Below are 55213 nucleotides of genomic sequence, written 5' to 3'. Positions count from 1 at the left end.
TCGTCCACGGCTTCCGGCGCGGTGCGACGTACTTCTGTACGGGCATCGACGGAAGTCGGACCGCCGACCACGCGAAGGAGCCCCAGATGCCCATCACGTCCGTGCAGCTGTACTCGCTGCGGGATGCCATCGCCGCCGACCTGGACGCCGCCGTCGCGCGCGTGCGCGAGATCGGGTACGAGCACGTCGAGCCGTACGCGTTCGTCGAGCGCGCCGCCGACTTCGAGCGTGCCTTCGCCGCCACGGGTCTCGCCGCGCCGTCCGGCCACGCCGCCGTCATCGACGTCGCCGAGCCCGACGTCGTCTTCGAGGCCGCCGCCCGCCTCGGGATCGGGATCGTCATCGACCCGTTCGTCCCGACCGAGCGGTGGCAGACGGCGGACGACGCGAAGAAGCTCGCCGAGCGCGTCAACGAGCTGACGGCCCGGGCGGCGGGCCACGGCCTGCGCTTCGGCTACCACAACCACCAGTGGGAGTTCACCAACAAGGTCGACGGGCGCCCGGTGTTCGAGATCTTCGCCGAGCACCTCGACCCCGAGGCCGTCCTCGAGGTCGACACCTTCTGGGCCACCGTCGGCGGCGCCGACGCGCCCTCCGTGCTCAAGACGCTCGGCGACCGCGTCGTCGCCATCCACGTCAAGGACGGGGAGGTGTCCGGCGACATCGCGACCGTGCTGCCCTCCAGCGAGAGCGCGCTCGAGGTGCCGCCCGCCCTCAAGGCCGCGTACGAGAACCAGGTGCCCGCCGGGCAGGGCGACGTCGACGTGCCGGCGATCCTCGCCGCCGCGCCGCAGGCCATCCGCGTCGTGGAGTTCGACTCCTACGCGGGTGACGTCTTCGAGGGCGTCGCCGCGTCCCTCGCCTGGCTGCAGGAGAACGACAGGTGAGCCGCGTCGGTGTCGGCATCATCGGTGCCGGGAACATCTCCACGCAGTACCTCGAGAACCTCACGAAGTTCGCCGACGTCGAGGTCCGCATGGTCGCCGACGTGCTGCTCGACCGGGCCGGCGCGCAGGCGGAGGCCTACGGCGTCCCGGCGTCGGGCACGGTGGAGGAGCTGCTGGCCCGCGACGACATCGAGATCGTCGTCAACCTGACGATCCCGGCGGTGCACGCCGAGGTCGGGCACCAGATCGTCGCCGCCGGCAAGCACGTGTGGAGCGAGAAGCCGATCGCGACCGACCACGCGTCCGCCGCCGCCCTGCTGGCCGCCGCCGAGGCGAAGGGGCTGCGCGTCGCGTGCGCCCCGGACACCGTGCTCGGCGCGGGCATCCAGTCCGCGCTGCGCGCCATCGCCCGCGGGGACATCGGCGAGCCCCTGACGGCGACGACGATGTTCCACGTCCCGGGCCCCGAGGCATGGCACCCGGACCCCGACTTCCTGTACGCGACGGGCGCGGGCCCGCTGTTCGACATGGGGCCCTACTACGTCACGACGCTCGTGCACGCGCTGGGGGCGGCGTCCCGCGTCCAGGCGGTGTCGTCGAAGTCGCTCGAGAAGCGCACGATCGCGTCCGGCCCGCGTGCCGGCGCGACGTTCCCCGTCGAGGTGCCGACCCACCACGCGGCGCTGATCCAGTTCCGCGGCGGGCAGTCGGCGCAGTCGACGTTCTCGTTCCAGCACGCCCTGCCGCGCGCCGGGTTCGTCGAGATCAACGGCACGACGGGCACGATCGTGCTGCCCGACCCGAACGTGTTCGACGGCGACTCCACCCTGTGGCGCTACGGGCAGGACGAGCCCGAGACCGTCCCCGCCACCGGATCCACCTGGGGCCGCGGCACCGGCGTCGTCGAGCTGGCCCGCGCGATCCGGGAGGGGCGGCCCGAGCGGGCGTCCGGTGCCGTCGCGCTGCACGTGCTCGACGTGCTCCTCGCGATCCGCGACGCCGCGGAGTCCGGGACGGCGATCGACGTCGCGTCCACGGTCGACGCGCCGCCGCCGCTGGCGGAGGACTTCGACCCGGCGGCGTCGACCTTCTGACCTCGCCGTCACGCCGAGGGGCCGGGTCCTGCGGGACCCGGCCCCTCGTCGCGTCAGACCTCCGGCGGGGGCGGCACCAGCCGCTCGAGCAGCTCGAGCACGCGCGCGCCGTCCACGGCGTCGGGGTCGAGCAGCCACTGCACCTGGATGCCGTCGGACGCGGCGATCGCCAGCGCGGCGAGGTCCCCGGCGTCGACGGCGGGGTCGATGCGGCCCGCCTCCTGGTCGGCGCGGACCTGGTCGGACAGCTCGGCCCGCAGGCGGGCGAAGCGCTCGCGGAAGAACTCGCGCGTCACCGGATGGCCCGCGCCCGCGGCGTCGCCGGCGAGGGTCGTGTAGAGCTGGACGAGGCCGGGCACCTCGCGGTTGAGGACGGCGCTCTCGCGCATCCCGCCGACCGCCGAGGACGGCGGCCCGCCGGCGTCGCTCCGCTGGACCTCGTGCTCGTGGTAGACGGCGACGAGCAGGTCGTCGCGCGACGGGAAATAGTGCCGCAGCGTGGCGTGCGAGACGCCGACCGCGTCGGCGACGGACCGCAGCGACGACGCGTCGACCCCGTGCTCCGCGACCATCCGGAGCACCTGGTCCAGGATCTGTGCCCGGCGCGCCGCCCCCTTCGCGTAGCCGCGCCGGGGCGCCTCGTCGTCTGCCCCGCCCGGTCCGCCCACGCCGCCAACCTACCCGGCGTGGGCGACCGGCCGTCGGGCCGGCCGACAGGCCCCGAACCGTCAGAAGTCGAAGTCGTCGATGTTGTCCTTGTTGAACCGGTAGGGGTCGCCGAGCAGCACGGTCGCGTCGGCGTCGACGGTGAAGTCGCCGAGCTTGCCGGCGGTGAAGGAGTCGCCCTCGGCCCCGGTGATGGTGCCCTCGACCATGGCGTCCGCCGCGAACGCGGCGAGGTACCCGAGGTCCTCCGGGTTCCAGAGCGCGAACTCGGTGACCGTGCCGTCCTTGACGTACTCGCGCATCTGGTTCGGCGTCCCCAGGCCGGTGACGGCGACCTTGCCCTTCGCGTCCGACGTCGACACGTACCGGGCCGCCGCGGCGATGCCCACGGTGGTGGGCGAGATGATGCCCTTGAGGTCCGGGTGCGACTGCAGCAGCGCCGCCGTCTTGTCGAACGAGGTCTGGTCGTCGTCGTTGCCGTAGACGGTGTCGACCAGGGTGATGTCCGGGTGGTTGTCGGCCAGGTCCTTCTCCATGAGCTCGATCCACGCGTTCTGGTTCGTGGCGTTCGCGCTGGCGGAGAGGATGGCGACCTCGCCGGCGTCGCCGATCTGCTCGGCGATCATGTCGACCTGTACCTCGGCGATGCCCTCGGCAGAGGCCTGGTTGACGAACAGGTCACGGCACGCGGGGTCGGTGTCGGAGTCGAAGGTCACGACCTTCGTGCCGGCCTGCCGGGCCTCGTCGAGCGCGTCGCAGATCGCCTTCGGGTCGTTGGCCGACACGATGAGCGCCTGGGTGCCCTGCTGGGCCGCGGTGTTGATGAAGGGCACCTGCGCGTCGGGCGTGGCGGTGTCCGGCCCGACCTCCGAGAAGGAGCCGCCGAACTCGTCCGTGGCGGCCTTCGCACCCTTCGTGCTGGTGTCGAAGTAGGGGTTGCCGAGGTTCTTCGGCAGCATGACGACCGACACGTCGCCGCCCCCGCCGCCGCCGCTCTCACCGCCGCCCCCGCCGCCGTCGTCGCCCCCGGAGGAGCATCCGGCGAGGGCCAGGGCCGCGGTCATCGCGAGGGCCGCGAGGGCGGCCGACCGCTGGTTCGTGAGCTTCATCGTTCTTCCTTTCCGACGGGCCGCAGGGTGGTCGGGCGTCGACGCCGGACGATCCAGGCGGTGACGCTCGGGGAGATCACCGACAGCACGAGGAGCGCGCCGATGATGATGTTGATGACGTTGACGGTGACGCTCTCCAGCCGCAGGGCGCTCGAGACGACGCCGATGAGCAGCACGCCGGCGAGCACCCCGTGCAGCGCGCCCCGGCCGCCGAAGATCGACACGCCGCCGAGCAGGACGGCCGCGACCACCTGCAGCTCCATGCCCGTGGCGTTGTCGCCGCGCGCGCTGCCGTAGCGGAGGGTGAAGAACACCCCCGCGAAGGCGGCGACCGCGCCGGTGAGGACGAAGAGCAGGAGCTTGGTCCGGGCCACGCCCACGCCGCTGAACCGCGCGGTGTCGGGGCTGAGGCCGATGTCGTAGACCCCGCGGCCGAACGGCGTGAAGTGCAGCAGGACGACGAAGACGGCGGCCAGCACGACGATCGGCACCAGGACCACCGGGAGCTGGGTGTCCCCGAGCCGGGCGGTCGCGAGGTCCGTCCAGCGCTCGGGGAAGTCCGTGACGGCCTTGGTGCCCAGCAGCCCCACGGCGACGCCGCGGTACAGGGCGAGCGTGCCGATCGTCACGGCGAGCGAGGGCAGCCCGACGAACGCGACGAGGAAGCCGTTGAGGGCGCCGCACGCCACGCCCACGAGCAGCGCGGTACCGGCGGCGGCCGGCACCGACCAGCCCGCCTCGACCAGGAGGCCGACGGTCACGCTGGAGAGCCCCACCACGGAGGCGACCGACAGGTCGATCTCGCCGGTGATGATCACGAGCGTCATCGGCAGCGCGATGAGCAGGATCGGCGCGGTGTCCAGCACGAGGTAGGGGAGCGTCAGCGGGCTGCGGAAGTTGTCCACGTACTGGAGCGAGAGCGCGACGACCACCACGAGCAGGACGATGATCCCCGCCTCGCGGGTGAGCAGGGCGCGCTGCCACCAGGGTCGGGCGTGGGCGGCGTACGTGCGCCCGGCCTGCTCGGGGCGTCCCGGGGCCGTCATCGGGCGTCCCTCGCGCGGACGAGGCGGCGGGCCGTGCGGTTCGCGAGCAGCCGGTCGAGCACGATCGCGCCGATGATCAGGACGCCGACCACGGCCTGCTGCCAGAAGTCGGGGATGCCGAGGATCGGCAGGGCGCGGTTGATCGTGACGAGCAGGACGGCGCCCAGGGCGGCGCCCCAGACGGTGCCGCTGCCGCCGAAGATGGCGACCCCGCCGATGACCGCGGCGGCGACCGCCTGCAGCTCCGTGCCGAGGCCCGCCCCGGAGCTGATCGTGCCGTAGCGGGCCGCGAACATGATCCCGGCGAGCCCGGCCAGCGCGCCCGAGAGCACGAACGCGCCGATCACCCGGCGGCGGACGGGCAGCCCGTACAGCACCGCGGCCTCGGGCTCGGACCCGATCGCGTACAGCTCGCGGCCGCCGCGGGCCGTGTGCAGGTAATAGCCCACGGCGGCGAGCACGACGAGCGCGACCACCGCCAGGACGGGCACCGTCAGCACGGTCCGCGTCCCGAGGGCGAGGAACGTGCCGGGCAGGTCGGACGCGTTGACCCGGTCGCTGCCGGCCCAGGTGAGGACGACGCCCCGGTACACGTACAGCGTGCCGAGGGTGATCACGAGGGCGGGCACGCGCCCGAGGCCCACGAGCAGCCCGTTCACGAGGCCGAGAGCGGCGCCCGCGAGCATGGCCACGAGGAACACCACCGGCACCGGGAGGTCCGGGTTGGCGATGAACAGCCGCCCGCTGAGGTAGGCGGTGAGCGCCAGGATCGAGCCCACCGACAGGTCGACGTTGCGGGTGATGATCACGACCGCCTGGCCCACCGCGAGCACCACCAGCACCGACGGCGTGAGGAGCAGGTCGCGCCAGCTGTTCGGGCTGAGCAGGAAGCTGTCGTTCGCGGCGGTCGCGGCCGCGATCACGGCGAGCAGGACGAGCGCGATGGCGAGCTCGCGGGAGCGGCGCACCGTGCGCCAGGCGCGACGGGCGGGGGAGAGGCGGCTGGGCTCCACCAGCTGCTCGGTCACGGCTGGTGCTCCAGGGTCGCGGTGGCGGCGTGCATGACGCCCTCGGGGGTGGCCTCGTCGCGCGACAGGTCGGCGGTGACGCGGCCCTCCGCGACGACGAGCACGCGGTCGGCCATGCCGAGCACCTCCGGCAGCTCCGAGGAGATCATGAGGATCGCCATGCCCTGCCCGGCGAGCTCCGAGAGCAGGCGGTGCACCTCGGCCTTGGTCCCGACGTCGATGCCGCGCGTGGGCTCGTCGATGATGAGCAGGGTCGGCGTGGTCGCGAGCCACTTGGCGATCACGACCTTCTGCTGGTTCCCGCCGCTCATCGTGCTGCCGTGCATGTCCAGCGCGTTCGTCTTGACCTCCAGCCGCGACGCCCAGGGCGCGGCGGCGTCGCTCTCGCGCCGCGAGGTGAGCATCCCGAGCCGGGCGATCCGGGACCGGATCACGGCGGTGACGTTCCGTGCGACCGTCGAGTCCGTGACCAGGCCCTGCTGGCGGCGGTCCTCCGGGACCAGGGCCATCCCGGCCCGGACGGCCGCGCGCGGGCTGCGCGGAGGTACCGGGCGGCCGTCGAGCCGGACGCTGCCGGCGTCGTAGGGATCCACGCCGAACACCGCCCGGGCGATCTCGCTGCGGCCCGCGCCGACGAGCCCGGCGAGGGCGACGATCTCCCCGGCCCGGACGTCGAACGACACGTCGTGGAAAACGCCCGCGCGCTGCAGGCCGCGGACCTCCAGCCGGACGTCGCCGATCGGCGCGGGGACCTTCGGGTACAGGTCGTCGACGGTGCGGCCGACCATGTGCGTCACGACCTCGGTGACCGTGGTGGCGTCGACCGCCGCGGTGGCGACGTACTCGCCGTCGCGCAGCACGGTCACCGCGTCGCACAGGTCGAAGACCTCGTCGAGGCGGTGGGAGATGAACACCAGGGCCCGGCCCTCGTCGCGCAGACCGCGGGCGACCTGGAACAGCCGGCGCACCTCGTGCCCGGACAGCGCCGCGGTGGGCTCGTCCATGACGAGCACGCTCGCGTCGAGGGAGATGGCCTTGGCGATCTCGATGATCTGCTGGTCGGCGATCGACAGGCCCTCCGCGGGGCGCAGGGGGTCGAGGGAGACGCCGAGCCGGGCGAACAGCGCGGCGGCGTCGTCGCGCATCGCCCGGCGGTCGACCCGGCGTCCGGTCCGCAGCGGGTGACGGCCCATGAAGATGTTCTCCATGACGCTGAGGTCCGGGAACAGGGTGGGCTCCTGGTAGATCACCGCGACCCCCGCCGCCCTCGCCTCGGCCGTGGTGGTGAAGTCGACGTCGTGCCCGTGCAGCCGGAACGTGCCCGCGTCGCGGCGGTACAGGCCGGACAGGATCTTCACCAGGGTCGACTTGCCGGCGCCGTTCTCGCCGACGAGGGCGTGGATCGACCCGGCGTCGACGCTCAGCGCGCCGGAGCGCAGCGCGACGACGGGTCCGAACGACTTGCGCACGTCCCGCAGCTCGAGCACGGGCCCCTCGGGTGGGCTCGCCATGGGCCACTCCCTCCGACGTCGTTGTCGCGAGCGATGCCTAAAAACGATTCAAAGTGCCTGCCACAGCACGCTATTCGCCCCGGTGCGCAGCGTCAACGCGCCGCTGCGGATCGTGTCGATGTCGTGACACCGGGTCCCGCCCGCCCCCGCCGGGCACGACGACGGCCGCCCTCCCGGGGCGGCCGCCGTCGCCGGGGGTGTCAGCGGAGCGAGCCGGGGCTCCACTCCGGGACGGAACCGGGCGCCGGGACGCCCGCGCCGGTGAGCTCGTCGCAGCGCACGAGCTGGTCGTCGACGCGCTCCAGGGCGCAGCCGGGGGGCGAGGTGGTCGGTCCGGCGCCGATCTCGTCGGCGCCGGCCGGTGCGGGCAGGAGCACGGCGGCGACGATCAGGCCGACGACGATCAGGCCGGCGGGCACGGCCGGGGCGAGGCGATGGGTGGACATGACGGGCCTCCAGGGGGTAGCGGCAGAAGGTGCCGTTGCCGCGATCGTCCGGGCCGCGCCTGCCGCGGGGCATCGGGATCGGTCCCTGAGATCAGGACCTCACCCCCTGAGCCCCGCGCGGCGGTGCCATCCTGGAGGCATGGCCGGGACCGCCGGACCGTCGACGACGACGATCGTCGGGCGTGAGCCGGAGCTCTCCCGCCTGTCGTCCCTGCTGGTCACGACGGCGGACGATGCTCCGCGGGCCGTCCTCGTCGAGGGCGACGCCGGCGTCGGCAAGACGGTGCTCGTGGAGGCCGCGATCCGTGCCGCCGCGCGATCTCACCCGCTCGTCACGCTCCACGCGCCCTGTCTGCCCCTGGACGCGATCTCGATCCCGTACCTGCCGCTGCGGACGGCGCTCGGCGACGGCGCCGCCGCGGGCGTGGACGCGCCCCCGCCGCCCGACCTCGACGACGCGGCCGCGCCGGTGCGCCTCGACGCGTGGCTCGACGGGCTGGACCACGCCGGGCCCGTGGTGCTCTTCGTGGACGACCTGCAGTGGGCGGACAGCAGCACCCTGGACGTCCTCCTGTACCTCGTCGGGGCGCCGCGCCGCGCGGCGCGGCGGATCGTCGCCACGGTGCGCAGCGGCGAGGACCCGCACGGGCAGCGCGTGCGGCGGTGGCTCGCCGACGTGCGCCGGATGCCGGGCTGCACGGAGCTGCGGCTGGGGCTGCTGGACCGGGTCGCCACCGCGACGCAGCTCGCGGCGCTGCTCGGCGCCCCTCCGCACGAGTCGCTCGTCGAGGACGTGTACGCCCGCAGCCACGGCAACCCGTATTTCACCAGGTTGCTCGCCGACGGGCTGGCCCCGGACGCCCGGCACCTGCCGGACGCGTACTCCGAGGACCTGCGCGACGCGGTGGTGGCGGCCTGGTACCGCCTCGGGCCGGGGGATCGGGCCGTGGCCGAGGGGCTGGCCGTGGTGGGGGCGCCGGCCCAACCGGACGCGCTCGCCCGGGTGTGCGGCGTCCCCGTCGACGCGGTGCGTGCCGGGCTGGCCGAGGGCGTCTCCGCAGGACTCCTGGCGTCAGGGGCCCACGGGGCGGCGTGGTTCCGGCACCCGCTGAGCGCGGAGGTCCTCGAGCGGTCGTTGGACGACTCCCGCAGGCACCTGCTGCACGGGCGGTGCGCGGCGCTCGCGGCCGAGGCGGTCGCCGGGGGGCACCGGGCCGGCGGCGACGACGTGCGCGATGTCGTCTCCCTCGCCGATCACGCCTACCGGGCCGGGGACGCGGCGGGCGCCTACGCGGCGGCCCTGCGCGCGGCGGACGTCGCGGGCGCCGGGGGCGGGGCCGCCGAGCAGCAGCGGCTGCTGGCGCGCGCCCTCGACCTGCATCCCCAGCAGGAGTCGCCGGCGGAGTCGCGGCGCGACCTGCTCGAGCGGTCCCGGACGGCCGCGAAGGACGCCGGGCTGTTCGACGCCGAGCTCGCGGCGGTCGACGCGCTGCTGGGCGCGGTCGACCCGGTCGCCGAGCCCTTGTCCGTCGCGCGGCTGCTCGTGCGCCGCGTGCACCTCGAGTACTCGACCGGCCGGGACTTCATGAACGTCGCGGTGGTGCGCGAGGCGGTGCGGCTGTCGGAGGCGCAGCCGCGCAGCGGCGCCCACGCGCTCGCCCTCGCCGAGCTCGTGCACTCCGGCACCTGGCACGGCGTCGAGGGGCTGGAACCGCTCGCGCCGAGAGCGATCGAGATCGCGCGGGCGGCCGGCGACGACGAGTCGCTCACCTACGCGCTCACGGCGGCGGCGATGCTCGCGGTGTTCGCGGCGGACGCCACGGCCGGCATCGCGTACGGGGGCGAGGCGGTCGAGGTCGCGGCCCGGGTCCGGAACTGGTGGGCGTACGTCCACGCCGTCGCGTGGCGGCTGAACGCGGTCGAGGTGGGGAGCTCGAGGACGTACGCGGAGGGCCTGCGCCGGTACCGCGAGCGGATGGTCGCGCTCGGGGCGCCGCACACGTACTCGGCGGTGATGTCGGCGGACGAGGCGGACAGCTGGCTGGCCGTCGGGGACTGGCGTCGCGCGGTCGACCGGCTCCGCGACGCGCTCGCGGCGGACCCGGGCCCGCTCGCCGACGTCAAGGCGCGCATCGTCGCCGCGCGGCTGGCGGCCCTGCAGGGACGCCCGGAGGAGGCCGCCGCGCACCTCGCGCGGGCCGACGAGCGGTTCGCCGAGCTGGGGGACTTCGTCGCGTTCCAGTTCGACACGGTCCGCGCGGAGGTCCACCTCGCCGGCGGCGACGCGGAGCGGGCGTACGACGCGGCGCTGCGGGGCCTGACACGCGAGGGCCCGGTGCCGACCATGTCCGAGTGGCTCGTGCCGCTCGCTCTGCGCGCTCTCGCCGACCTGGCGGACGCGGCGCGGACCGGGCGCCCCGGCTCGCGCGACGCCGTCGCCCGCCGGGGCGAGGCCTTCGAGGCACGCTTCCCGCGCGTCGTCCGCGACGTCGGGCCGTCGACGCCCCTGGGGGAGGCGCAGGTCACCGCGCTCGAGGCGCTCGTCGCCGCCGAGGCGGCGCGCGTCCGAGGGGCCGACGACGGCGCGCGCTGGGTCGTGGCGGCCGAGACGTCGGCGGCGGGCGAGCTCGCCTGGGAGGAGGCGTACGCGTGCCGGCGCGGCGCGGAGGCCTTTCTCGCCGCGGGCTCCCGGGCCCCTGGGGTCCGCCTGCTGCGCCGCGGTCTGGCAGCGGCGGAGGCGCTCGGCGCGGTCCCTGTCTCCGACGCGCTGCGCGATCTCGCCGTGCGGGCCCGCGTGCCGCTCGACGAGCCCGCCGCGGCCGGAGAGGTCGACGTGCCGGCCGGCCCCGTCGCCGGGCTCACCGCGCGCGAGCGCGAGGTCCTCGCCCTCGTGGCCGCGGGCCGGACCTACGCCGAGATCGCCGACGCGCTCACGATCAGCGAGAAGACCGTCAGCACCCACGTCTCGCACCTGCTGGCGAAGACGGGCGCGCGCAACCGCGTCGAGTTGTCCGGGCTGGCGCGTCGCCGACCGTGACGACCAGCCTCACCACCTGCCCCACCACCGGCCGGCGACGCCCCGCCGCGGGCCCGTCCGTCAGCGCAGGGCGACGGCCGTCCGGCTCACGGTGTCCTCGACGCCCGAGATGCCCTGCAGGCGGTCGTACCGGGCGGTGCGCATCGCGACGTGGTCGTCGTCGGCGGTGCCCGCGACGCCGTCGGGCCCGACCGCGAACATGTGCAGCAGGTTGCCGGTGTTCATGACGCTGGTGCCGACGTCGTGGTCGTCGGTGTGGAAGTTGCCGACGAAGTGCCCGATCTCGTGGGCGGCGGTGTAGCCGAGCGCCTGCGAGACGGCCTGCACGCGGTCGCTGTCCGAGGTGAGGAACCGGTCGAGCGACGCGGCATGGTCGCCGCTCATGAGCTCCGGCATGACGATCGCCGTCTCCTCGCGCGCGAAGTTCCCGGGGTCGATGGACTCGGAGAGCCCGAACGCCGGCATGATGCCCGCCTCGGCGACGGTGCCGCCGACGATCACGCGGCTCACCCCCGGCGCGCCCCACAGGTCCGGGTCCTCCCGGTCGTTGGTCACCCGCACCCGCGACCCGGGGATCTCGTCGCGCAGCGTCTGGCGCACGAGCGCGGTCGTGGCGTCCACCACCGCGCGCTCGTCCGCCGCGGTGAGGCCCCAGCGGGGCAGGAAGTCGCGCATCGGGCTGACGTCGCGCACCCCGGGATCGGTGACCGCGGCCCCGAACACGCGGTTGTCGAACGACGGCCCGCTGAAGTCGAGCAGCACCGTCTGCTCCTGCGCGCCGCGGGCCGACGGCGCCCGGTGGGCGCCCACGGTGAGCTCGTAGTCGCCGGCGCCGTCGGACACCGCGACGAGGTAGAGCCCCGTCCGGTCGACGACGTGGTTGGCGGTGGCGTTCCCGCCCCGGGGCAGCGGCGAGCCGTCCGGGTAGATCGGCCCGGGGTCGCTCGCCGAGGACTGCACGAGGTCGCCGTCCAGCTCGTGGAGCGCGACCTGGCGCGCCGCCCGAGACGGACGCGCCGACGACGTCGCCCCGGCGCAGCGGGACCGCATACACGTCGGTGTCCGCCGCCCCGCGCGCATGCAGCGTGACGTCGATCGAGTACGGCCCCTCGGAGACGACGCCCGGCCCGGACGCGGGGTCGGTGGGGTCGCCCGGGAGGTACGCACCGACGGCGACGTAGTACGTGCCGCCGGTCTCGAGGCGCTGCGCCAGGTGCACGGCCCCGTCGCCGGTCATGTCCTGCGCGCCGACCAGCAGCTCCCCGTCGGCGTCGTACAGGAGCGCGTTCGGCGCGAGCGCGCCCTCCGGGGCGAGGTCGACGGTGAGGGTCTCGCCGCGCGCCGCGTCCACGCGGTAGAAGTCGAAGTCGCCGGTCGCGGAGCCTTCCGAGCCGTGCGGCCCGTCCCCGACCACCCCGTCGGTCGTGATCCCGCGGCGCTCGGCGCCGAGCCCGAGGTCGCGGGCCAGGGAGAGGGAGCCGTCGTCCTCCGGGTTCGGCGCGACCTCCTCGGGCTCGATCGCCGCGGTGCCGAGCCCGCCGTCCACCCGCACCTCCCAGCCGGCGGCGGCCCGCGCGTCGGGGCTCCCGGGAAGGCGCTGGGCGGACGCCCCGCGGTCGCGGACGGTGTCGCCGGCGTCCTCCTCCTGCACCCGGGTCGCGTCGTCGGTCTGCGGGGAGGCGGTCCGTGCGTCGTCCGACACCTCGTGCTGGAGCCGGTACTGCACCGCGTCGCCGTCGATGCCGCCCGTCGGGCCCGGGGGGTCGTCGGTGACGAGGGCGGAGGCCGGGGGAGCGAGGCCGGAGGCCGTGCGGCCCTCCGTCCCGTCGGCCGCCGCGGCGGTCAGGGCGAGCGGTGCGGCCAGGGCCGCGGCGCTCGCGGTGCGGAGCGCCCGGCGGTGCCGGACGCGCGGGCCTCGTGGTCCGTTCGGGTGAGCAACCATGTGAACGAACGTACAAGTCGTCGCCGTGCGTGCATCTCGGGGGCGGCGTACCACGGAGCATGCCTTCGACCCAGGGCGGCGCGACGACGCTGCGGACCATCACCACCGACATCCCCGCCCGGCTCGACCGGCTCCCGTGGGCGCGCTGGCACTGGATGATCGTCGTCGGCCTGGGGACGGTCTGGATCCTCGACGGCCTCGAGGTGACGATCGTCGGCAACCTGTCCGACGCCCTCAAGGGGGACACCGGGCTCGGCCTCACGAGCGCGGACATCGGGCTGGCCGGCGCCGTGTACGTGACGGGCTCGTGCCTCGGGGCCCTGGTGTTCGGCCAGCTCACCGACAGGTTCGGCCGCAAGCGGCTGTTCATCCTCACGCTGCTCGTGTACCTGACCGGCACCGTGCTCACGGCGTTCTCGATGAACCCGCTGTACTACTTCGCGATGCGGTTCGTCACGGGGCTGGGCATCGGCGGCGAGTACGCGGCGGTGAACTCCGCGATCGACGAGCTGATCCCCGCGAAGTACCGCGGTCGGATCGACATCGCCATCAACGGGTCGTACTGGCTCGGCGCCGCGGGCGGCGCGCTGCTGACCATCCCGCTGCTGAACCCCGAGCTGATCCCGGCCTGGCTGGGGTGGCGGCTGTGCTTCGCGCTGGGGGCCGTGCTCGGGCTGTGCGTCCTGTTCGTCCGGCGCAACGTGCCGGAGAGCCCGCGCTGGCTGTTCATCCACGGGCGCGAGCAGGACAGCGAGCGGATCGTCACCGGCATCGAGCGGCGCGTCGCCGAGCAGGACGGCGTGGACCTGCCGGAGCCGGAGGGCTCCCTCACGGTGAAGCAGCGGCACACGGTGAGCCTGGCGCGGGTCGCGCGGACCGTGTTCTCCGAGTACCCGCGGCGCACGATCCTGTGCCTCGCGCTGTTCGTGGGGCAGGCGTTCCTGTACAACGCGTTCTTCTTCACGTTCGGCGACACCCTCCAGACCTTCCTCGGGGTGGGGCAGACCGGCACCTACATCGCGCTCTTCGCGGTGAGCAACTTCCTCGGCGCGGTCGCGCTCGGGCCCCTGTTCGACAAGGTGGGGCGGGTGCGGATGATCTCCGGGACGTACCTCGTGTCCGGCGTGCTGCTGGCCGTCGCGGGCCTGATGCTCGGCGGCCTGACGGCGTGGACGCTGACCCTCTTCGGGATGGCGATCTTCTTCGTCGCGTCGGCGGGGGCGAGCTCCGCGTACCTCACCGCGAGCGAGGTGTTCCCGATGGAGACGCGCGCGCTGTGCATCGCGTTCTTCTACGCGGTCGGCACCGCCGTCGGCGGCATCACCGGGCCGCTGCTGTTCGGCCGCCTGATCGAGTCGGCGAGCGAGGCGCAGGACATCTCCGGCATCGCCGTGGGGTACTACGTCGGGGCCGCGCTGATGATCGCCGGCGGGGTGGTGGCGATGTTCCTCGGCGTCGGCGCCGAGCGACGCTCCCTGGAGGACGTGGCGACGCCGTTGTCCGCGCAGGACGCCGAGCGCGACGGCGAGGGCGACGACTGAGCGCGGCACGGGCTGCGCGCCGCTGACCAGCCGATTGGGACGAGCGATACCCCCCGGGGTATCGTCGTCCGTATGATCGACAGCAGCACCGCACCCGAAGCCGTCGCCTCGCCCGCGCGCCGGCGGATCGTCGTCGTCGGGGGAGTGGCCGGCGGCATGAGCTTCGCCGCCCGAGCCCGACGTCTCGACGAGACCGCCGAGATCGTGGTGCTCGAGCGCGGCGCGCACGTCTCGTTCGCGAACTGCGGCCTCCCGTACCACGTGGGCGGCGAGATCCCCGACGCCGACCGGCTCCTCGTGCAGACGCCGCAGTCCCTGCGGGCCGCCCTCGCCCTCGACGTCCGCACCGGCCACGACGTCACCGCGCTGGACACCGACGGGCGCGTCGTCACCGCGACCACCGCCGCCGGCGTCGTCGAGCTGCCGTACGACGCCCTCGTGGTGGCGCCCGGCGCGCGCGCCGTGCGCCCGCCGATCGACGGGCTCGGCTCCGCGCGGGTGCGCACGCTGCGCACCGTCGACGATGCCCGCACGCTGCGGGAGCGTGTGCAGGCCGGCGCGCGCCGTGCCGTCGTGCTCGGCGCCGGGTTCATCGGGGTCGAGGCCGCAGAGGCGCTCGCGTCCGCCGGCCTCGAGGTCACCCTCGTCGAGCTCGGACCGCACGTGCTGCCGCCGCTGGAGGACGAGGTCGCCCACCCGGTCACCCAGGAGCTGCGTCGGCTCGGCGTGGTCGTGCGGGCCGGGGTCGCGGCCGAGGCCGTCGAGGCCGGGCCCGACGAGGACGTCGTCGTGCTGGGCGACGGCACCCGGGTGCCGGCCGACGTCGTCGTGCTGTCGGTCGGCGTGCGACCGGACACGGAGACGTTCGAGGCCGCCGGGCTGGAGTGCGAGCGCGGTGCGATCGTCGTCGACGAGCACGGCCGCACCTCCGCCCCGGGCGTGTGGGCGGTCGGCGACGCGGTCGTGCAGGCCGACGCCGTCACGGGCCTCCGGCGCCCCGTGGCCCTGGCCGGACCCGCCAACCGCGCGGGTCGCCTGGTCGCCGACGACGTCGTCCGGCCGGGCACGGCCCGGCCCCTGCCGGCGCCGCTGGGCACGGCGATCGTGCGGGTCGGCGAGCTGACCGCGGCGACGACGGGCGCGAACCGCGCCGCGCTGGATGCCGCCGGGCTCGCCTACCGCACGCTGCACCTGCACCCGAACCAGCACGCCGGGTACTTCCCCGGCGCCAGCCAGGTGCACCTCGTGCTCCACGTGCGTCCGGACGACGGGCTGCTGCTCGGCGCCCAGGCGGTGGGGCGCGACGGCGTCGACAAGCGCATCGACGTGCTGGCCACGGCCCTGCGTGCCGGCATGGCCGTGGGCGACCTCGTCGACCTCGACCTCGCGTACGCCCCGCCGTACGGCCAGGCGAAGGACGCGGTCAACCTCGCCGGGATGGTCGGCTCCAACGTGCTCGACGGCACCCTGCGGCTCTGGCACGCGCAGGACGTGGACGCCGTCCTGGCGCACTCCCTGGTGCTCGACGTCCGCACCCCGCAGGAGGTCGCGACCGGGCACCTGCCCGGCGCCCTGCTCATCCCGCACACCGAGCTGCGCGACCGCCTCGACGAGGTGCGCGCCGCGGCCGCGGGACGGCCGGTGCGCGTGCTGTGCGCGTCGGGCGTGCGGTCGGCGATCGCCCACCGGGTCCTCGCGCAGGCGGGCTTCGACTCCGCCTCGCTGTCCGGCGGGACGCTCACCCTGCGCGCCGTCCTCGGCGACCGCGCCCACGACCTGCTCGTGGTGCCCGAGCCCGCCCTCGCCTGACCGGTACCGACCACACCGACGACACCGACCACACCGAACGCCCGGGAGGGCCCGATGCTCACCACCGACAGCGACGCCCAGCGCCGCATCCTCAACCGCCTGCGGCGCGCCCGTGGCCAGCTCAACGCCGTGATCGACGCCGTCGAGGACGGCCGGTCCTGCCGCGACGTCGTCACCCAGCTCTCCGCCGTCTCCGCGGCGCTGGACCGCGCGGGCTTCGCCGTCATCTCGACCGCGATGAAGGAGTGCCTCGCCGGCCCGGACGCGGGTTCCGGCGAGGACGGCCTCACCACCGAGGAGCTGGAGAAGCTCTTCCTCACGCTGGCCTGAGCGGCCCGCGCCCCGGCCGCGCCCGGCCGAGCCCGGCCGAGGCGGGAATAGACACCGCCCCGAACCACCGAAGGAGAACCCCACCGTGTGTTACCCCGTCACCTGCAAGACCTGCGGCAGGACGACCTGGAACGGCTGCGGCCAGCACGTCGACGACGTGCGCCGTTCCGTCCCCGCCGGGCAGTGGTGCCCCGGCCACGACGACGAGCCGGCCTCGGGCGACCGTCCCGCGGGCGGCGGCTTCCTGGCCCGCCTGTTCGGCCGCTGACCCGCGCGGGCGACGACGGGGCGCCGGTCCCTTGACCCCGCCGCGCGGCGGCGGGGAGACTGCGGAGCGGCCGACCGTGCCGCCGTCGCCGGTCGCCACCGCTGCGACCGATGAGGAGCGTGACCGGTGACCGTCGTGAGCCGGCCCCTGCGTTGCCCCGTCGTCGAGCTCCGGCAGTACACCCTGCACCCCGGCCGCCGGGACGACTTCGTGGACCTGTTCGAGCGCGAGCTCCTCGAGCCGCAGGAGGCGGCGGGGATGACGCTCCTGGGGCAGTTCCGCGACCTCGACCACCCCGACCGGTTCGTGTGGCTCCGCGGCTTCGACGACATGACGTCCCGCGCGCGGGCCCTCGCCGAGTTCTACGACGGGCCGGTGTGGCGGTCGCACCGCGACCGGGCGAACGCCACCATGGTCGACTCCGACGACGTCCTCCTGCTGCGCCCGACGTCCCCGTCGGGCGGGTTCCCCGTCCCGCCGCCGCGACGGGCCTCGGGGGAGCCCGCCCCGGTGCGCTCGACCGTCGTGGCGACCGTCTGGTCCCTCGACGGACCTCTCGACGACGCACCCGCGGAGCACCTGGAGCAGGTGGCGCGCCCGCTGCTCGCGGGCGCCGGCGTCGAGCCGGTGGCGTCCCTGCGCACCGAGCACGCCGCCAACACGTTCCCCGCGCTGCCGGTGCGCGCCGGCGAGGAGGTGCTCGTGTCGCTGGTCCGCCACGACGCGGACGGGGGCGCCGAGCGGCTGGCGCGGCTCGAGTCCTCCGCGCGCTGGCGCGAGGAGGTGCTGACGCCGCTCGCCGCGGCGTCGGCGCGCCCCGTGCAGCGCCTGCGTCTGGCGCCGACCCCGCGGTCGTCGCTGCGGTAGGCGGACCGGGCGGATGTCGAGAACCGGCGTGCTGCTCCGTCCCAGGAGCGTCGGCGGTGACACGCACCGCCCGCGACGACAGGATGGAACCATGGCCAAGTACCTGCTGCTGAAGCACTACCGCGGCAACCCGGAGCCGGTGCCCGGCACGGACGTGCCGATGGACCGGTGGACGCCCGACGAGGTCGCCGCGCACATGGAGTTCATGGGCAGGGTGATCGACGACCTCAAGGAACGCGGCGAGTTCGTGGACGCGCAGGCGCTCTCGCCGAGGGGCGAGTTCGTCCGGTACGGCGGCGCGGGCCTCCCCCCGGTGACGGACGGGCCGTTCGCCGAGACCAAGGACCTCATCGCCGGGTGGATGGCGATCGACGTGGACTCCCCGGAGCGGGCCTACGAGGCGGCGGCGTTCCTGTCGTCCGCGCCCGGCCCGGGCGGGCGCCCGCTGCACGAGTGGATCGAGGTGCGCCCGTTCCTCACCGACGACGCCGAGGTCACGGGGTGAGCGAGCCCCCACGCCGGGCCCGGTCGTGGGACGGGACGCTGAGAGACCTGGGCCCCCAGGTCCTCGGCGTCCTCGTCCGCCGGGGTGCCGACTTCGCGACGGCGGAGGACGCCGTCCAGGAGGCGCTCCTGGAGGCGGTGCGCCGCTGGGACGCCCCGGGCGGCGCGCCGTCGGACCCCAAGGGGTGGCTGGTCACGGTCGCGTGGCGCAAGTTCGTCGACGCGCGCCGGTCGTCGTCGTCCCGCGCGCAGCGCGAGATCCGCGTGACGCTCGAGCCCCCGCCGGGCCCGACGGAGCAGGCCGACGACACCCTGCTGCTGCTCAGCCGCTGCTGCCACCCGGCACTGTCCCCGGCGTCCGCGGTGGCCCTCACCCTGCGGGCGGTCGGCGGGCTGACGACGGCGCAGGTCGCCCGCGCGTTCCTCGTGCCGGAGGCGACCATGGCACAGCGCATCTCACGCGCGAAGAAGACGGTGGCGGGGGAGCGGTTCGACGAGCCCGGGGACGTGCGCGCCGTGCTGCGCGTGCTCTACCTGATCTTCAACGAGGGCTTCACGGGCGGACCCACGGGACGGGCGGACGGCGTCGACCTCGCGGCCGAGGCGATCCGGTTGACGCGGCAGCTCGTCGCCGCCGTCCCCGACGACGCCGAGGCGGCCGGGCTGCTGGCCCTGCTCCTGCTGCACCACGCCCGCCGGGACGCCCGTACCACCGCGACGGGCGAGCTGGTGCCGCTCGACCTGCAGGACCGCTCCCGCTGGGACACCGCGGCGATCGCGGAGGGCGTCGCGCTGCTGCAGGGCGCCCTCGCCCGCGACCGGCTCGGGCCGTACCAGGCGCAGGCCGCGATCGCCGCCCTCCACGACGACGCCGCGACGGCGGAGGAGACGGACTGGCCGCAGGTCCTCGAGTGGTACGACGAACTGCTCCGGCTGGAGCCCCGCAACCCGGTGGTGGCGCTCAACCGCGCCGTCGCCGTCGGGCACGTCGACGGGCCGCTCGCCGGTCTGCGCCTGGTGGAGGCGCTGCCGCCCGACGTCCCGCGCCGCGACGCTGCGGCCGCCTACCTGCACGAGCGGGCGGGGGACCTCGACGCGGCGGCGCGGCACTACGCGCTGGCGGCCGACGCGGCCACGAGCACCGCCGAGCGCACCCACCTGACGACGCAGGCGGCGCGCGTGCGCCATCAGGCCGGCTGAGCGGGGCGCGGCGGGTCAGCGGTCGCGGGCGCTCAGCCGCACTCGTCGCAGATGCCGGTGGCGGGCAGCGCGGTGAAGCAGGTGGGGCAGATCGCGAGCTCGGGCTCCGGGGCGGCGGGCTTGCGGGCGGGGGCGCTCGTGGCCTTGCGGCGCGGGGCGGCCGTCTTGCGTGCGGGCGCCGGTGCGGCCGACGCCGGCGCGGTGGCGGCGAACCCGTGCTTGCGCAGGATGCCGGCGTCGTCGCACTTGGCGTCGACGAGGTCCTCGGCGCGCGCCGGGACGCCCGTGGCGTACTTGTGCGCGACGCCGAGCACGGCCTTGGAGTCGTAGGTGCGCTCGTCGTGGACGAACGTGTGGCCGGGCGTCGGCGTGAACCCGTAGACGCCGACGAAGGCGTCGGGGCCGCGGTCGTCGTGCTCCTCGATCGCCCGGAGGATGTGCTGGCGCGTCACGCTCGAGAAGGTAGCCACGGCATCAGGTTAGTCGCGCTCGGGGCGCCCACCGACCGTCTCGGCCCGACTGTGGTGAGGACCGCACCCGCGCCCGGGGCGAAGTCCTGACTAGAATCGATTCGTGCGCCGGAAAGCCCTTGCCAGCACGTCCGACCAGCCCCTCCTCGACGGCCGACGGCCGGTGCGCTCCCTGCTGCGCCTGCTGGCCACGCGGCCACGCCGCATGACGGTCGCGCTCCTCGCCTTCGCGGTGAAGGAGACGCCCCTGTGGTTCCTGCCGGTCATCACGGGGGCGGTGATCGACGTCGTGGCCGAGGGCGGACCGGTGACGACCGTGCTGATCTGGTTCGCCGTGGCCGTCGCGCTCCTGGCGCAGAACTACCCGAACCACATCGTGTACACGCGGAACTTCATGACCGTCGTGCGCGACACGGGCGCGGCCCTGCGCAACGCGCTCGTCGAGCGGCTGCAGGAGCTGTCCATCGGGTACTACTCGCGGGCCAGCTCCGCCGTCGTGCAGAGCAAGGTGGTGCGCGACGTCGAGAACGTGGAGCTGATGCTCCAGCAGGTCACCCACCCCCTCCTGTCGGCGGCGATGGTGATGGTCGGCGCGATCACCATGACGGCGCTCAAGGTGCCCGAGTTCCTGCCCGTGTACGCGCTCGCCATCCCGACGGCGCTGGTGATCCGGCGCACGATGTCGCGGCGCTCGCAGGCGCGCAACGCCGAGTTCCGCCGCGAGATCGAGGGCTTCTCGGCGCAGGTGGGGGAGATGGCGTCCCTCATCCCCGTGACGCGCGCCCACGGCCTGGAGCGCACGGCCGTGTCCCGCGTCGCCGACGGCGCCGACGAGGTGCGGCGCGCCGCCCTGCGGCTGGACCTGCTCAACGGGCGGGTCGCGTCCGTCTCGTGGGTCGCCATGCAGCTGCTCGGCGTCTGCTGCCTGGTGCTCGCCGCCGTCGTCTCCCTCACCGGGCTCATCCCCGTCACGCCCGGCGAGGTCGTGCTGCTGTCGACGTACTTCGGGCTCCTCACCCAGGGCCTCACCCAGGTGCTCAACCTCGTGCCCGTGACCGCGCGCGGCGTGGAGTCCGTGCGCTCGATCGCGGAGGTGCTCACCGAGCCCGACCTGGAGCGCAACGAGGGGCGACGGCGCGTCGACGAGGTGCGCGGGCACCTGCGCCTGGAGCACGTCTCGCACCGGTACGCGGACGCGACGCAGGACGCGCTGCACGACGTCGACCTCGAGGTCCGCGAGGGGGAGACCGTCGCCTTCGTCGGGCCGTCCGGCTCCGGCAAGTCGACGCTCCTCAACCTCGTCCTCGGGTTCGTGCGGCCCACCGCGGGCCGCCTCCTGCTCGACGGCGCGGACATGGCCGAGCTCGACCTGCGCACCGTGCGGCGTTGGGTGTCGGTCGTGCCGCAGGAGTCGGTGCTCTTCGAGGGCACGATCCGGGAGAACGTCGCGTACGGGCTGGACACCACCGGCGAGGACCCTGCCGCGACCGACGACCGGGTCCGCGCGGCCCTGCGCGACGCCAACGCGCTCGAGTTCGTCGACGCGCTCCCGGACGGGTGGGACACGGTGGTCGGGCAGCGCGGTGCCCGGCTGTCCGGCGGCCAGCGGCAGCGCCTCGCCATCGCGCGGGCGCTGGTGCGCGACCCGCGCGTGCTCTTCCTCGACGAGGCCACCAGCGCGCTCGACCCCGAGGCGGAGGCCGTCGTGCGTGACGCCCTCGACCGCCTCATGCGCGACCGCACGACGCTCGTCGTGGCCCACCGGCTCTCCACGGTGCGGGCGGCGGACCGCATCGTCGTGCTCGAGCACGGCCGCGTCGTCGAGGTCGGCAGCCACGACGAGCTCCTGCGGCGCGGCGCCCGGTACGCCGCGCTGCACGCCGCGCAGGCCGGGGCGGCCTAGTGCGGGGGAGCGGAGTGCCGGCCGGCTCAGGCGGCGGCACGCAGCGCGGGCAGCGCCGCGACCACGCCGTCGAGCTCGCGCAGCGCGGCCTCGCCCGAGGACAGCACGACCACGAACTCCGTCACGCCCGCCGCGGCATACCGCTCCACGAGCCCGGGGAGCTCGGCGAGCGGGTGCTCGCGCAGCCGCAGCTGCACGGTGCGCCGGATCTCGGCCGGGTCGCGCCCGACGTCGGCGCAGTGCCGGTCGAGCACCTCGCCCAGCGCCGCCACCTGCTCCGGCGAGCTGGACGTGTCGTTCCACGCGTCGGCGTACCGCGCCACCAGCCGCAGGGTGCGCTTCGGCCCGGAGCCGCCCACCCAGATCGGCGGGTGCGGGCGCTGCACGGGCTTCGGCTCGGCGACCGCGTCGGCGAGCCGGTAGTGCGCGCCGTCGAACGTGGTGCGCGGTCGCGTCCAGAGCGACGTGAGGATCTGCAGCGACTCCTCGAGGCGGTCCATGCGCTCGCGCACGGTGCCGAGGTCGAGCCCGTACATCGTGTGCTCGTGCTCGTTCCAGCCGGCGCCGATCCCGAGCTCCAGCCGGCCGCCCGACAGGTGGTCGACGGTCGTGGCCAGCTTGGCCAGCATCACCGGGTGCCGGTAGGAGTTGCCCGACACCATGCAGCCGATCCGCACCCGCGAGGTGGCCACGGCCATCGCCGCCTGCATGGCCCACGCGTCGAAGATCGGACGGTCGTCGTCCGCGCCCAGGGAGGCGAGATGATCCATCACCCACACGTGGTCGAACCCGGCCTCGTCGGCGACCTGCCACACCTGGCGGAAGGTGCCGACCGGGGCGTCCTGCGTGAGCTTGACCCCGAAGCGCAGCGGAGCGCGGGGAGCGGGTCGCGTGTCCATCCGCCCATCCTGCACCGCCCCGTCCTGGCGGGGGCGGGCCGATGGTGACCATCCACGACGTCGCGCGGCACGTCGGCGTGTCCGCGGCGACCGTCTCCAACTACCTCAACCGCCCGGAGAAGGTGGCGCCCGCGACGACGGCGCGCATCCGGGCCGCGGTGGAGCAGCTCGGGTTCGTGCCGAGCCTGTCCGCCCGGCAGCTGCGCTGGCAGCGCTCCGGCATCGTCGGCGTGTCGGTGATCAACGCGTCCAACCCGTTCTTCGCGGACGTCGTGACCGCCGTCGAGCGCGTGGTCGCGGGCGCGGACCTCACCCTCGTCACGGGCAGCACCCACGAGTCGCCCGAGCAGCAGGAGCGCCTCGTCGCCCTGTTCGAGCAGCTGCGGTTCGACGGCATGGTGGTGGCCCCGCACGACGCGCAGATGGCCGCCCTGACGGCGCGCAAGGACCGCGGCAGCCCGGTCGTCGTGGTCGACCAGCAGGACCCGGCCGGGCGGCTGTCGACCGTCTCGCTGCGGCACCGGGAGGGCGGGCGGCTCGCCGCGCAGCACCTCGTGGACGGCGGCCGCCGCCGGCTGCTCGCGGCGACCGGCCGAGCCCGGGTGCAGCAGGTCCGCCGGCGGCTCGCCGGGATGCAGGAGGTCGTGGACGCCACCGCGGGGGCGACGCTGGAGGTCGTGCACTCGGACGACCTGGGCATGGCCGAGGGTGCCGAGGTGGGCCGCCGCATCGCCGCGGCGGCCCCCGGCGAGCGGCCGGACGCCGTCCTGGCCGGCAACGACATGCACGCCCTCGGCCTCGTGCGCGCCCTGCTGGACGGCGGGGTGCGGGTGCCCGACGACGTCGCCCTCGTCGGCTATGACGACATCCCGTTCGCGACCACCGGCGCCGTCCCGCTGACGACGGTGCGCCAGCCGGCCGAGGCCATCGGGACCACCGCCGCGGAGATCCTGCTGCGGGAGATCGACGACCCGACGTCGGCGCCCGAGGAGGTGCTGTTCGACCCGGAGCTCGTGGTGCGCGCGAGCAGCTGAGCGTCAGCCGACCGCGGGGTCGCCCTCCAGCAGCGTGAGGTACGGGGCGATCGCGGGGAAGACCCACAGGAAGAGGACCGCCACGATGGCGGCGACCAGCACCAGCGACTGCAGGACGCGCCAGAACACGTTGCCCGGCAGGTGGCGGAAGATCCACGCGTACATGTCGTCTCCAGCCTCAGCGGACCTGCTCGGGGGTGCCGTCGGCGCGGTCCATCCACCCGACGAAGGTCGCGTACGTGATCCAGCGGTGGTCGTTGCCGTACTCGCCCAGGGTGAGCGAGTGACAGGTGGTGAGGGTCAGCAGCCGCTCGGTGGGCTTCTCGTCCGGATGGTGGGGGACCGGCGCCACCACGTCCACCTGGTCCGGCGTGACGATCTCGTGGTCGGTGACCTCGTAGACGTACCAGGTCTTCGCCGTCTCGACGATGATCTGGTCGCCCTTCTCCAGCTTGTCGACGTGCCGGAACGAGTTGCCGTGCGTGCGACGGTGCCCGGCGAGCGCGAAGTTCCCGACGTCGCCCACCTGCTGCGACGTCTCGTAGTGCCCCGCCATCGCCCGGTCGAGCACGTCCATGCCGGTGCCCTCCGCGATCGGCATCGCGTTGTTCGTCAGGCCGTACCAGGCGGGCACGATGAGCGTCCCGATCGTCTCGCCGTAGCCGACGGCGTCGGGCACGGGCGGGGCGTCCGTGCGCAGCTCGGCCGGCTCGGGGTTGGCGGGCGGCAGGGTCGCCTCGAACTCCTGCATGACCTCCTGCGCCTGGGCGGTGGCCTCGACCGACGTCCACCACAGCTGCCACACGACGAACAGCCCGAGCACCACCCCGAGGGTGATGAGGATCTCGCCGACGCCGCCCACGACGGCGCTGCCGACGCCACGGCGTCGGACGGGGCGGGCGTGGGTAGGACTCGTCACGTGCGAAATGCTACGTGGTCCGCGGCTCTGTCGCGGTCGCTGCGGTCGTGGGACCCTGGGGCGGTGACCAGCGACGACGGCGTGCCGCGGGGGCGCGCACAGCGCGGGCGTGCGGCGCGGCTACGACGGCGGTGGGACCGCGAGTCCGCGGGCTACGACCGGGCGTTCACGGCCGCCGAGCGGAGGATGTTCCCCGGCCTGCGGCGGCGGGTGTGCGCGCTGGCCGAGGGCCGCACCCTCGAGGTCGCCGTCGGCACGGGTCTCAACCTCGAGCACTACCCGCCCGCGGTGACGGCGCGCCCCGGCGGCCTCGTGGGCGTCGACCAGAGCGCCGGGATGCTCGACGTCGCGCGGCACCGTGCCGTGCGGCTCGGCCTCGGCCTCGACCCGGACGCCGACCTGCGCGTCGGCGACGCGCAGGCACTCGACCTGCCCGACGCCTCGTTCGACACGGTGGTGTGCACGTTCTCGCTGTGCGGCATCGCCGACGAGCGGGCGGCCCTGGCCGAGATGGCACGGGTGCTGCGTCCGGGAGGGCTGCTCCTGCTGGCCGACCACGTGGCGTCCAGCGCCTGGCCGCTCCGGGCGTTGCAGGCGCTCGCGGACGTCGTGAGCGTGCCCCTGGCCGGCGAGCACTTCCGGCGCCGGCCGTTGCGGTGGGTGCTCGAGCGCGGGCTCGTGGTCGAGGAGCACGGGCGCACGCGGGCCGGCGTCGTCGAGCACGTGGCGGCGCGGCTGCCGGGGCGGGACGCCCCGCGCGACGTGCCGCGCGACGTGCTCAGTCGCTGACGACGAGGACGGTGTCGCCCAGCGGCGGGACCTCCTCGACGTCGACGCCGGTGACGTGGGCCGCGGGCGGGCCCTCGCGCAGGAACGCGAGCATCGCGTCCACCGCGTCGGGTGTGCCCTCGACCTCCGCCTCGACCGTGCCGTCGGGGAGGTTGCGCACGACGCCGCCCACGCCCGCGCGGCGCGCCGCCTCCCGGGTCGACCAGCGGAACCCGACGCCCTGCACGCGGCCGTGCACCCGCACCCGCCGCCGCACCGTGGTGGCCATACACCCTCCCGTGCTCGTCGTGCTCGTCGACGCCGCCGTCACGGTCGGTCGAACTCACCGTCAGTCGAAGATGTCGCCGATGTCCCCGATGTCGTCGAGGATGCCGCCCAGCACCATCCCGCCCAGGACGGCGCCGAAGACGTCGGACCCGCCGCGACCACCGGGGCGCCGGCCACCCTGCCAGCCGTACCCGCCGCCGTACCCGTCGGGGCCGCCGTTGTACCCGCCGTCCCAGCGCTGGCCCTGCCCGGACCGGGCGATGTCGCGGTGCGCCAGCGTCGCGGCCTCCGCGGCGAGCGCGGCACCCCGGCGGGCGGCGGCCACGCCGCGCTCCGGGTCCTGCGCCGCCCGTGCCTGCGCCACCTCGCGCTCGGCCTCCGCCAGGCGCGTCCGGGCGTCGGGGCCCACGGGGGCGCGGTAGTCGTCGACGACGGACCGCGCCGAGGCGAGCTGCCGCTCGGCGTCGTCGAGCGCGGGCCCGAGCCGGGACGCCGCCCGGCGGGTGCGCTCGTCGTGCTCGGCCCGCTCGGCCACGGCGTCGTCGAGCGCGGTGTTGGCCTCGCGGACCCGGGTGAGGGAGCCCACCGGGTCGCCCGGCGTGCCCGGCGCGGGCAGCGCCGCCAGGGCGTCCTCGAGAGCGGTCACCGCGCCGTCGATCCGTCCCGCCCGCTGAGCCGTCGGGAGGGCGCGCGCCTGGGCGAGCTCGGCCCGCGACTCCGCGACGATCGCGCCGAGCGCCGCCTCCGCGCGCAGCGCCTCGGCCTCGTAGTCGTCGACGGCGCGCAGCAGCCCCTCCGCGCGGCGTACGGCCTCCTCCGCCGCGCGGGCCGCGGCCCCGGCCTCCGCGACCTGCTGGGTCGTGAGGCGCTTGCGTGCCGCGGCGGTGCTGCGGCCGGCGAACTCGAGCAGCCGCTCCGCCTGCTCGGGGTTGTCCGCGACGGGCAGCAGGGCCTGCGCGTCGTACTGCGCCCGCAGGCGTTCGAGGTCGGCGCGCGCGGCGGGCACGGCCTCGCGGACCCGGGCCAGCTCGCGGTCGACCCGGTCGACGGCGTCGGGGGTCGAGCGGACCGTCTGCCGCAGGGCGGCGAGGCCGCGGTCGAGCTCGTCCAGCGAGCCGTCGGCCGACCGGCACAGGTCGACGACGCGGGCCGACCACTCCCGGCGCTGCTGGTCCGTGTCCGGGACGTGGTCGTGCAGGAGCTGGTTGAGATGGAACGCCTCGGACAGGCGCTCCCGCGCACGGCGCAGGGTCGGTGCGAGCTCGCGCGTCTCCCGGTCGCCCAGCTCGGCCTGGGCGAACGCGAGCTCGTCCTCGGCGAGGCGGGCCCGCTCGTCGGCGCGCACCAGGGCCGAGCCCGCCTCCACGCCGAGCCGCTGCAGCTCCGCCTCGAGGTCCTGTGCCCGCCCACGCGCGGCCCTGCGCCGCCGCGCCGCCCAGAAGGCCACCGCCGTGACCAGCACGACTACTACGACCAGGCCCGTCACGACCCCGACGATCTGCCCCGCATCCATGCTCGGCATCGTAGGCGGCTCCGGCCCGGTGCGGGGACGACCCGACGACGACGCGGGCGTCCCGGAGGGTCACGACCGCGACCTGTCAGGGCCAGCGCAAACGGTGTATCCGGCCCTGACCCTGACAGCTCGGGGCCGCCGCGACGTGTCAGGGCGAGGGCGCGGTGTACCCGGCCCTCGCCCTGACACGTCGCAGGGTGCGGTGCGTCAGCCGCGACGTCGCGCGATCCGCAGCGCCACGAGCACCGCCGCGCCGGCGAGCACGACGACGCCCCCCGCGATGCCGAGCACCACGACCAGCTCGGAGGCGTCGCCGCCCCCGTCCTCGGCGGCCGACGCGCCGTCAGCGGTTCCGGAGGACGCCTCGTCCGCGCCCGCGGCCCCGGCCGGGGCGCACGGCGGCGCGTCCGTCGCCGGGGTGGCGGCCTCGGCCCCGGCGGGCGGGTCGTAGGTGAAGGAGAACGCGCCGCTGGTCGGATGCCCGTCGGCCGACACGATCCGCCAGTCCACCGTGTACTCGCCGCCCTCGCCGAGGGCGACGGGCACCGACACGGTGCGGTCCTGCATCGTCGGGCACCCGGTCGCGTAGTCGGTGCCGTCGGCGTCCGTCACGGTGACGACCGTGCTGGAGCCCTCCGCGGACAGATCGAGGACGACGTCGTCGAACGTCACGTCGACGGACCCGGGCGGTTCCGTCACCTCGGACCCCGAGGCCGGCGACGTGCCGACGACGACGTTGTGGGCGCTCGCGGGCGCCGCGCCGACGACCCCCGCGGCCCCGAGGCCGAGGGCGAGGGCGAGCGACCCGGCTGCGGCGAGGGCGCGTCGCGCGCTCATCGCTGCTCGGTGCCGGTGCCGGTGCCGGTGCCGGTGCCGGTGCCGGTGCCGGTGGCGCGGGTCCGCGCCAGGGCGGCGACGCCCGTGACGGCGCCGACCAGCCCGAGACCGAGGCCCGCCGCGCCGAGCGCCAGCGGGAGGGTGCCGGAGGCGTCGTCGTCGGCCGCCGCGTCCGTGCCCGCGTCTGTGCCGGCGTCCGCGGCCGAGTCCGTGGCGCCGGCTGCCGACGCCGTGCCGTGGCCGCCGTCCTCGGCCGCCGGGAGGACCTGCAGGACGGGTGCCGGGAGGTCGGGCTCCGCGTCGCCGGTCGCCTCCTGGTCCCAGGCGACGACCTCGCCGTCGGAGTACGTCTGCGTGGCGGGCAGGGCGATCTCCTCGACGCCGTCCGGGACAGCACCGGCGGACACGGTGAACCGGAGGAACTCGCCCGGAGCGATGCCGGCGTCGGCGTCGTCGGCGGTCCACTCGATGCTCGCCGGCGCCTCGGTCACGGTGGTGCCGTGCACCTCGACGGGCTCGGGCAGGGGCGCCTGGGTGACCTTCGCCGTCCAGCCCGGCACGGGCTCCACGGACACGCTGGTGAACGGGGTGTCGGTGGGGAGGTCGACCTTCACGGCGGTGGTCGAGGCCTCGGCGGACTCGTTCGGGACCTTGAAGGTGAGGGTGGCGTACGACCCGGCCTCGGCCGCGTCGGGGGTCACGGTCACGTGCGCGGAGGCGGCGGCCGCGCCGAGGACGAGGGCCGGCACGGTGAGGGCGGCGGCGCCGGCGAGGCGGCGCGCGCGGAGGGCAGGGGTGAGGGCAGGGATGGTCCTGGACATGGGTGTGCTGCTCCTGGTGCTCAGGGGTGGTCAGGGGTCGTCGGACGACGAGGGACCCGCCCCCGTCCGACGACGGACCAGGGCAGGGTCAGGCGGCGCGCACGAGGGCGCCCGGGAGCAGCGGGGGGCCTCGTGGCGGGGTGCGCCGGACGGCGCGGGCCCGGAGGGGGTGCCAGGTGCGCCCGACGACGACGGCGGGCTCGCGGACGACGGGCGGCGCCGCCGGGCCCAGCACGAGGACCGCGACGAGCCGCAGCTGGCCCGCGACGTTGACGGCCGCTCGGTCGCCCGCCGCGAGCAGCAGGGCGGTGAGCAGCACCGCGGCAGCGTGCGCGGCGAGCATCCAGGACGTCGTCCCGGGGTCGTCCGCGTGGTGCAGGTGCAGCCCGCCGCCGGTCGCGGGCCCGAGGGAGCCCGGGCCCAGCGCGTGCAGGGCGTGCCCGTCCGGCGCGGCCCCCGGCGTCGAGGGCAGGGTCGTGAGCAGGGTCGAGGCCAACGGCGAGGCGTCCGTGCCCGCCGCGCCGAGCACGGACAGGGTCGTGTGCTGCACGAGCTGGAGCGCGACCATCGCGGGGAGCAGGCGGGGGAGCGTCAGCCGGCGGCGGGCGGTCCACACCGCGAGCGGCGCCGTGAGCGCCACGACGACGAGCCAGGCGAGGGGTGCCCCGGGGAGCGCGCCGCCGGCCAGGAGGTGGGCGGCGGCCGCGATGCTGAGCGTCGTGCCGGCGACGAGGAGCTCGCGCGCACGACGGACGACCACGGGCACCCCCGCACCCTACCGCGCCGCGAACAGGCCGCGGGCCTGCGGCGCGAGGGCCTGGCGAGGCGCGGCGTGACGCCGACACGCGCCGCGGGACGCCGCCCGCCGCCCGCGCAGGCCTGGGCTACGGTGGGCGGCACGACACGGGGTGCGTCCCGACCGGTCATCGCCGCGACATCGTCACGACGACGTCGCGACCCGGCCGGCGGGCGCTGAGAACACACCCGTCGAACCTGATCTAGCTCGTACTAGCGAAGGGATGTCGACATGAGTGCGCGCGCACCTGAAGACAGCTCCGCCGGCAGCGCCGGCTCCACCGCCCCTGCTCCCGCGGCCCCGGCGCCGACGAGGGGCAGTCGCCCCCGCGTCCTGGCCGTCGCCGGGTCCGACCCGTCCGGGGGCGCCGGGATCCAGGCGGACCTCAAGTCGATCGCGGCCGCGGGCGGCTACGGGATGGCGGCCGTCACGGCCCTGACCGTGCAGAACACGCGGGGGGTGCGCGACGTGCACGTGCCGCCCGCCGCGTTCCTGGCCGCGCAGCTCGACGCCGTCACCGACGACGTGGCCGTCGACGCCGTGAAGATCGGGATGCTCGCCTCGGCCCCCGTGGCCCACGCCGTGGCCGCCTGGCTCGACGCCCTGCCGCCCGGCGCGACGGGCGCGCGACCCGCCGTCGTCCTGGACCCGGTGATGGTCGCCACGAGCGGGGACCGCCTGCTCGACCCGGCGGCCGAGGACGCCGTGCGGCACCTGCTGTCCCGGGTGGACGTCGTGACGCCGAACCTGCCCGAGCTCGCGGTCCTCGCGCAGGAACCGTCGGCCGCGGACTGGCCCGCCGCGCTCGAGCAGGCGCGACGCCTGGCCTCCCGGCACGGGGTCCTGGTGGTGGCGAAGGGCGGCCACCTGGGCGCCTCGGGGACGGGCGCGACGGGGGCGGGGGCCCCGGACGCGCTCGTCGGGCCGCAGGGCGTGCTGGCGGAGCTCCCCGGGCCGCGCCTGACCAGCACCTCCACCCACGGCACCGGCTGCTCGTTGTCCAGCGGCCTGGCCGCGCGGTACGCGCGCACGGGGGACTGGGCCGAGGCGCTGCGCGGCACGAAGGCCTGGCTGACCGCGGCGATCCGGGCCGGGGAGGCCCTGCGCGTCGGCGGCGGGAACGGGCCGGTCGACCACCTGGTGGGGCTGCGCGCCGGCGGCGCGGAGCCGCTCGCGCCGTCCGGTGCGTCCGGTGCGGGCGGGGCATCAGGTCAGGACGGGGCGGAGGACGTCGTCGCCCGCTGGTGGGACGACGCCGCGGGCGTGCGCGCCGCGATCGACGACCTGGCGTTCGTCCGGTCGCTGGGCGACGGGACGCTCGACGCCGACCACTTCCGCACGTACCTGGAGCAGGACGCGCTCTACCTGCGCGACTACGCGCGCTGCCTCGCGCGGGCGAGCGAGCTGGCTCCCACGCGGGCCGAGCAGGCGTTCTGGGCCGGCGGCGCGCACGGCGCCCTGGTGACCGAGCTCGACCTGCACACCCGCTGGCTGGGCGGGGAGCCGCAGGACGTGCCCGCCAGCCCCACGACGGCCGCGTACCTCGACCACCTGCGCGTGGCCGGCGACGACTACGCGACCCTCGTCGCCGCCGTCCTGCCCTGCTACTGGATCTACCAGGACGTGGGGGAGCGGCTGGCCGCCCGCGACCACCCGGGTCACCCGTACGGGGCGTGGCTGGGCACGTACGCGGACGACGCGTTCGCGGACGCGACGCGCGAGGCCGTCGCGATCCTGCGCCGCGCCGCCGCGGCGGCCGACCCGGTCACCCGGGACCGGATGGCGGCGACGTTCCACGCGGCGTGCGAGCACGAGCTGGCGTTCTTCGACCAGACCGGGGCACCCACGGTCGAGCCCACGGTCGGGCGCGTCGTGGTGGGCTGACCCCCGGTCCACCGCGGCCCGTCCGGGTCCCGCCGTCGTGCGCGACGGCGGGATCCCGCGGCGGTAAGCGGTGTCCCGAGCTCGGGGCGCACCGCGTGACCGGGGCAAGTGTGTCGGAGGCGAGTGACAGAATAGGTGTGATGCCCGACACGAAGCGCACTTCGCGCAGCCGCAGCCGAGGCGCCCGCCGCGCCGATCCCTCCGAAAGTCCCAGGAGGAGCACCGCCTCCTCCGCTCCCCGCCGTCCCGTCGCGACCGGCACCCCGCCGGGCCGCGCCGCGGGGCCGCCCGGCCGCACGGGCGCCGCCGCCGCCGGGCCCGCCGTCGCCCCCGCGGGCTCCGAGCTCTCCACGTTCGCGTCGGTGCGCCGGCTCTACCCGTACGTCCGGCCGGCGGTGCCGCGCATGGTCGGCGGGCTCTTCTCCGCGATCGGTGCGAGCCTCGCCGCGCTGGCGATCCCGCGCGTGCTGCAGACCCTGGTCGAGGGCCCGCTCGCCGAGGGTGCCGCCGCCCACGACCTCGGGGCCCTCGTGGTGCCCGTCCTCCTCGTGCTCGTCCTGGGCGTCGCGGAGGCCGGGCTCGTCCTGCTGCGCCGCAACCTCGTGATGTACCCCGGCACGCGGGTCGAGGCCGAGCTGCGGATGGCACTGTTCCGCCACCTGCAGGACCTGCCCGTCGCGTTCCACGACCGGTGGCCCGGCGGCCAGCTGCTGAGCCGGATCATGGGCGACCTCGGCCTGCTGCGACGCTGGCTGGTCTTCGGCCTCCTGCAGCTCGTCGTCAGCATCGTGACGATCGTCGTCGGGGTGGGCATCCTGCTGGCCACCGCCGGCTGGCTCGGCCTCGTCTACCTTGCGGGCGCGATCCCGGTGACGGTCATCGCGTTCCGCTTCTCGAGGCGGTACCGCGTCATCGCGCGCCTGTCCCAGGACCAGTCGGGCGACCTCGCCACCACCGTCGAGGAGTCCGTGCACGGCATCCGTGTGCTCAAGGCGTTCGGTCGCGGGCGCGACGCCCTCGACTCGTTCACCGACCAGGCGGAGGAGCTGCGCCGCACGGAGATCCGCAAGGCGGGCAACCAGGCCACCGTCACCACGTCGCTGCAGCTCATCCCCGAGGTCACGCTGGCCGTCTGCCTCGTGCTCGGCACGGTGCTCGCCGCCCAGGGGCAGATCACCGTCGGCAGCCTCGTGGCCTTCTTCCTGACGACCGCCGTGATCAACGGCCCCGTGGTCGACCTCGGCATGACCCTGTCGATGACGCTCAACGCCCGCACGGCCGTCGACCGCTTCTTCGAGGTCATGGAGACCCCGAACCCGTTGGCCGACCCCGCCGACCCGGTGGAGGTCGGTCCGGCGCGCGGCCACGTCGAGCTCCGCGACGTCTCCTTCCGGTACGAGGACGCGTCGCGCCCGGTCCTCGAGCACGTCGACCTCGAGCTCCCCGTCGGCACCACGACGGCGCTCGTCGGCCTCACGGGCTCGGGCAAGTCCACCCTCGCGATGGTGGTGCCGCGCATCGTCGACGTCACCGCCGGCCAGGTGCTGCTCGACGGCGTCGACGTGCGGCGCATGCGGCGGCACGACGTGCGTCGTGCGGTCGCGGTCGCGTTCGAGGACCCCACGCTGTTCTCCGCGTCGGTCCGCGACAACGTGCTGCTCGGCGTCCCCGAGGCCGGCCCCGACGCCGTGCCGGAGGAGGAGCGTGAGCGGCGCCTGCACGAGGCGCTCGAGGTGGCGCAGGCGGGCTTCGTCGCCGACCTGCCGCAGGGCGTCGAGACCCGGATCGGGGAGGAGGGCCTGTCCCTGTCCGGCGGGCAGCGGCAGCGCCTCGCGCTCGCCCGTGCCATCGCGGCACGACCCGCCGTGCTCGTGCTCGACGACCCGCTGTCCGCGCTCGACGTCGCCACCGAGGAGGCCGTCACCACGCGCCTGCGCGACGTCCTGCACGGCACGACGAGCCTCGTCATCGCGCACCGGCCGTCCACGGTGGCGCTCGCCGACCGGGTCGCCGTGCTCCAGGACGGCCGGATCACGGCCGTGGGCACCCACCGCGACCTGCTCGCCACCGACGCGCACTACCGGCACGTCATCTCCAGCCTGGAGCAGGACTGGGAGGAGTGCGCCGAGCACTCCGACCAGGAGGAACCCGAGCAGGCCCAGAACGAGGAGGTCCAGCGGTGAGCCGCCCCAGCACTCCGGAACCGTCCCGGCCCGCGACGTCCGGGCCGGACCCGGACGACCACCGCCGGCCCACCGACGCGACGGCGGACGACGCCACCCAGCTCGACGCCCAGGCATCCCGCGACGTCAGGTCCCGGTCGCTGCGGCTGCTGGGCGAGCTGCTCCGGCCGCGTCGCGGCGCCCTCGCCCTCGCCGGCCTCCTCGTCGTGGTCTCGACCCTCGGCCAGGTGGCGGGCCCCTGGCTCGTGTCCCTCGCCATCGACTCCGCCGTGCCCGACCTCAGGGACGGCGACGCCGGCACCCTCGTGCTGGTCGGCGCGGCCTACCTGGTCGCCGCGGTCGTGGGCGGCCTGTGCGCCGGCGCCTACGTCCGCCAGGCCGCGCGCATCGCCCAGGGCGTGCTCCTGGACCTGCGCCGCCGCGTCTTCCGGCACACGCAGCTGCTGAGCCTGGAGTTCCACGAGTCGTACACGTCGGGCCGCATCATCAGCCGTCAGACGTCCGACCTCGAGGCGCTGCGCGAGCTGCTCGACGGCGGGCTGACGGGTGTCGTCTCGTCGCTCATGCTCATGGTATTCACCGGGCTGAGCCTGTTCCTGCTCGACTGGCGCTCGGGCCTCGTGCTCGCGGCGGCGCTCGTGCCGGCCTGGCTGCTCACGCGGTGGTTCCAGAAGCACTCGCAGGTGTTCTACCGCGAGCAGCGCACCACGTCCGCGCGGCTCATCGTGAAGTTCGTCGAGACGATGACCGGCATGCGGGCCGTGCACGCGTTCCGCCGGGAGTCGACCACCGAGGCGGAGTACGGCCGGCTCAGCGAGCAGTACCGCGACGCGAACCTCAACACCATGGGGCTCAACGGCCGCTACCAGCCGGGGCTCGTGCTCATCGGGAACGTGGCCGTCGCGGTCGCGCTCGCGATCGGCGGCTGGCGGGTCTACTCCGGTGGGCTGGACGTCGGCGTGCTGGTGGCGGCCCTGCTGTACGTGAAGCGGTTCTTCCAGCCGATCCAGCAGCTCGGCAACTTCTACAACTCGTTCCAGTCCGCCACGGCGGCGCTCGAGAAGGTGTCCGGCCTGCTGGCGGAGGAGCCGACCGTCGTCGAGCCGCGCCGTCCCGTGGCGCTGCCGCACGCGCGGGGCGCCCTGCGGCTGGACCACGTCACCTTCCGGTACGGGGACGGCCCCGTCGTGCTGCCCGACCTCGACCTCACGCTCCCCGCGGGGCAGACGGTCGCGCTGGTCGGCACGACGGGCGCGGGCAAGTCCACGCTCGCCAAGCTCGTGACCCGGTTCTACGACGCGAGCGAGGGGCGCGTGCTGCTCGACGGCGTCGACGTGCGCGACCTGTCGACGACGGACCTGCGGCGCGCCGTGGTCATGGTGACGCAGGAGGCGTACCTGTTCAGCGGGTCCGTGCGCGAGAACATCGCGCTCGGGCGGCCGGGCGCCCGGCAGGCGGACATCGAGGCCGCCGCACGGGCGGTCGGGGCGCACGAGTTCATCATGGACATGCCCGACGGGTACGACACCGACGTCAACAAGCGCGGCGGCCGCGTCTCGGCGGGGCAGCGGCAGCTGCTGTCGTTCGCGCGGGCGTTCCTCGCCGACCCGGCGGTGCTGGTGCTCGACGAGGCGACGTCGTCGCTCGACATCCCCGGCGAACGGCTGGTGCAGCACGGTCTGCAGACGCTGCTGGCCGACCGCACGGCGATCATCATCGCCCACCGGCTGTCGACCGTCGCGATCGCCGACCGGGTGCTCGTCATGGAGCACGGCCGCGTGATCGAGGACGGCACGCCGGACGAGCTGGCGGCGGGGGACGGGCACTACGCCAAGCTCAACGCGGCCTGGCAGGACTCGCTCGTGTAGTCCCGGGTCCGGCCGAGACCTTGGTGGGGGACGAGCTGGCCGAGAGGTTCTTCGCATGGACGCGTTCACGGGCGCCGGGGCGCCCTCCACGTCGGGAGGGATACGTCCCCGCGAAAGAACCTCTCGGCCGCCCCGTCCGCTGTCGGCTCACGGCCGTGTGCGAGCGTCCTTCGGCCAGGTAGTTCCGAACGTGCCGAGGTAGTTCCGAACGTGCCGAGGTAGCTCGGCGGGACCAGGGAGCGCAGGGGAGCTCAGCCGTCGTCGCCGGAGAGGGAGGATGCCGCGCGTGTGCGCGGCGGCCTGGGATTCACGACCGCCCGGGGCGCGACAGGAGGGCGAGGTTCACCGGGTCGACGATCGTCTCGAGCTCGTCCCGCACCCACCAGTCGCCCGTCCGGCGCCGTTCGTCCGGCGTCGTGTACCGGTAGCGGAACAGGCGCATCCGCACCCACCGCGGCCGGACGCCGTCGAACGGGTCGTCGCGCAGGAGGCGGAGCGTCGCCGGGTCCGCCTCGAGCAGGCGCCGGCACAGCACCGGGAGCCACGGCACGGGCGCGCCGAGCGGCACGAACCACAGCACCCAGTCCAGCCGCAGGTGGTACGGCGCGACCTGCGGCGGGCGGCGGTGGACGTCGCCGGGCTTGCCGCGGAACCCGTACTCGCGCCAGTCGTCGGGCCCGGGAATGGCGGCGAGCGTGCCCTCGACGATCACCTCGTCGCGCCTGCGCGTCACGCTGCCGAACGCGCCGTACGCGTTGACGAGGCGCAGCGGCTCGAAGCTCGCGTTCATCTTCTGGTGCCGCGACACGAGGTTGAGCGCCGGTCGTACCGAGAGCACCACGAGGAGCGCGACGACGAGCGACACGGTCACGAGGTAGCCGAGCGGCACGCCGGGCGTGCCGGCGGCCGCCGGGGCGACGCCCCCGAGGTCACTGGGCAGGGCGCCCAGCAGGGCGCGCCACACGCCGTCGGACACCATGGCCGCGCCGAGCACGATCGCCGCCCAGTTCAGCCAGGCGAAGTTGCCGGTCAGCACCAGCCAGCCCTGGGTCAGGACGACGACGCCGCCCGCGACGCTCGGCAGCGGCTGCGGCAGCCACAGCAGCCACGGCGCGAGCAGCTGCGTGACGTGGTTGCCGACCACCTCCGTACGGTGCCACCAGCGCGGCAGGTGGTGGGCGTGCCAGCTGAACGGGCCGGGCATCGGCTGAGTCTCGTGGTGGACGTCGAGGGCGGTGAGGTTGCGCCATGCCGGGTCGCCGCGCCACTTGATGAGCCCCGCGCCCAGCTCCAGCCGGAACAGCAGCCAGCGGGCGGCGAGCACGAGCAGGAACGGCACGGGCACGGCGGGGGAGCCGAACCAGGCGGCCAGGAACGCCAGCTCGCACAGCAGCGTCTCCCAGCCGAACGCGTAGAACCGCTGGCCCACGGACACGATCGAGAGATAGCCCGCCCACAGCGCCAGGAGGACGACGGTCGTGACCCACCACGGTCCGGCCTGCGGCAGGCCCGCCACCACGGCGGCGCCCCCCGCGGTCCCGAGCACGCCCACCGCGACCAGCAGCCGGTCGGAGTAGTGCAGGTGGAACAGCGACGGCGCGTCGCGGAACCTCACCCGCGCCGTGAACCGTCGCACGGGCAGCAGCCCGCGGTCGCCGAGGAGGGGGCGGAACTGCCCCAGGGCCTGGAGGAAGGCCAGGCACAGCAGCGCGCCGACGCCGCGCTGCAGCACCTCGCGGGCGACGTCGTAGTCGGCGGTGGCCCACCAGCCGCTGAGCTGGTCCGGCTGCCACGCCAGCTGCCCGGGCACGCCTCCACGCTAGTCGCGGGCGGCGTCGCCCGCCTCGACCAGGCGCTGCACGAGAGCGCGCGCCGCCGGGGTCGGCGCGCCGACGGTGAGCGCGAGCACCTCGCGGGTGGCGCCGGGCAAGGGCTGCGCCACGACGTCGGGGTTGCGGTGCGCGCGCAGGCAGAGTGACGGCAGCAGGCTCACCCCGGCGCCGGACGCGACGAGCGCCTGCACGGCCACGTAGTCGTCCGTCTCGAACGCGATGCGCGGGTCGAAGCCTGCGGTGGCGCAGCGTGCGACCAGGTCGGCGCGGCACCGCTCGCACCCCGCGATCCAGGCGGCGTCACGCAGGTCGGCCAGCGGCGGCGGGCCGTCCTGGGAGCCGCCGGTCCCGTCCGCCGCCCGGCGGATCAGGGTGATCGGCTCGGAGTGCACCTCCGTGACCTCGAAGCGCGAGAGGTCCATGGCGGGGCGGGCGTGCGGGGCGTCGGTGTGCCGGAAGACGAGGGCCACGTCGACGTCGCCGGCCTGGAGCGCCGCGACGGCCTCGGGCGGCTCGGCCTCGACCAGCCCGACGCCGAGCCCGGGGTGCGCGGCCCGCAGGCCCGCGACGGCGGCGGGCACCAGGGTGGCGAGGGCGGAGGGGAACGCGGCGAGGCGGGCGCGGCCGGCGCGGAGGCCGACCAGGGCGTCGAGCTCGCGCCGGGCGCCCTCGACGCGGCCGAGGATCTCCTCCGCGCGGGCGGCGAGCAGGCGGCCTGCCTCGGTGAGGCGTACGCCGCGGCCCGCGCGCTGCAGCAGGGCGATCCCCGCCTCGGCCTCGAGGCGGGCCAGGTGGTGGCTCACCGACGGCTGGGCGTAGTGCAGCTCGCGAGCCGCCGCCGTCACCGACCCGGTGCGCGCGACGGCGGCCAGGACGCGCAGGCGCGTGAGGTCCAGGTGGGGCGGGGGAGCGGGCTCGACGGACACGCCGCCAGCCTACGGCCAATCATCGGCCGTATCGATGGCGAGCAGTCGGAACAGGCATTGGACCTATCGGTCGGCGGGCGGCGATCCTGCTGTGATGACGACGACGACCCCGCAGCCCGCCCCCGAGGTGCCCGCGCCTCCGACGATGCGCGACGTGCTGGCCGCCGCCCGGCGGATCGAGGGGCTCGTGGTCCGCACGCCGGCGCTGTCGCACCCGGAGCTGGACCGCGCCGCCGCGGCGGCGGGCGCCACCGGCGCGAGCCTCGTCGTCAAGCACGAGAACCTGCAGCACACGGGCGCGTTCAAGGTACGCGGCGCGCTGAACCTCCTGCTCGGGTTCGACGACGAGGCGCGCCGGCGAGGCATCGTCGCCTACTCGACCGGCAACCACGCCCAGGCGCTCGCCCACGCCGCCCGCCGCACCGGCACCGGGTGCACGATCGTCATGCCCGAGGGCCCGAACCCGCTCAAGGAGCAGGCCGTGCGCGATCTCGGCGCCGACGTCGTGCTGCACGGGGCGACGTTCGACGACGCCCGGGCCCGCGCCGGCGAGGTGGCCGGCGACAGCGGGGCGCGCCTCGTGGGCGCGGCGAACGAGCCGGTCCTCGTCGCCGGCGTGGCCACCGCGACGCTCGAGCTCCTGGAGCAGGCGCCCGACCTCGAGGTGCTCGTCGTCCCGGTGGGCGGGGGGTCCGGCGCCGCGGCCGCCTGTCTCGTCGCGGCCGCGCTCGCCCCCGGGCTGCGGGTGGTGGCCGTGCAGGCCGCGGCGTCCCCGGCCGCCCACGACTCCTGGCGCGCGGGCGAGCTGCGGACCGCCGCCAACGCGACGCGCGCCGAGGGGCTCGCCGTCGGGTGCGGCTTCGCGCTCACCCAGGCCGTGCTGCGCGAGCGGCTGGCGGACTTCCTGCTCGTCGACGACGACGCGATCGCCGCCGCCCAGCGGCTCTACCTCACCGGCGCGCGCACCGTCGCCGAAGGCGCCGGCGCCGCGGCCCTCGCGGCCGTCCTCACGCACCCCGCCGCGTTCGCCGGCCGCCGCGTGGGCGTCGTCTGCTCCGGGGGCAACGCGAGCGAGGCGGAGCTCCGCCGCGCCCTCGCGGCCTGATCCGCCCGCCGCGCCGCGGGGCGTTCGTCGGGTGGCGCGGCACGGGGCGGGGATACGCTGCCGGGCATGGCCCGCTACTTCGACGTCCACCCCGTCGACCCGCAGCCCCGGGCGATCGGGCAGGTCGTCGCGCTGCTGAACGACGGGGGGCTCATCGCCTACCCGACCGACTCCGGGTACGCGCTCGGCTGCCGCGTCGGCCAGCACGACGGCACGGAGCGGATCCGCCAGATCCGGCACCTGGACGCCGGTCACCACTTCACCCTCGTGTGCGCGGACTTCGCCCAGCTCGGCCAGCTCGTGCGCCTCGACAACAGCGCCTTCCGCGCCATCAAGGCGGCCACCCCGGGGCCCTACACCTTCATCCTCCCGGCCACGCCGGAGGTCCCGCGGCGGCTCGCGCACCCCAAGAAGAAGACCATCGGCGTGCGCATCCCCGACTCCCGGGTGGTGCAGGCGCTGCTGCGCGAGCTGGGGGAGCCGCTGCTGTCGTCCACCCTCATCCTCCCGGGTGCCGACCAGCCCCTCACCGACGGCTGGCAGGTCAAGGAGGAGCTCGACCACGTGATCGACGCCGTCGTCGACGCCGGCGAGGTGCTGGCCGAGCCCACGACCGTCGTCGACTGGTCCGAGGGGTACCCCGAGGTCGTCCGCGTCGGCGCCGGCGACCCGTCCCGCTTCGAGTAGGCGGTTCGACCCGGCGGTCTCGACCCGGCGGCCCGACCCGCCGGACGCCCTCCGCGGGCCCTCCCGCACGCGGCTAGGGTGGCGCCCATGAGCGACCGCGGACTTGCCCTGGCCCGATCCAAGATGCAGGCGGAGGGCGTCGCCCCCGCCGCGATCGAGACCTTCACCCGCTTCTACCACCTGCTGGAGTCGGGGGAGAGCGGGCTCGTGCGCGAGGCCGACGTCGAGCCGCTGACCGACCTGCCGCGGCACGCCGACCTCGAGGTCTCGGGCGACGACGCCCAGGCCGCCCTCGCGCGGACCGCGATCATCAAGCTCAACGGCGGGCTCGGCACCTCGATGGGCATGGACAGGGCGAAGTCGCTGCTCACCGTGCGGGACGACGCGCCCGCGGAGGACGCCGACGGCACCGGCGGGCGGGACGGTGCGCTCACGTTCCTCGACGTCATCGTCCGGCAGGTGCGCGCCGCCCGGGAGGCGACGGGCGCCCGCCTGCCGCTCGTGCTGATGAACTCGTTCCGCACGCGCGACGACACGCTCGCCGCGCTGGCGCCGTACGACGACCTGGCCGTCGACGGGTTGCCGCTGGACTTCCTCCAGAACCGCGAGCCCAAGCTGCGCGCCGACACCCTCGAACCCGTCGAGTGGCCCGCCGACCCGACGCTCGAGTGGTGCCCGCCCGGGCACGGCGACCTGTACCCGGCGCTGCACGCGTCCGGCGTCGTGCGGGCGCTCCTGGACGCGGGCTTCCGCTACGCCAGCGTCTCCAACTCCGACAACCTCGGCGCCGCCCCCGACGGCGCGATCGCCGCCTGGTTCGCGGCGTCCGGGGCCCCGTACGCCGCGGAGATGTGCCTCAAGTCGCCCGCCGACGTCAAGGGCGGCCAGCTCGTGGTGCGCAGGAGCGACGGCCGCATCGTGCAGCGCGAGACGGCGCAGACCCACCCGGACGACGTCGACGTCTCGCTCGACCCGACCGTGCACCGCTACTTCCACACCAACAACCTCTGGTTCGACCTGGAGGCGCTCGCGGCCGAGCTGGACCGCACCGGCGGCGTGCTGGAGCTGCCGCTGATCCGGAACGAGAAGACCGTGGACCCGACGGACCCGTCGTCGCCCGCCGTCGTCCAGATCGAGTCCGCGATGGGCGCGGCCGTCGCGGTCTTCGAGGGCGCGACGGCGATCGAGGTGGGGCGCGAGCGCTTCCTGCCGGTGAAGACGACGAGCGACCTGCTGCTCATGCGCTCGGACGTCTACGAGCTCACGGACGACGACCGCCTGGTCGCCCAGGTCGACGTCCCGCTGGTGAAGCTCTCGAAGACCTACAAGCAGATCGCGGGCTTCGACGCGCGGTTCGCCCAGGGCGCGCCGTCGCTGCGGACGGCGTCGTCGCTCACGGTCGAGGGGGACTGGACCTTCGGCGCCCGTGTGCGGGCCGAGGGCGACGCCGCCCTGGCCGACGCGGGCGAGCCCGCCACCGTGCCCGACGGCGCGACCGTCACCGCGGACGGCGTCACCCCCTGACCGCCCCCGGCGTCGTGAGTCAGGCGGGGAGGTCGACGACGCGGTCGGCGCCCGGGACGGGCGTGAGGGCGCCGGCGGAGGCGGCGGCGAGGTCCTCGCGCAGGCGGGGGAGCGCGGCCGGCGGCACGAGCAGGGCGAGCCGGGCCACGGCGGCGTACGTCGGCTCCTCGAGCACGGCGTCGTGGGTCTGCGCCCAGTCGCGCAGCAGGTGGTCGACGCGGCCGGCGTCGGCGTGCGGCACGTCGACGGCAACCTCCGTGAGCACCTCGCGCCGGCGCAGCAGCCCGTCGGCCGCGGCGACGTCCAGGGCCTCGGCGACGGCGCCGGAGTAGGCGCGCACCAGGCCGCCGGCGCCGAGGAGGACGCCGCCGAAGTACCGCGTCACGACCGCCACCACGTCGGTCAGCTCGCGGCGGCGCAGCACCTCCAGCATGGGCACGCCGGCGGTGCCGGAGGGTTCGCCGTCGTCGGAGGAGCGCTGCTGGTCGGCGTGCGTGCCGACGACGAGCGCCACGCAGTGGTGCCGGGCGTCCCAGTGCTCCTTGCGCAGCCGGGCGACGACGGCGTCGGCCTCCTCGACCGTCCGGGCCGGGGACACGTGGGCCAGGAACCGCGACTTCTTCACCACGAGCTCGTGGTCGACGGGGGCGGCGAGCGTGCCCGGGAGCCCGCCCCGGGGCCCACCCTGTGGCCCACCCTGTGGCCCACCCTGTGGCCCACCATGGAGCGTCGAGGGGGCGGGGCTGTCGCGTCGGCTCACCGCACGAGGCTACGACGGGGGGAGACACGCCGGGCCACCTCCGAAGAAAAAGTGTGCCAAGCGCCAGGATGGGCCCCATGACGCAGAGCACGGGGGAGAACCCCGCCGCCGGGGCCGACGGACCCGCCGCGCCGCCCGCCACCCGGTACCCGCGACCGACGGTCACGCTGGACGAGGCGGAGTGGGTGTGGCGCGAGCTGTCCGTGGAGGCGCTGCGCCCCGGCGGGAAGCCGGAGGTGGTGCGCCTGGCCGTGATCGCCGGGCTGACGCGGGCGACCGGGGCGCGCTACGGCGACCTGCTGCGCGTGCGGGCGGAGGACCTCGACCTGGGGCCGGAGTCGGACGCCGCCGCGCGCCGGGGCCGCGTCGGGGGCACGCGGGACCCGGGGGAGGGGAGGGTGCTGCTGCGGCACGGCAAGCACCGGACCCTGCGGGAGCACCGCCTGCCGCCCGAGGTCGTGCTGCTGCTGCGGCACTGGATGGTGGTGCGCACCGAGCTCGCCGCCGAGCTGGAGGGCTCGGTGCCCCGCGCGCTGCTGCTCACCGTGCACCACACGCACGACCACGGCACGACGGTGGCGAGCGGGCTGCCGATCACGCGGCAGGGGCTGGTGCTGTCGTGGCGGCGCTTCGCCCATCGGACGAACGCACGCTACGGAGCAGTGCGGGCGCCGCTGCCCACCCGGTTCGAGCAGGTGCGGCGGGCCTGGGTGGACGCGGGTGTGCCGGACCTCGGCAGGGAGGTGGTGCCATCCGCCGAGCTGCCCGATTCCGAGCAAAAATAGTGTGCCAAGCGCCTTAAGACCCGGGGGTCCTCCTGCGATCGCCTCACCCCGGGCAGGGAAGGGCGGGTCGGTCAGGCGGTGTCGATGCCCAGCAGGGGCGCGCCGGGGGAGTGCGACGGCAGCTCCTGGAAGCCGTACCGGTCGTAGAACACGCGGGCGCGCGTGTTGCCCGGGTCCATGCCGAGGTGCACGCCGGGGACCCTGCGCGCGGCGAGCGCCGCGCGCAGGGTGTCCATGAGCGCGCGACCGAGCCCGCGGCCCTGGCTCTCGGGCAGCAGGTCGATGTGCAGGTGCGCGGGGTACCGGTCGAGCTCGCCGGCGGTGATGCCGCGCACCATGCGGCCGGGATCCTTCCCGGCGTCGAGCAGGGCCGCCTCCGAGAACCCGGGCCGGCGCCCCGACGGCGGGGCGCCGGCCTCCGGGTGGCGCGCGGCGAACCCGGGGCCCCAGGCCCGCTCCCACCACGCCACGAAGTCGCGGGTGTCGGCGACGCCGATGACGTACCCGCTGAGGCGGCCCTCGTCGACGCGCAGGACGTCGTTCGCGGGGTCCGCGAGGGCGGCGTCGCGCGCCGGCTCCTCGTCGGCGCGCACGACGACGAACGCGAGCTCCGGTGCGTACTCCAGGTACGGGAGCGCGAACACCTCGGGCATGAGGCGGTCGTCGGAGTAGAGGCCACGGGCGTCGGAGCCGGCGGCGGCGGTGCGGACGCAGACCTCTGCGACGGCGGCCCGGTCGGTGTCGCGGTAGGGGCGGATCACGGGGTCATCATGCCGCAGGGGGTGCCGTCCGCCGGCGCGGACGACACCCCCTGCGGACACGGGCACGACGGCCGGGTGCCGCGCCTACTTCTTCTTCCGTGCGGTCGTGGTCCTGGCGGACGACGTCCTGGCCGCGGCCGTCTTCGCGGGCGCCTTCGACGCAGTCTTCGACGCCGTCTTCGGTGCGGCCTTCGCGCTCGCGCTGCGGGTCGACGCCGACCGGGCGCCGGCTGCGGCCTTCTGCGCGGCGCCCGTCTCCGTGCTGGCACCCGCGGTCGAGAGCTCGCCGCCGGCGCTCTCGAGGTGGGCTCGGACGAACCAGTGGAAGAGCTCGAGCTCGTGCAGGTGGCCGATGAGGAGGTCGTTCGTCACGTCGTCCAGGGACTCGGTGTCCTTCGCGGCCTTGCGGTGCGCGGTGATCACGCCCTCGTAGACCTCGTCGAGGGCGCCCAGGTGCTCGATCGCGGAGGCACGGCGGAGCGCGTAGTCGTCCCAGGTGCGCGCGGCGACGAGCGCGCCGGGGGTCCCGACGGGCGAGGAACCGAGCGTCGCGATGCGCTCCGCGACGGCGTCGGTCATGGCGCGCACGGCGTCGACCTGGGGGTCGAGCATCTCGTGCACCGCGATGAAGTGCGGGCCCACGACGTTCCAGTGCACGTGCTTGAGGGTCAGGTGCAGGTCGGTCAGGGAGTTGAGCCGTTCCTGCAGGATGGTCGCCACCTTCGCTCCCTGCTGGGGCGTGAGGGAGGGCACCGTGTAGCGGGGGGTGTTGCGGTCAGCCATCGGAGGTCTCCGTCCTCGTCGGGTCGGCGCGGCCGTGGGGTCAGCGCGCCTCGCCATCGTCGCGCCGGACGACGATCCACGCGAGCGCGGCCAGGGCCGCGACCCCGAGGGCCACGAGCCAGGACACCTGGCGACCCGAGAGCGCCCAGGCGGCGCACCCGACGGCGAGGGCGACCGCGACGACGACGCCGTCCCGCGCCAGGCCGTGGCGCAACGCCGCGAGCTCGACGCGATCCGTCGCGGCCACGTGGGACGCCCACCACCCGAGCCGCGTCACGACGTAGCCGAGCGGGGCGAGCCACAGCACCGCCGGGTCGAACGGCGCGGCGTGCGACCCGAGCAGCTCGAGGGCCGCCGTCACGAGGGCGACGTGCGCCGGGGCCGGCCCCGGGCGGACCGCGGCCCAGACGGCGACGACACCGGCGAGCACGAGGACCAGCTCGGTGATCAGGTCCGTCCGGACCCCGGCCGCCACCACGAGCGCGCCCACGGCGACGACGAACGCGGTGCGGAGCACCAGGCCGGGCAGGCTGCGCCCGACCTGGACGCGGACGACGGGCAGCGGGCGCCCCGTCTCGTACCGCGACCGCCACCAGGCACGGACCCGGGCGGGCAGGGTGCGCCTCATCGTGCTCCCACCGCCGGGCGCCGGTGCCGTTCGTCGGCACGGACGAGGGCCTCGAACCGGAGGGCGGCCTCCTGGCGCGCGTCGCCGGCCCAGCGCACGACGGGCACCCCCTCGGCCGCCATGCGCCGCAGCCGGTCGTCCCGCTCGGCCCGGGTGACGCGCCAGGCGAGGCGCATGTGCTCCTCGCGCGCCCCGCGCACCTCGGGCAGCGTGTCGACGAGCACGACGGGGTGCCCGACGGCGCGCCACGCCCGCACGAGCGCGAGCGGCTCGTCGTCGAGCACCGTGCTGAACAGGTACACGACGGCGTCCGCGGGGACCTGCGGCGCACGCAGCCGACGGGCGGGGGCGCCGACCGGGCTGCTCAGCGCGAGCGCGTGCAGCACGCGGCGCAGGTGTCGGCGGCCCGCGGCGGGGACGAGCGGTCGCCGGCGGCGGCCGAGGTCGTCCACGCCGACCCGGTCGCCGGCGGCGACGAGCGACGCGGCCACGGACGCGGCGGCGTGCCGGGCGAGGTCGAGGGACGTCGGCTCGTCGACGCGCTGCGGCCCGGTGCCGCGCCAGGTCCGCAGGTCGGGGCCGACGTCGTCGCGCGAGTCCACGACGAGCACGGCAGTCGCCTCGGCCGTGGCGTAGGTGCGCCGGACGTACAGCGTCGCGAGGTCGGGGGACCGCCGGGCGGTGGTGTGCCAGTCGATGCGGCGCAGACGGTCGCCGGGTGCGAAGGCGTGCACGTCGCGCAGCTCGTCGCCGTCCCCGAGCCGCCGGGACGTGTGCGGGCCCGTGAGCCCCCGCAGGCGCCGGGGCACGGGCACGCGTCCGAGCGGCATCGCGGTGGGGAGCACGAGCCGGTCGGGCGCGGTGACGGCGACGGGGTCCTCGGTCGTCGTGCCGCCGGCGCCGTACCCGCGCGCGTCGACGTGGAAGGTGCGCTGCGGGCCGGTGCGCACGGTGCTCAGCGTGAGGGGCAGGTCGCGCGGGCCGGCCGCCACCACGACCCCGGCCGTGCGGTGCCCGGGCGCGGAGACGCGGGCGTGCAGCAGCTCCGTCCCGGGTGCCGGGTCGAGGCGCAGGGCGGCGGTGAGCTCACCGGGCGCGGCGGCGACCGAGGTCGGGTCGATCGCGACGCCGGTGCCCCGCCGCGGCGCGCCGGCGCGCCACGCCCCGGGGCGGCCGGCCCACAGCGCGCCGAGGAGCGGGGCGACGCCGAGCAGGGCGACGTCGGCCCGGCCGGCGAGCAGGCCCAGGCCGAGGACGAGCACCCCGGCGCCGAGGCCGGCCGCGGCCTGCGGGCTGCGCCGCCACATCGTGCGGGGCGTGCCGCCGGTCATCCCCGCCGGCCCACCGTGGCGGGCCCGGGCACGGAGGCGAGGAGCTCCGACACGACGTCCTGGGCCCGGACCGCCGACGCCCATGCCGTCGGCGTGAGGGTGAGGCGGTGCGCGAGCACCGGGACCGCCACCCGCTTGACGTCCTCCGGCAGCACGAAGTCGCGGCCGTCGAGGACGGCGACCGCGCGGGCCAGCAGCAGGAGGTTCTGCGAGCCGCGGGGCGAGGCACCCACCTCGAGCGCCCCGTGGGTGCGCGTGGCGGCCGCGAGGTCGACGCAGTAGCCGGCGACGTCCGGGTCCACCTCGGTCGTCTCGACGCCGGCCTGCATGGCGAGGACGGCGGCGGCGTCGACGACGGGGCGCACGGGGGCCGCCTCCTGGCGCCGCGCGACGCGGCGCAGCAGCACGTCCCGCTCCTGGGCCCGGTCCGGGTAGCCCACCTCGAGCCGGACCATGAACCGGTCGAGCTGTGCCTCCGGGAGCGGGTAGGTGCCCTCGTACTCCACGGGGTTGGAGGTGGCCATGACGTGGAACGGGCGCGGCAGCGGCCGGCTGGCGCCGTCCACCGAGACCTGCCGCTCCGCCATCGCCTCGAGCAGCGCGGACTGCGTCTTCGGCGGGGTGCGGTTGATCTCGTCGGCGAGGAAGAGCCCCGTGAACACCGGGCCGGGGCGGAAGACGAACTCGCGGCTCGCCGGGTCGAACACCGACGAGCCGGTGATGTCGCTGGGCAGCAGGTCCGGGGTGCACTGGAGGCGCGCGAAGTCGAGGCCGAGGGCGGTGGCCAGCGAGCGGGCGGCGAGCGTCTTGCCGAGCCCGGGCACGTCCTCGAAGAGCACGTGGCCGCCCGCGAGCACGGTGGCCAGGGCGAGCTCGAGGGTGTCGCGCATGCCGACGACGGCCGTGCCGACCTCGTCGAGGACGCGTCGGCCCAGGGCCGCGACCTCCGTGACGGGGAGGGGGTGCTCCGGGCTGCTCGACCTGAGGTCGGCGGGCGGGTCGGCGGGCGGGTCGACGGTCATCTCGGGGGCCTTCCTGCGGGTCGGTCGGGGGGCGTGGGAGGTGCCGGTGCTGCGGCCGGTCGTGTCGTCGGCACCGGGATCGGCACGCTCGTCGGCACCGTGTCGATCGTGTCGATCGCGTCGAGCCAGCGGTGCACCTCGACCCGGCTCACGGGGCGGCGGGAGACGAGCCCGTCGACGACGTCCGTTCCGAGGAGGTGCGCGGCCGCCTCCGGGCCGCCGGGCGCGGCGAGGTCGACGCCCCGCTCGGCGAGCCGTGCCGCCGCGAGGTCCCGGACCCGGCGCAGCACGCGGTCGCCCACGGCGCCGCTGCGGGTGAACGTGGCCCAGCCCAGCTCGCTGACGTCGTTGCGCGCGCCCTCGCGACGGTCGTGGACGACGTCCGGCCACGGGGCCTCGTCCCCGTCGTCGAGGCGGCGCCACAGCACGACCGCCGTCGTGACCACGACGACGAGCAGGGCGGCGTGCAGCGGGTCGAGCACACCGGTCAGGGTGAGTGCCGCGCAGGCCGCGAGCGCCGGGAGGGCGACGGTGAGCAGGGCGCGCAGGGGTGCGGGGCGCGGTGGTCGGGTGCGGGTCATGGGTGCGGGGCGGGGTCGAGGGCGCGGGCGATGCGGGACAGGGCGGTGCGGGCGGCGTGGACGTCGTCGGGGTGCACGGGGCGGTCGGTGAAGCGGGCGTGCTGGTAGAGGCGGCGGAGGGTGTCCACGTCGGAGGCGGGGACGGCGTGGCCGTCGTCGCGGCGCGCGGTGAGGAGGCGGGCGGTGAACTCGGTCGGCGTCTGGGCGGGGTCGCGACGGGTGCCGTGCTCGGCGGCGGCGTCCTCGAGGGCGACCCAGGCGGCGACGACGGCGTCGTGCGGGGTGGCGGCGTCGTCGATGCGGGCGAGCGCGGTGGCGACGGCGTCCTGGAGCTCGGGCAGGGGGAGGTCGGTCACGGTGGCGGTGGTGGCGTGGCCGGGGGTGAGGCCGTCGCCGTCGTCGTCCTCGGGGGTGGCGAGGGCGCGGACGACGCGGCGGGCGAGGAGCCACAGGAGGGCGGCGACGAGAACGGCTCCGGCGACGGAGAGGGCGACGACGATCCAGGTGATGACGTCGTAGGAGGGCGGGGGCTGGTCCCCGGGGACGATGTCGCCGGGCATCTGGGGCTGGACGGGGTCGGAGACCGCGGGCCCGGGGAGGGCGACGTCGGGGAGGCGGAAGCGCCAGGGGGTGGCGGTGGCGGCGCCGAGCACGACGAGGAGGGCGAGGGCGGCCCCGGCGAGGGGCGCGAGGGCGCGGCGTGCTGCGTGCCGGGTCCGCGTCGGTGGGGCCATGCGCCGACGCTATCGGGTGGTGGCGTCCTCGTGGGTGCGGTGCTCGTGGCTGAGGTGCTCGGCGTGCACGCCGGCGACGGCGGCGGCGACGAACGCGGAGGGGTCGCCGTCGAGAGATCGGCCCATGGTGGACAGGCGGGCGGGGGAGCCGCGCAGGGCGTCGAGGAGGGCGGTGTCGGCGGCGACGTCGAGGACCCGGTGGTGGGCGGGGGCGTCGGCGAGGGTGGCGGCCTGGTCGTGGACCTGGCGGGTGAGCTCGGCGCCCCAGGTGGGCAGGGCCTCGAGGTCGGCGGTGGGGGCCGGTACGGGGACGTCGGCGGCCGCGAGCGCCACCCGGCCGTAGGCGGTGAGGCTGTGGTGGGAGACGCCGCGGTGGCGGTCGCGGGGGTCGGCGCCGGAGACGCGCAGGGAGGCGACGGGGCGTCCGCCGAGGGTGGCGGCGGCGTTGACGGCTTCTCCGGCGGCGACGCCGGAGAAGCCCCACCGGGTGCCGGTGCCGAGGTTGCCGGGGCCCTGGGTGAGGACGACGAGGTCGGCGCCCGCGACGTGGCGGGCGGCGAGGAGGCCGGTGTGCACGGTGACGGCCTCGAGGTCGCCGCCGAAGGCCTGGCCGACGGTGACGGTGGTGTCGAGCCATCCGGTGTCGCGGAGGGTGGCGACGGTGCGGGAGAAGGCGGCGGGCAGGGCGCCGCCGTCGGTCATCACGTAGGCGACGCGGGGGTGGCGTCTTCCGGCGAGGTCTGCGGCGTGGCGGGCGCCGGCGACGACGGCGGGCAGGGCGGAGTGCAGGTCGGCGACGACGACGGGCAGGCCGGTGAGGTCGTCGGCGTCGCGGAGCGTGTCGTGGTGGGTGGACTCCTGCTCGTCGACGCCGAGGACCATGGCCTGCAGGGGGGTGTAGCGGGCCTTGACGAGGTGGCCGGGTCCGGCGTGGGGGTCGGCGGGCAGGGCGGTGGCGTCTCCGGCGGGGCCGACGACGAGGGCGTACCCGCCGGTGCCGAGGCCGCGGGCGAGGGCGGAGACGTTGAGGAGGAGGCGGTCGCCGACGTCCGGGTCGCCGACGAGGGCGGTGTAGGCGAGGCCGCGGACCTCCCAGGGTGCGGTGGTGAGGTCGCGCGACGGCAGGGGGGTGTCGAGGCGGAGGGTGACCTCGCGGGCGCCGGTCCAGGCGGCGCCGCGGGCGGTGACGGTGCCGGTGCGCCATGTCACGTGCGAGGTCACGTGCGAGGTCACGTGCGAGGTGACGTGCCCGGTGGGCGCGTCGTCGCGGGCGTCGCGGGGCGTGCGGGGCTGGGGTTGGTTCGGCACTGTCGTCACCCACGAGAGGCTACCGGCGACTAGGTTGGTGCCGATGCCTGCGAACCCCGTGGACCCGGCCTCCGGCCCGCCCGTCGCCGCGCCGTCCGACCCTGCGCCGTCGTCGCGGGGCACCCCGCCGGCCGAGCGCCTGCTCAACCTCGTTATCGCGCTCGTGAACACGAGCGCGTCCATGACGAAGCAGCAGGTGCGCGCGGGGGTGGCGGGGTACGGCGACGCGCCGTCGACGGAGGCGTTCGAGCGGATGTTCGAGCGGGACAAGGACACGTTGCGGGCGCTCGGCATCCCGATCGTCACGGTGGACGGGGGCGGGCACAGCGACGAGGTCGGGTACCGCATCGACAACGACGCGTACGCGCTGGGCGCGGTGGACCTGACGCCGGCGGAGCTGGGCGTGGTGGCGCTGGCGGCGCAGCTGTGGTCGGACAAGACGCTTCGCACGGACATGTCGCGCGCGATGACGAAGCTGCGGGCGGCGGGCGCGGGGGAGGTCGCGGGGGACGCGGTGGCCGGGCTGGCACCGCGGGTGCGGGCGGCGGGCGACGCGTACGTGCCGCTGCTGGAGGCGGTCTCGGAGCGGCGGGACGTGTCGTTCCGGTACCGGGCGGCGAGCACGGGGCAGGAGCTGACGCGGCACGTGGAGCCGTGGCGCATCGCGGCGCGGGGCAGCGGCTGGTACCTGGTGGGCTTCGACCGGGCGCGCGGCGCGGCGCGGGTGTTCCGGCTGTCGCGGATCGCGGGCAAGGTGCGCGTGGGGTCGCAGGCGGGCGCGTTCGACGTGCCCGACGCTGTGGACGTGGACGCCATGCTCGGCGAGCGGGTCGGGGTGCCGCAGCGGGCGCGGCTGGCGGTGGTGCCGGAGCGGGCGCAGGCGCTGCGGGCGCGCGCGGTGCCCGTGGCCGACGGCGACGACGGGAGCCACGGGAACGGCGGCCAGGACGCGCGTCGTGCCGGCCGCCACGACGGGCGCGACCTGCTGGAGGTGGAGTTCCGCAGCCTGTCGGCGTTCGCGGACGAGGTGGCGGGGTACGGGCCGGCGGTGGTGGTGCTGGCGCCGCCCCAGCTGCGCGCGGACGTGCTGCGCCGCCTGGAGGCGGCCGCGGGGCTCGACGCCGGGGATGCGGGCACGGCAGGGGAGGCGACGGATGGCTGAGCGGGCCGACGACAGGCTGGTGCGGCTGCTGGGTCTGGTGGCGTTCCTCGACGGCGCGGGGCCGGTGCGGGTGGAGGAGCTCGCGGACCGGTTCGGGGTGACGCCGCGGCAGGTGCGCGAGGACGTGGACGCCCTGTGGGTGTCCGGCACCCCCGGGTACATGCCGGACGACCTCATCGACTTCGACGCGTTCTCGCTGGAGGACGGCGTCGTGACCCTGACGCAGGCGCGCGGCATGACGCGGCCGCTGCGGCTCGGCACGCGGGAGGCGGTGGCGCTCGTCGCCGCGCTGCGCGCGATGCACGCGTCGCCCGCGGTGCAGGCGGACCGGCGGCGGGCAGCCGTCGTCGCCTCCGCCCTGGACAAGCTCACCGCCGCGACCGGCGAGGCCGCGGGCGCCGTCGACGTGCAGCTCGAGGGCGAGGGCGACCCACGGGTGGTCGCGGCCGTCACGACCGCGCTCGCCGAGGGCCGTCGCCTGCACCTGCGGTACGTCAACGCGGCCGACGTCACCTCCGAGCGCGACGTCGACCCGCTGCGCCTGCTCACCCAGGACGGCGCCATGTACCTCGTGGGGTGGTGCCTGCGGGTGGACGGGCGTCGCACGTTCCGGGTGGACCGCATCCTCGACGCCCGGGTGCTCGACGAGCCGGTCGCCGAGCGTGACGTCGCCGTGGCGGGCGACCTGGGCGCCGACGTGTGGGCGTCCGTCGCGCACCGGGGCGCCCCGGCGGCGACGTTGCGGCTCGCGTCCGCGGCGCGGTGGGTCGCGGAGGAGGTGCCCGCCGAGTCCGTGCGCGACCTGCCCGACGGCACCGTCGAGGTGCGGCTGCGGGTCACGAACCCGGCGTGGCTGCGGCGCCTGCTGCTCGCCAACGCGCCCGACGTCGTCGCCGTCGACCCGCCCGACGTGGCGCACGACGTCGCGCACTCCGCCCGGACCGCCCTCGCCGCGTACGCGGCCACGACCGCCGACGAGACCGTAGGCTGACCCGCATGTGGGGCTGGATCTGGGCGGGGCTCGTCGTCGCGACCCTCGTGGGCGCGTTCTTCCTGGGCCGTCACCTGTGGCGCGCGGGGATGCGCGCCCTGCGTGAGGCGTCCCGCGCGGGAGAGGTGCTCGGGTCCGCGACGGACCGGATCTCCGCCGCCGTCGCCGAGGCCGAGGCGCACCGCGTCGACACGTCGCCCACCCTGTTCGACGACCCCGTCGTGCTGCGCGAGCGCGTCGCCGAGCGGCGCCGGCTCAAGGCCGAGCGGGCCGTGGCCCGCCGCGAGCGCCGGGCGGCGACGTGGCGCCGGTGGGAGTCCGAGAGCTGGCTGGCCGCGCGGAACGCCGACAAGGCGGCGCACGCCGACCTGAGGTCCCGCACCCCTGCGCGGAGGCGCTAGCCTCCGCATCACCGCCGCACCCCGTCGAGCGACGTTGCGTGACGTTGCGTGACGTGGAGCGTCACCGTGCACGCACACCGGGAGGGCACGATGACGTTCTTCGCACCGCAGACCTGGGACGGCACCGCGTACGTCGGTGGCTGGACCCGCCTGGCCGGGACGCGGCCCGTCGTGTCGCCGGCGACGGGGGCCACGCTCGCCACCGTGGAGGACGCGTCCCCGACCGACCTCGACCGGGCGGTCGGGACGGCGTGCTGCCCGACGTCGACGTGGCGGCCGCGGCGTCCTGCAGGGCTACCCGTTCTGACCGGAACTGCGACCGGAACTGCGACCGGAACGTTGTTCGGAGCGATGATGGGGACGTGTCGTCACCCGAACGTCACCTTCGCCGCCGCGGGGACCCACTAGGGTTGACCCCGACACACCCCGCCCACGGGCGGACGAGAACGAGGAGCCATTCTCATGGGCATGCTCAAGCCCTGGCACATCATCGTGCTGGTGGTCGTGATCCTGCTGCTGTTCGGGGCGCGCAGGCTCCCTGACCTGGCGCGCAGCGTCGGCCAGTCGCTGAAGATCTTCAAGAAGGAGGTCAAGGACCTCACGGACGACGGCAAGCTCAACGACTCGAACGAGCCGTCCGACGACTCGACGACGACGTCGCCGTCGACCTCCGGTCCTGCCACCTCCGCCACGCAGGCGCCCCCCGCCTCCGCGGGCGGCCAGGAGCAGATCCCGGGTCTCATCGACCCGAAGCAGCCGCGGGCGTAGTCGGTGCCCGGAGACACCCGGGACCCCGAGGGGCGCATGCCCCTGCGCGAGCACCTGCTGGAGCTGCGCAAGCGGCTCTTCCTCGCCGCGTGCGGCCTCGTCGTGGGTGCGGTCGCCGGATGGGTCCTGTACGAACCGCTGCTCTCCGCGCTGCAGGCGCCCCTCGAGGTCGCCGCGCTCGAGCAGGGCAAGACGATCGCGCTCAACTTCACGGGCATGGCGTCGGCGCTCGACATGAAGATCAAGGTCTCGCTCTTCCTCGGCGTCATCGTGACGTGCCCGTGGTGGCTCTACCAGCTGTGGGCCTTCGTGACCCCCGGGCTGACGAGGCGGGAGAAGGGGTACGCCTACGGGTTCCTTGGCGCCGCGGTGCCCCTCTTCCTCGGCGGCGCCGCGCTGGCCTGGTGGGTGCTCCCGCACGCCGTGGACATCCTGGCCGGCTTCGTGCCCGACGGGGCGGTGAACTTCACCGACGCGCAGGGGTACCTCAGCTTCGTCATGCGCCTCGTGCTGGCGTTCGGCATCGCGTTCGTGTCGCCGGTGTTCCTCGTCGGCCTCAACATGGCCGGGGTGCTGCGGCACGAGACGCTCGCCAAGGGCTGGCGGTGGGCGGTGCTCGTCGCGTTCGTGTTCGCGGCCGTGATGACGCCGACGCCCGACGCGCTGACGATGATCTTCGTGGCCCTGCCGATCTGCGTGCTGTACTTCGGGGCCCTCGGGATCTGCGTGCTGCACGACCGGCGCGTCGACAAACGCAGGGTCGCCCCCACTGTCTGAGCCGGACCCGCACGGGGGGAGCACGCGCGCGCGTCGCCTGGGCGTGGTCGTGAACCCGACCGCGGGCAAGGGGCGTGCCGCGTACGCCGGGGAGGGCGTGCTGGCCGGGCTGCGCCGGGCGGGGCACGACGTCGTCGACCTGTCCGGTCCCGACGCGGACGCCGCGCTGGCGCGGGCCCGTGCCGCCGTCGACGGGACGGGCCTGCCCGTGGACGCGCTCGTCGTGGTGGGCGGCGACGGCATGGTGCACCTGGGGGCGCAGGCCGTCGCCGGCACCGGGGTCCCGCTGGGGATCGTGCCGGTCGGCACCGGCAACGACTTCGCCGCCACCCTCGGGCTGCCCGTGCGCGACCCCGCGGCGGCGGGCGCCGCGCTGTGCCGGGCGCTGGACGCCGGCCCCGCGGGCCGTCGCCCCGTCGACGCCGCGCTCGCGACGGGCCCCGGCCTCGCCGGCGGCCCGCGCTGGCTGGCGGGCGCCGTCTCGGCCGGCCTCGACGCCGCCGTGAACGCCCGCGCGAACCGGCTGCGCCACCCGCGCGGCAGCGCCCGGTACACCGTGGCCGCCGCGCTCGAGCTCGTGCGCTACCGCCCCTGGTCGTACCGGCTGACGTTCGACGGCGTCGTCGAGGGCCCCGGGCTGCGCCTGCGGCCCGGACCGGCGGGAACCGCGACGTGGACGGGCCGCGCCGCGCTCGTCACCGCGGCGAACGGGCCGCAGATCGGCGGGGGCATCCGCGTCGCCCCGTCGGCCTCCCTCGACGACGGCCTGCTGGACGTGCTGGTCGCCACCGACCTGTCGAAGGCGGGCGCGCTCGCCGTCTTCCCGAGCATGTTCACCGGCGGGCACGTGCGGCGTCGCAAGGTGCACGTCGTGCGGGC

General features: G+C 75.8%; 52 protein-coding genes, 1 pseudogene and 1 riboswitch (1 of these 54 running past the window's edge). Of the genes and pseudogenes, 26 read left to right on the top strand and 27 right to left on the bottom strand.

The window, feature by feature from the left end; all coding sequences use genetic code 11:
• Positions 1–86 precede the first annotated feature (86 nt).
• Together ACFQ8Y_RS11410 and ACFQ8Y_RS11405 are read left to right on the top strand one after the other, a co-directional pair.
• Complete coding sequence (locus ACFQ8Y_RS11410; RefSeq protein ID WP_430585517.1) at positions 87–887, top strand: sugar phosphate isomerase/epimerase family protein; 801 nt, start codon at positions 87–89, stop codon at positions 885–887.
• On the top strand, positions 884–1981 hold the full coding sequence (locus ACFQ8Y_RS11405) for a Gfo/Idh/MocA family protein (RefSeq protein ID WP_430585516.1): 1098 nt from the start codon (positions 884–886) through the stop codon (positions 1979–1981). Before ACFQ8Y_RS11410 ends, ACFQ8Y_RS11405 begins: the two co-directional genes overlap by 4 nt.
• A 53-nt stretch (positions 1982–2034) precedes the next feature.
• Here the strand turns inward: ACFQ8Y_RS11405 and ACFQ8Y_RS11400 are convergent, their stop codons facing one another.
• From ACFQ8Y_RS11400 to ACFQ8Y_RS11375, 6 genes are all read right to left on the bottom strand, one after another.
• The gene (locus tag ACFQ8Y_RS11400; protein ID WP_430551966.1) at positions 2035–2649 is read right to left on the bottom strand and encodes a TetR/AcrR family transcriptional regulator; all 615 of its coding nucleotides are present in this window, start codon (positions 2647–2649) and stop codon (positions 2035–2037) included.
• 60 nt (positions 2650–2709) lie between these two features.
• A complete protein-coding gene (rhaS, locus tag ACFQ8Y_RS11395; RefSeq protein ID WP_430562458.1) occupies positions 2710–3756 on the bottom strand; it encodes a rhamnose ABC transporter substrate-binding protein in 1047 nt (348 codons plus the stop codon).
• Complete coding sequence (locus ACFQ8Y_RS11390) at positions 3753–4802, bottom strand: ABC transporter permease (protein ID WP_430551964.1); 1050 nt, start codon at positions 4800–4802, stop codon at positions 3753–3755. The genes rhaS and ACFQ8Y_RS11390 overlap by 4 nt, the downstream gene beginning before the upstream one ends.
• Positions 4799–5830, bottom strand: a complete 1032-nt coding sequence (locus tag ACFQ8Y_RS11385; RefSeq protein WP_430551963.1) for an ABC transporter permease — start codon at positions 5828–5830, stop codon at positions 4799–4801. The genes ACFQ8Y_RS11390 and ACFQ8Y_RS11385 overlap by 4 nt, the downstream gene beginning before the upstream one ends.
• On the bottom strand, positions 5827–7341 hold the full coding sequence (locus ACFQ8Y_RS11380; RefSeq protein WP_430551962.1) for a sugar ABC transporter ATP-binding protein: 1515 nt from the start codon (positions 7339–7341) through the stop codon (positions 5827–5829). Before ACFQ8Y_RS11380 ends, ACFQ8Y_RS11385 begins: the two co-directional genes overlap by 4 nt.
• A gap of 200 nt (positions 7342–7541) precedes the next feature.
• Positions 7542–7787 (bottom strand): hypothetical protein, encoded by a 246-nt coding sequence (locus ACFQ8Y_RS11375; protein ID WP_430585515.1) that lies wholly within the window; start codon positions 7785–7787, stop codon positions 7542–7544.
• Positions 7788–7926: 139 nt separating this feature from the next.
• On the opposite strand from ACFQ8Y_RS11375, the gene ACFQ8Y_RS11370 reads away from it, so the two are divergent.
• On the top strand, positions 7927–10824 hold the full coding sequence (locus ACFQ8Y_RS11370; RefSeq protein ID WP_430585514.1) for an AAA family ATPase: 2898 nt from the start codon (positions 7927–7929) through the stop codon (positions 10822–10824).
• A gap of 60 nt (positions 10825–10884) precedes the next feature.
• On the opposite strand, the gene ACFQ8Y_RS11365 is transcribed toward ACFQ8Y_RS11370, so the two are convergent.
• Positions 10885–11874 carry a hypothetical protein gene (locus tag ACFQ8Y_RS11365; protein ID WP_430585513.1) on the bottom strand — a complete coding sequence of 330 codons (990 nt, stop codon included), beginning with the start codon at positions 11872–11874 and terminating at the stop codon, positions 10885–10887.
• A 951-nt stretch (positions 11875–12825) separates the two neighbouring features.
• On the opposite strand from ACFQ8Y_RS11365, the gene ACFQ8Y_RS11360 reads away from it, so the two are divergent.
• From ACFQ8Y_RS11360 to ACFQ8Y_RS11330, 7 genes are all read left to right on the top strand, one after another.
• Entirely contained in the window at positions 12826–14307 is a 1482-nt protein-coding gene (locus ACFQ8Y_RS11360; protein WP_430551958.1) for an MFS transporter, read from the top strand.
• 72 nt (positions 14308–14379) lie between these two features.
• Positions 14380–16116 carry an FAD-dependent oxidoreductase gene (locus tag ACFQ8Y_RS11355; protein ID WP_430585512.1) on the top strand — a complete coding sequence of 579 codons (1737 nt, stop codon included), beginning with the start codon at positions 14380–14382 and terminating at the stop codon, positions 16114–16116.
• Positions 16117–16170: 54 nt separating this feature from the next.
• Positions 16171–16446: a metal-sensitive transcriptional regulator gene (locus tag ACFQ8Y_RS11350; protein WP_430585511.1), complete on the top strand. Its 276-nt coding sequence runs from the start codon at positions 16171–16173 to the stop codon at positions 16444–16446.
• Between the two features lie 85 nt (positions 16447–16531).
• Entirely contained in the window at positions 16532–16714 is a 183-nt protein-coding gene (locus tag ACFQ8Y_RS11345) for a hypothetical protein (RefSeq protein ID WP_430551955.1), read from the top strand.
• 126 nt (positions 16715–16840) lie between these two features.
• Complete coding sequence (locus tag ACFQ8Y_RS11340; protein WP_430585510.1) at positions 16841–17581, top strand: NIPSNAP family protein; 741 nt, start codon at positions 16841–16843, stop codon at positions 17579–17581.
• A 91-nt stretch (positions 17582–17672) separates the two neighbouring features.
• Complete coding sequence (locus ACFQ8Y_RS11335; protein ID WP_430585509.1) at positions 17673–18086, top strand: YciI family protein; 414 nt, start codon at positions 17673–17675, stop codon at positions 18084–18086.
• Positions 18083–19285: an RNA polymerase sigma factor gene (locus ACFQ8Y_RS11330; protein ID WP_430562467.1), complete on the top strand. Its 1203-nt coding sequence runs from the start codon at positions 18083–18085 to the stop codon at positions 19283–19285. The genes ACFQ8Y_RS11335 and ACFQ8Y_RS11330 overlap by 4 nt, the downstream gene beginning before the upstream one ends.
• Before the next feature lie 32 nt (positions 19286–19317).
• Here the strand turns inward: ACFQ8Y_RS11330 and ACFQ8Y_RS11325 are convergent, their stop codons facing one another.
• Positions 19318–19737, bottom strand: coding sequence for a hypothetical protein (locus ACFQ8Y_RS11325; RefSeq protein ID WP_430585508.1), 420 nt, complete (start codon positions 19735–19737; stop codon positions 19318–19320).
• Between the two features lie 121 nt (positions 19738–19858).
• Between ACFQ8Y_RS11325 and ACFQ8Y_RS11320 the strand changes: the two genes are divergently transcribed.
• On the top strand, positions 19859–21658 hold the full coding sequence (locus ACFQ8Y_RS11320) for an ABC transporter ATP-binding protein (protein WP_430585507.1): 1800 nt from the start codon (positions 19859–19861) through the stop codon (positions 21656–21658).
• A gap of 26 nt (positions 21659–21684) precedes the next feature.
• Here the strand turns inward: ACFQ8Y_RS11320 and ACFQ8Y_RS11315 are convergent, their stop codons facing one another.
• Complete coding sequence (locus tag ACFQ8Y_RS11315; protein ID WP_430551949.1) at positions 21685–22557, bottom strand: LLM class F420-dependent oxidoreductase; 873 nt, start codon at positions 22555–22557, stop codon at positions 21685–21687.
• Positions 22558–22598: 41 nt separating this feature from the next.
• Here ACFQ8Y_RS11315 and ACFQ8Y_RS11310 point away from each other — a divergent pair, with 41 nt between their 5' ends.
• Positions 22599–23591 (top strand): LacI family DNA-binding transcriptional regulator, encoded by a 993-nt coding sequence (locus tag ACFQ8Y_RS11310; RefSeq protein ID WP_430562469.1) that lies wholly within the window; start codon positions 22599–22601, stop codon positions 23589–23591.
• Between the two features lie 3 nt (positions 23592–23594).
• On the opposite strand, the gene ACFQ8Y_RS11305 is transcribed toward ACFQ8Y_RS11310, so the two are convergent.
• Both ACFQ8Y_RS11305 and ACFQ8Y_RS11300 read right to left on the bottom strand, forming a co-directional pair.
• Positions 23595–23756 carry a hypothetical protein gene (locus ACFQ8Y_RS11305; RefSeq protein ID WP_430585506.1) on the bottom strand — a complete coding sequence of 54 codons (162 nt, stop codon included), beginning with the start codon at positions 23754–23756 and terminating at the stop codon, positions 23595–23597.
• A 13-nt stretch (positions 23757–23769) separates the two neighbouring features.
• On the bottom strand, positions 23770–24510 hold the full coding sequence (locus ACFQ8Y_RS11300; protein WP_430551946.1) for a class E sortase: 741 nt from the start codon (positions 24508–24510) through the stop codon (positions 23770–23772).
• Between the two features lie 63 nt (positions 24511–24573).
• On the opposite strand from ACFQ8Y_RS11300, the gene ACFQ8Y_RS11295 reads away from it, so the two are divergent.
• Positions 24574–25299, top strand: a complete 726-nt coding sequence (locus ACFQ8Y_RS11295; protein ID WP_430585505.1) for a class I SAM-dependent methyltransferase — start codon at positions 24574–24576, stop codon at positions 25297–25299.
• On the opposite strand, the gene ACFQ8Y_RS11290 is transcribed toward ACFQ8Y_RS11295, so the two are convergent.
• The 5 genes from ACFQ8Y_RS11290 to ACFQ8Y_RS11270 form a co-directional block, all read right to left on the bottom strand.
• Positions 25289–25567: an acylphosphatase gene (locus tag ACFQ8Y_RS11290; protein ID WP_430585504.1), complete on the bottom strand. Its 279-nt coding sequence runs from the start codon at positions 25565–25567 to the stop codon at positions 25289–25291. The genes ACFQ8Y_RS11295 and ACFQ8Y_RS11290 overlap by 11 nt on opposite strands.
• Before the next feature lie 60 nt (positions 25568–25627).
• Positions 25628–27079, bottom strand: coding sequence for a hypothetical protein (locus ACFQ8Y_RS11285; protein WP_430585503.1), 1452 nt, complete (start codon positions 27077–27079; stop codon positions 25628–25630).
• A gap of 207 nt (positions 27080–27286) precedes the next feature.
• Positions 27287–27916 carry a copper resistance protein CopC gene (locus ACFQ8Y_RS11280; RefSeq protein ID WP_430585502.1) on the bottom strand — a complete coding sequence of 210 codons (630 nt, stop codon included), beginning with the start codon at positions 27914–27916 and terminating at the stop codon, positions 27287–27289.
• Positions 27913–28737 carry a YcnI family protein gene (locus tag ACFQ8Y_RS11275; RefSeq protein ID WP_430585501.1) on the bottom strand — a complete coding sequence of 275 codons (825 nt, stop codon included), beginning with the start codon at positions 28735–28737 and terminating at the stop codon, positions 27913–27915. Before ACFQ8Y_RS11275 ends, ACFQ8Y_RS11280 begins: the two co-directional genes overlap by 4 nt.
• Positions 28738–28825: 88 nt before the next feature.
• Positions 28826–29503, bottom strand: a complete 678-nt coding sequence (locus tag ACFQ8Y_RS11270; protein ID WP_430585500.1) for a hypothetical protein — start codon at positions 29501–29503, stop codon at positions 28826–28828.
• 128 nt (positions 29504–29631) lie between these two features.
• Positions 29632–29774, top strand: a riboswitch (TPP riboswitch).
• On the opposite strand from ACFQ8Y_RS11270, the gene ACFQ8Y_RS11265 reads away from it, so the two are divergent.
• The 3 genes from ACFQ8Y_RS11265 (at position 29765) to ACFQ8Y_RS11255 (ending at position 35468) form a co-directional block, all read left to right on the top strand.
• Entirely contained in the window at positions 29765–31417 is a 1653-nt protein-coding gene (locus ACFQ8Y_RS11265; protein ID WP_430585499.1) for a bifunctional hydroxymethylpyrimidine kinase/phosphomethylpyrimidine kinase, read from the top strand. Its footprint overlaps the riboswitch before it by 10 nt.
• A 404-nt stretch (positions 31418–31821) precedes the next feature.
• Complete coding sequence (locus tag ACFQ8Y_RS11260; RefSeq protein WP_430562530.1) at positions 31822–33600, top strand: ABC transporter ATP-binding protein; 1779 nt, start codon at positions 31822–31824, stop codon at positions 33598–33600.
• On the top strand, positions 33597–35468 hold the full coding sequence (locus ACFQ8Y_RS11255; RefSeq protein WP_430585498.1) for an ABC transporter ATP-binding protein: 1872 nt from the start codon (positions 33597–33599) through the stop codon (positions 35466–35468). Before ACFQ8Y_RS11260 ends, ACFQ8Y_RS11255 begins: the two co-directional genes overlap by 4 nt.
• 307 nt (positions 35469–35775) lie before the next feature.
• Here ACFQ8Y_RS11255 and ACFQ8Y_RS11250 read toward each other — a convergent pair whose 3' ends face one another.
• Positions 35776–37278: a lipase maturation factor family protein gene (locus ACFQ8Y_RS11250; RefSeq protein WP_430585497.1), complete on the bottom strand. Its 1503-nt coding sequence runs from the start codon at positions 37276–37278 to the stop codon at positions 35776–35778.
• A gap of 9 nt (positions 37279–37287) precedes the next feature.
• Positions 37288–38226, bottom strand: coding sequence for a LysR family transcriptional regulator (locus ACFQ8Y_RS11245; RefSeq protein ID WP_430585496.1), 939 nt, complete (start codon positions 38224–38226; stop codon positions 37288–37290).
• Between the two features lie 94 nt (positions 38227–38320).
• On the opposite strand from ACFQ8Y_RS11245, the gene ACFQ8Y_RS11240 reads away from it, so the two are divergent.
• The 3 genes from ACFQ8Y_RS11240 to ACFQ8Y_RS11230 all read left to right on the top strand — a co-directional run bounded on the left by ACFQ8Y_RS11240 (position 38321) and on the right by ACFQ8Y_RS11230 (position 41542).
• Positions 38321–39331 (top strand): threonine/serine dehydratase, encoded by a 1011-nt coding sequence (locus ACFQ8Y_RS11240; RefSeq protein ID WP_430551935.1) that lies wholly within the window; start codon positions 38321–38323, stop codon positions 39329–39331.
• Between the two features lie 66 nt (positions 39332–39397).
• Positions 39398–40018: an L-threonylcarbamoyladenylate synthase gene (locus ACFQ8Y_RS11235; RefSeq protein ID WP_430551934.1), complete on the top strand. Its 621-nt coding sequence runs from the start codon at positions 39398–39400 to the stop codon at positions 40016–40018.
• An 87-nt stretch (positions 40019–40105) separates the two neighbouring features.
• On the top strand, positions 40106–41542 hold the full coding sequence (locus ACFQ8Y_RS11230) for a UTP--glucose-1-phosphate uridylyltransferase (RefSeq protein WP_430585495.1): 1437 nt from the start codon (positions 40106–40108) through the stop codon (positions 41540–41542).
• A 19-nt stretch (positions 41543–41561) separates the two neighbouring features.
• On the opposite strand, the gene ACFQ8Y_RS11225 is transcribed toward ACFQ8Y_RS11230, so the two are convergent.
• Positions 41562–42167, bottom strand: coding sequence for an IMPACT family protein (locus ACFQ8Y_RS11225; RefSeq protein ID WP_430585494.1), 606 nt, complete (start codon positions 42165–42167; stop codon positions 41562–41564).
• 212 nt (positions 42168–42379) lie between these two features.
• Between ACFQ8Y_RS11225 and ACFQ8Y_RS11220 the strand changes: the two genes are divergently transcribed.
• On the top strand, positions 42380–43087 hold the full coding sequence (locus tag ACFQ8Y_RS11220; RefSeq protein ID WP_430585493.1) for a hypothetical protein: 708 nt from the start codon (positions 42380–42382) through the stop codon (positions 43085–43087).
• Between the two features lie 71 nt (positions 43088–43158).
• Here the strand turns inward: ACFQ8Y_RS11220 and ACFQ8Y_RS11215 are convergent, their stop codons facing one another.
• From ACFQ8Y_RS11215 to ACFQ8Y_RS11180, 8 genes and pseudogenes are all read right to left on the bottom strand, one after another.
• Entirely contained in the window at positions 43159–43848 is a 690-nt protein-coding gene (locus tag ACFQ8Y_RS11215) for a GNAT family N-acetyltransferase (RefSeq protein ID WP_430585492.1), read from the bottom strand.
• A gap of 210 nt (positions 43849–44058) precedes the next feature.
• A pseudogene (locus ACFQ8Y_RS11210) lies at positions 44059–44631 on the bottom strand (Dps family protein); the annotation flags it as partial.
• A 40-nt stretch (positions 44632–44671) separates the two neighbouring features.
• Positions 44672–45259, bottom strand: coding sequence for a hypothetical protein (locus tag ACFQ8Y_RS11205; RefSeq protein ID WP_430551930.1), 588 nt, complete (start codon positions 45257–45259; stop codon positions 44672–44674).
• Positions 45256–46590, bottom strand: a complete 1335-nt coding sequence (locus tag ACFQ8Y_RS11200) for a DUF58 domain-containing protein (protein ID WP_430551929.1) — start codon at positions 46588–46590, stop codon at positions 45256–45258. The genes ACFQ8Y_RS11205 and ACFQ8Y_RS11200 overlap by 4 nt, the downstream gene beginning before the upstream one ends.
• Positions 46587–47612: an AAA family ATPase gene (locus ACFQ8Y_RS11195; RefSeq protein WP_430585491.1), complete on the bottom strand. Its 1026-nt coding sequence runs from the start codon at positions 47610–47612 to the stop codon at positions 46587–46589. Before ACFQ8Y_RS11195 ends, ACFQ8Y_RS11200 begins: the two co-directional genes overlap by 4 nt.
• Positions 47609–48193: a hypothetical protein gene (locus ACFQ8Y_RS11190; RefSeq protein WP_430585490.1), complete on the bottom strand. Its 585-nt coding sequence runs from the start codon at positions 48191–48193 to the stop codon at positions 47609–47611. Before ACFQ8Y_RS11190 ends, ACFQ8Y_RS11195 begins: the two co-directional genes overlap by 4 nt.
• Positions 48190–48927, bottom strand: coding sequence for a DUF4129 domain-containing protein (locus ACFQ8Y_RS11185; protein ID WP_430585489.1), 738 nt, complete (start codon positions 48925–48927; stop codon positions 48190–48192). Before ACFQ8Y_RS11185 ends, ACFQ8Y_RS11190 begins: the two co-directional genes overlap by 4 nt.
• Positions 48928–48936: 9 nt before the next feature.
• Positions 48937–50136, bottom strand: coding sequence for a DUF3866 family protein (locus ACFQ8Y_RS11180; protein ID WP_430585549.1), 1200 nt, complete (start codon positions 50134–50136; stop codon positions 48937–48939).
• Positions 50137–50278: 142 nt separating this feature from the next.
• Here ACFQ8Y_RS11180 and ACFQ8Y_RS11175 point away from each other — a divergent pair, with 142 nt between their 5' ends.
• From ACFQ8Y_RS11175 to ACFQ8Y_RS11150, 6 genes are all read left to right on the top strand, one after another.
• Complete coding sequence (locus tag ACFQ8Y_RS11175) at positions 50279–51397, top strand: helix-turn-helix transcriptional regulator (RefSeq protein ID WP_430585488.1); 1119 nt, start codon at positions 50279–50281, stop codon at positions 51395–51397.
• Positions 51390–52388 carry a helix-turn-helix transcriptional regulator gene (locus ACFQ8Y_RS11170; protein WP_430562486.1) on the top strand — a complete coding sequence of 333 codons (999 nt, stop codon included), beginning with the start codon at positions 51390–51392 and terminating at the stop codon, positions 52386–52388. Before ACFQ8Y_RS11175 ends, ACFQ8Y_RS11170 begins: the two co-directional genes overlap by 8 nt.
• A gap of 5 nt (positions 52389–52393) precedes the next feature.
• Positions 52394–52789 carry a hypothetical protein gene (locus ACFQ8Y_RS11165; protein WP_430585487.1) on the top strand — a complete coding sequence of 132 codons (396 nt, stop codon included), beginning with the start codon at positions 52394–52396 and terminating at the stop codon, positions 52787–52789.
• A gap of 462 nt (positions 52790–53251) precedes the next feature.
• Positions 53252–53557 (top strand): Sec-independent protein translocase subunit TatA, encoded by a 306-nt coding sequence (gene tatA / locus ACFQ8Y_RS11160; protein ID WP_430551922.1) that lies wholly within the window; start codon positions 53252–53254, stop codon positions 53555–53557.
• 36 nt (positions 53558–53593) lie between these two features.
• Positions 53594–54334, top strand: coding sequence for a twin-arginine translocase subunit TatC (tatC, locus tag ACFQ8Y_RS11155; protein WP_430552016.1), 741 nt, complete (start codon positions 53594–53596; stop codon positions 54332–54334).
• A 49-nt stretch (positions 54335–54383) separates the two neighbouring features.
• A protein-coding gene (locus tag ACFQ8Y_RS11150; protein ID WP_430551921.1) for a diacylglycerol/lipid kinase family protein crosses the window boundary here: on the top strand, positions 54384–55213 show its 5' portion. The gene runs 154 nt beyond the window's last position; only the first 830 of its 984 coding nucleotides appear in the window; the start codon lies at positions 54384–54386; the stop codon falls past the right edge of the window.

The sequence above is a fragment of the Isoptericola sp. NPDC056605 genome, from assembly GCF_042792795.1.
In the GTDB taxonomy this organism is placed as follows: Bacteria; Actinomycetota; Actinomycetes; order Actinomycetales; family Cellulomonadaceae; genus Isoptericola.
Note: the sequence above shows the minus strand (reverse complement) of the source record. Positions and strands in the feature narration are given on the sequence as shown.

What these genes read in the sequence shown, in the direction of transcription:
- ACFQ8Y_RS11390 (WP_430551964.1), bottom strand. Translation starts at nt 4,802, where the DNA reads ATGACGGCCCCGGGACGCCCCGAGCAGGCCGGGCGCACGTACGCCGCC.
- ACFQ8Y_RS11280 (WP_430585502.1), bottom strand. Translation starts at nt 27,916, where the DNA reads ATGAGCGCGCGACGCGCCCTCGCCGCAGCCGGGTCGCTCGCCCTCGCC.
- ACFQ8Y_RS11165 (WP_430585487.1), top strand. Translation starts at nt 52,394, where the DNA reads ATGTGGGGCTGGATCTGGGCGGGGCTCGTCGTCGCGACCCTCGTGGGC.
- ACFQ8Y_RS11200 (WP_430551929.1), bottom strand. Translation starts at nt 46,590, where the DNA reads ATGACCGGCGGCACGCCCCGCACGATGTGGCGGCGCAGCCCGCAGGCC.
- tatC (WP_430552016.1), top strand. Translation starts at nt 53,594, where the DNA reads ATGCCCCTGCGCGAGCACCTGCTGGAGCTGCGCAAGCGGCTCTTCCTC.
- ACFQ8Y_RS11410 (WP_430585517.1), top strand. Translation starts at nt 87, where the DNA reads ATGCCCATCACGTCCGTGCAGCTGTACTCGCTGCGGGATGCCATCGCC.
- ACFQ8Y_RS11185 (WP_430585489.1), bottom strand. Translation starts at nt 48,927, where the DNA reads ATGGCCCCACCGACGCGGACCCGGCACGCAGCACGCCGCGCCCTCGCG.
- ACFQ8Y_RS11170 (WP_430562486.1), top strand. Translation starts at nt 51,390, where the DNA reads ATGGCTGAGCGGGCCGACGACAGGCTGGTGCGGCTGCTGGGTCTGGTG.
- ACFQ8Y_RS11265 (WP_430585499.1), top strand. Translation starts at nt 29,765, where the DNA reads ATGAGTGCGCGCGCACCTGAAGACAGCTCCGCCGGCAGCGCCGGCTCC.
- ACFQ8Y_RS11220 (WP_430585493.1), top strand. Translation starts at nt 42,380, where the DNA reads ATGACGCAGAGCACGGGGGAGAACCCCGCCGCCGGGGCCGACGGACCC.
- ACFQ8Y_RS11375 (WP_430585515.1), bottom strand. Translation starts at nt 7,787, where the DNA reads ATGTCCACCCATCGCCTCGCCCCGGCCGTGCCCGCCGGCCTGATCGTC.
- ACFQ8Y_RS11285 (WP_430585503.1), bottom strand. Translation starts at nt 27,079, where the DNA reads ATGGATGCGGGGCAGATCGTCGGGGTCGTGACGGGCCTGGTCGTAGTA.
- ACFQ8Y_RS11175 (WP_430585488.1), top strand. Translation starts at nt 50,279, where the DNA reads ATGCCTGCGAACCCCGTGGACCCGGCCTCCGGCCCGCCCGTCGCCGCG.
- ACFQ8Y_RS11290 (WP_430585504.1), bottom strand. Translation starts at nt 25,567, where the DNA reads ATGGCCACCACGGTGCGGCGGCGGGTGCGGGTGCACGGCCGCGTGCAG.
- ACFQ8Y_RS11195 (WP_430585491.1), bottom strand. Translation starts at nt 47,612, where the DNA reads ATGACCGTCGACCCGCCCGCCGACCCGCCCGCCGACCTCAGGTCGAGC.
- ACFQ8Y_RS11190 (WP_430585490.1), bottom strand. Translation starts at nt 48,193, where the DNA reads ATGACCCGCACCCGACCACCGCGCCCCGCACCCCTGCGCGCCCTGCTC.
- ACFQ8Y_RS11260 (WP_430562530.1), top strand. Translation starts at nt 31,822, where the DNA reads ATGGTCGGCGGGCTCTTCTCCGCGATCGGTGCGAGCCTCGCCGCGCTG.
- ACFQ8Y_RS11380 (WP_430551962.1), bottom strand. Translation starts at nt 7,341, where the DNA reads ATGGCGAGCCCACCCGAGGGGCCCGTGCTCGAGCTGCGGGACGTGCGC.
- ACFQ8Y_RS11370 (WP_430585514.1), top strand. Translation starts at nt 7,927, where the DNA reads ATGGCCGGGACCGCCGGACCGTCGACGACGACGATCGTCGGGCGTGAG.
- ACFQ8Y_RS11365 (WP_430585513.1), bottom strand. Translation starts at nt 11,874, where the DNA reads ATGCGGTCCCGCTGCGCCGGGGCGACGTCGTCGGCGCGTCCGTCTCGG.
- tatA (WP_430551922.1), top strand. Translation starts at nt 53,252, where the DNA reads ATGGGCATGCTCAAGCCCTGGCACATCATCGTGCTGGTGGTCGTGATC.
- ACFQ8Y_RS11360 (WP_430551958.1), top strand. Translation starts at nt 12,826, where the DNA reads ATGCCTTCGACCCAGGGCGGCGCGACGACGCTGCGGACCATCACCACC.
- ACFQ8Y_RS11205 (WP_430551930.1), bottom strand. Translation starts at nt 45,259, where the DNA reads ATGAGGCGCACCCTGCCCGCCCGGGTCCGTGCCTGGTGGCGGTCGCGG.
- ACFQ8Y_RS11315 (WP_430551949.1), bottom strand. Translation starts at nt 22,557, where the DNA reads ATGGACACGCGACCCGCTCCCCGCGCTCCGCTGCGCTTCGGGGTCAAG.
- ACFQ8Y_RS11310 (WP_430562469.1), top strand. Translation starts at nt 22,599, where the DNA reads ATGGTGACCATCCACGACGTCGCGCGGCACGTCGGCGTGTCCGCGGCG.
- ACFQ8Y_RS11235 (WP_430551934.1), top strand. Translation starts at nt 39,398, where the DNA reads ATGGCCCGCTACTTCGACGTCCACCCCGTCGACCCGCAGCCCCGGGCG.
- ACFQ8Y_RS11230 (WP_430585495.1), top strand. Translation starts at nt 40,106, where the DNA reads ATGAGCGACCGCGGACTTGCCCTGGCCCGATCCAAGATGCAGGCGGAG.
- ACFQ8Y_RS11275 (WP_430585501.1), bottom strand. Translation starts at nt 28,737, where the DNA reads ATGTCCAGGACCATCCCTGCCCTCACCCCTGCCCTCCGCGCGCGCCGC.
- rhaS (WP_430562458.1), bottom strand. Translation starts at nt 3,756, where the DNA reads ATGAAGCTCACGAACCAGCGGTCGGCCGCCCTCGCGGCCCTCGCGATG.
- ACFQ8Y_RS11355 (WP_430585512.1), top strand. Translation starts at nt 14,380, where the DNA reads ATGATCGACAGCAGCACCGCACCCGAAGCCGTCGCCTCGCCCGCGCGC.
- ACFQ8Y_RS11350 (WP_430585511.1), top strand. Translation starts at nt 16,171, where the DNA reads ATGCTCACCACCGACAGCGACGCCCAGCGCCGCATCCTCAACCGCCTG.
- ACFQ8Y_RS11240 (WP_430551935.1), top strand. Translation starts at nt 38,321, where the DNA reads ATGACGACGACGACCCCGCAGCCCGCCCCCGAGGTGCCCGCGCCTCCG.
- ACFQ8Y_RS11305 (WP_430585506.1), bottom strand. Translation starts at nt 23,756, where the DNA reads ATGTACGCGTGGATCTTCCGCCACCTGCCGGGCAACGTGTTCTGGCGC.
- ACFQ8Y_RS11335 (WP_430585509.1), top strand. Translation starts at nt 17,673, where the DNA reads ATGGCCAAGTACCTGCTGCTGAAGCACTACCGCGGCAACCCGGAGCCG.